The sequence below is a fragment of the Lactobacillus colini genome, from assembly GCF_017874575.1.
Classification (GTDB): domain Bacteria; phylum Bacillota; class Bacilli; order Lactobacillales; family Lactobacillaceae; genus Lactobacillus; species Lactobacillus colini.
Window position 1 is genome coordinate 230,686 of record NZ_JAGGLU010000001.1, and the last position, 57,671, is coordinate 288,356.

The 57,671-nt window shown below is 34.4% G+C and carries 44 protein-coding genes, 1 pseudogene and 1 other annotated feature (2 of these 46 only partly in view); of the genes and pseudogenes, 37 read left to right on the plus strand and 8 right to left on the minus strand.

The window, feature by feature from the left end:
• The 7 genes from J2Z60_RS01195 to nth all read left to right on the plus strand — a co-directional run.
• Positions 1-383 carry the final stretch of a PD-(D/E)XK nuclease family protein gene (locus J2Z60_RS01195; protein ID WP_209685563.1) on the plus strand. The gene continues 3,109 nt to the left of window position 1, outside the view, so only the last 383 of its 3,492 coding nucleotides appear in the window; its start codon lies beyond the left edge, outside the window; its stop codon occupies positions 381-383.
• Positions 367-3,972, plus strand: a complete 3,606-nt coding sequence (gene addA, locus J2Z60_RS01200) for a helicase-exonuclease AddAB subunit AddA (RefSeq protein WP_209685565.1) — start codon at positions 367-369, stop codon at positions 3,970-3,972. The genes J2Z60_RS01195 and addA overlap by 17 nt, the downstream gene beginning before the upstream one ends.
• Before the next feature lie 24 nt (positions 3,973-3,996).
• Complete coding sequence (locus tag J2Z60_RS01205; protein ID WP_209685567.1) at positions 3,997-6,813, plus strand: helicase C-terminal domain-containing protein; 2,817 nt, start codon at positions 3,997-3,999, stop codon at positions 6,811-6,813.
• Entirely contained in the window at positions 6,797-7,291 is a 495-nt protein-coding gene (locus J2Z60_RS01210; RefSeq protein WP_209685569.1) for a hypothetical protein, read from the plus strand. The genes J2Z60_RS01205 and J2Z60_RS01210 overlap by 17 nt, the downstream gene beginning before the upstream one ends.
• 84 nt (positions 7,292-7,375) lie before the next feature.
• The gene (gene asnS, locus J2Z60_RS01215; RefSeq protein ID WP_209685571.1) at positions 7,376-8,674 is read left to right on the plus strand and encodes an asparagine--tRNA ligase; all 1,299 of its coding nucleotides are present in this window, start codon (positions 7,376-7,378) and stop codon (positions 8,672-8,674) included.
• Between the two features lie 65 nt (positions 8,675-8,739).
• Positions 8,740-9,378: a DnaD domain protein gene (locus J2Z60_RS01220; RefSeq protein WP_209685573.1), complete on the plus strand. Its 639-nt coding sequence runs from the start codon at positions 8,740-8,742 to the stop codon at positions 9,376-9,378.
• Positions 9,379-9,397: 19 nt separating this feature from the next.
• A complete protein-coding gene (gene nth, locus J2Z60_RS01225) occupies positions 9,398-10,030 on the plus strand; it encodes an endonuclease III (protein ID WP_209685575.1) in 633 nt (210 codons plus the stop codon).
• Between the two features lie 52 nt (positions 10,031-10,082).
• Here the strand turns inward: nth and J2Z60_RS01230 are convergent, their stop codons facing one another.
• On the minus strand, positions 10,083-12,464 hold the full coding sequence (locus J2Z60_RS01230; RefSeq protein ID WP_209685577.1) for a PBP1A family penicillin-binding protein: 2,382 nt from the start codon (positions 12,462-12,464) through the stop codon (positions 10,083-10,085).
• Positions 12,465-12,532: 68 nt separating this feature from the next.
• The gene (gene recU, locus J2Z60_RS01235) at positions 12,533-13,159 is read right to left on the minus strand and encodes a Holliday junction resolvase RecU (protein WP_209685580.1); all 627 of its coding nucleotides are present in this window, start codon (positions 13,157-13,159) and stop codon (positions 12,533-12,535) included.
• A gap of 78 nt (positions 13,160-13,237) precedes the next feature.
• Between recU and J2Z60_RS01240 the strand changes: the two genes are divergently transcribed.
• The 7 genes from J2Z60_RS01240 to J2Z60_RS01270 all read left to right on the plus strand — a co-directional run bounded on the left by J2Z60_RS01240 (position 13,238) and on the right by J2Z60_RS01270 (position 23,279).
• Positions 13,238-13,798 carry an SLOG family protein gene (locus J2Z60_RS01240; protein ID WP_209685582.1) on the plus strand — a complete coding sequence of 187 codons (561 nt, stop codon included), beginning with the start codon at positions 13,238-13,240 and terminating at the stop codon, positions 13,796-13,798.
• Positions 13,799-13,891: 93 nt separating this feature from the next.
• Entirely contained in the window at positions 13,892-14,305 is a 414-nt protein-coding gene (locus J2Z60_RS01245) for a DivIVA domain-containing protein (RefSeq protein ID WP_209685584.1), read from the plus strand.
• A 275-nt stretch (positions 14,306-14,580) separates the two neighbouring features.
• Positions 14,581-14,825: a binding site (T-box leader), on the plus strand.
• Positions 14,826-14,893: 68 nt separating this feature from the next.
• Complete coding sequence (locus J2Z60_RS01250; protein WP_209685586.1) at positions 14,894-16,519, plus strand: peptide ABC transporter substrate-binding protein; 1,626 nt, start codon at positions 14,894-14,896, stop codon at positions 16,517-16,519.
• A 13-nt stretch (positions 16,520-16,532) separates the two neighbouring features.
• Positions 16,533-17,738 carry a metal-dependent hydrolase family protein gene (locus J2Z60_RS01255; protein ID WP_209685588.1) on the plus strand — a complete coding sequence of 402 codons (1,206 nt, stop codon included), beginning with the start codon at positions 16,533-16,535 and terminating at the stop codon, positions 17,736-17,738.
• Positions 17,739-17,954: 216 nt separating this feature from the next.
• Complete coding sequence (locus J2Z60_RS01260) at positions 17,955-22,835, plus strand: S8 family serine peptidase (RefSeq protein ID WP_209685590.1); 4,881 nt, start codon at positions 17,955-17,957, stop codon at positions 22,833-22,835.
• A gap of 76 nt (positions 22,836-22,911) precedes the next feature.
• Entirely contained in the window at positions 22,912-23,103 is a 192-nt protein-coding gene (locus tag J2Z60_RS01265; protein ID WP_209685593.1) for a family 1 glycosylhydrolase, read from the plus strand.
• Positions 23,104-23,120: 17 nt separating this feature from the next.
• On the plus strand, positions 23,121-23,279 hold the full coding sequence (locus J2Z60_RS01270; protein WP_209685595.1) for a hypothetical protein: 159 nt from the start codon (positions 23,121-23,123) through the stop codon (positions 23,277-23,279).
• Positions 23,280-23,404: 125 nt separating this feature from the next.
• Here J2Z60_RS01270 and J2Z60_RS01275 read toward each other — a convergent pair whose 3' ends face one another.
• Positions 23,405-26,983, minus strand: coding sequence for a mucin-binding protein (locus J2Z60_RS01275; protein WP_209685597.1), 3,579 nt, complete (start codon positions 26,981-26,983; stop codon positions 23,405-23,407).
• A gap of 239 nt (positions 26,984-27,222) precedes the next feature.
• Between J2Z60_RS01275 and J2Z60_RS01280 the strand changes: the two genes are divergently transcribed.
• The 8 genes from J2Z60_RS01280 to J2Z60_RS01315 all read left to right on the plus strand — a co-directional run bounded on the left by J2Z60_RS01280 (position 27,223) and on the right by J2Z60_RS01315 (position 35,075).
• Positions 27,223-28,377, plus strand: a complete 1,155-nt coding sequence (locus J2Z60_RS01280) for an oxidoreductase (RefSeq protein WP_209685599.1) — start codon at positions 27,223-27,225, stop codon at positions 28,375-28,377.
• A gap of 276 nt (positions 28,378-28,653) precedes the next feature.
• Positions 28,654-29,298 (plus strand): nitroreductase family protein, encoded by a 645-nt coding sequence (locus J2Z60_RS01285; protein ID WP_209685601.1) that lies wholly within the window; start codon positions 28,654-28,656, stop codon positions 29,296-29,298.
• 177 nt (positions 29,299-29,475) lie between these two features.
• Positions 29,476-30,201: a GntR family transcriptional regulator, LSA1692 subfamily gene (locus tag J2Z60_RS01290; protein ID WP_209685603.1), complete on the plus strand. Its 726-nt coding sequence runs from the start codon at positions 29,476-29,478 to the stop codon at positions 30,199-30,201.
• A 3-nt stretch (positions 30,202-30,204) separates the two neighbouring features.
• Positions 30,205-31,527, plus strand: coding sequence for a Sapep family Mn(2+)-dependent dipeptidase (locus J2Z60_RS01295; RefSeq protein ID WP_209685605.1), 1,323 nt, complete (start codon positions 30,205-30,207; stop codon positions 31,525-31,527).
• Positions 31,528-31,549: 22 nt separating this feature from the next.
• Complete coding sequence (locus tag J2Z60_RS01300) at positions 31,550-32,503, plus strand: glycosylasparaginase (protein ID WP_209685607.1); 954 nt, start codon at positions 31,550-31,552, stop codon at positions 32,501-32,503.
• 29 nt (positions 32,504-32,532) lie between these two features.
• The gene (locus J2Z60_RS01305) at positions 32,533-33,054 is read left to right on the plus strand and encodes a GrdB-related putative oxidoreductase (protein WP_209685609.1); all 522 of its coding nucleotides are present in this window, start codon (positions 32,533-32,535) and stop codon (positions 33,052-33,054) included.
• A gap of 61 nt (positions 33,055-33,115) precedes the next feature.
• Positions 33,116-34,429 carry a PTS sugar transporter subunit IIC gene (locus J2Z60_RS01310; RefSeq protein WP_209685611.1) on the plus strand — a complete coding sequence of 438 codons (1,314 nt, stop codon included), beginning with the start codon at positions 33,116-33,118 and terminating at the stop codon, positions 34,427-34,429.
• Between the two features lies 1 nt (position 34,430).
• Positions 34,431-35,075, plus strand: coding sequence for a copper homeostasis protein CutC (locus J2Z60_RS01315; RefSeq protein WP_209685613.1), 645 nt, complete (start codon positions 34,431-34,433; stop codon positions 35,073-35,075).
• Positions 35,076-35,186: 111 nt separating this feature from the next.
• Here the strand turns inward: J2Z60_RS01315 and J2Z60_RS01320 are convergent, their stop codons facing one another.
• Together J2Z60_RS01320 and J2Z60_RS01325 are read right to left on the minus strand one after the other, a co-directional pair.
• On the minus strand, positions 35,187-35,960 hold the full coding sequence (locus tag J2Z60_RS01320; RefSeq protein WP_209685616.1) for a nucleoside phosphorylase: 774 nt from the start codon (positions 35,958-35,960) through the stop codon (positions 35,187-35,189).
• 79 nt (positions 35,961-36,039) lie between these two features.
• Positions 36,040-36,837 (minus strand): MurR/RpiR family transcriptional regulator, encoded by a 798-nt coding sequence (locus J2Z60_RS01325; protein WP_209685618.1) that lies wholly within the window; start codon positions 36,835-36,837, stop codon positions 36,040-36,042.
• Positions 36,838-36,979: 142 nt separating this feature from the next.
• Between J2Z60_RS01325 and J2Z60_RS01330 the strand changes: the two genes are divergently transcribed.
• The 6 genes and pseudogenes from J2Z60_RS01330 (at position 36,980) to recQ (ending at position 43,414) form a co-directional block, all read left to right on the plus strand.
• Complete coding sequence (locus tag J2Z60_RS01330) at positions 36,980-37,876, plus strand: ABC transporter ATP-binding protein (protein WP_209685620.1); 897 nt, start codon at positions 36,980-36,982, stop codon at positions 37,874-37,876.
• Positions 37,869-39,080, plus strand: coding sequence for an ABC transporter permease (locus J2Z60_RS01335; RefSeq protein ID WP_209685622.1), 1,212 nt, complete (start codon positions 37,869-37,871; stop codon positions 39,078-39,080). Before J2Z60_RS01330 ends, J2Z60_RS01335 begins: the two co-directional genes overlap by 8 nt.
• 158 nt (positions 39,081-39,238) lie before the next feature.
• Positions 39,239-40,111 (plus strand): alpha/beta hydrolase, encoded by an 873-nt coding sequence (locus J2Z60_RS01340; protein ID WP_209685625.1) that lies wholly within the window; start codon positions 39,239-39,241, stop codon positions 40,109-40,111.
• A 128-nt stretch (positions 40,112-40,239) separates the two neighbouring features.
• Positions 40,240-40,461, plus strand: a pseudogene (locus J2Z60_RS01345) (AEC family transporter); the annotation flags it as partial.
• Between the two features lie 18 nt (positions 40,462-40,479).
• Positions 40,480-41,487 carry an NAD(P)-dependent oxidoreductase gene (locus J2Z60_RS01350; protein WP_209685627.1) on the plus strand — a complete coding sequence of 336 codons (1,008 nt, stop codon included), beginning with the start codon at positions 40,480-40,482 and terminating at the stop codon, positions 41,485-41,487.
• A gap of 163 nt (positions 41,488-41,650) precedes the next feature.
• The gene (recQ, locus tag J2Z60_RS01355; protein WP_209685629.1) at positions 41,651-43,414 is read left to right on the plus strand and encodes a DNA helicase RecQ; all 1,764 of its coding nucleotides are present in this window, start codon (positions 41,651-41,653) and stop codon (positions 43,412-43,414) included.
• Positions 43,415-43,625: 211 nt separating this feature from the next.
• Here recQ and J2Z60_RS01360 read toward each other — a convergent pair whose 3' ends face one another.
• Positions 43,626-45,386 (minus strand): 1-deoxy-D-xylulose-5-phosphate synthase, encoded by a 1,761-nt coding sequence (locus tag J2Z60_RS01360; protein WP_209685631.1) that lies wholly within the window; start codon positions 45,384-45,386, stop codon positions 43,626-43,628.
• A gap of 160 nt (positions 45,387-45,546) precedes the next feature.
• Here J2Z60_RS01360 and J2Z60_RS01365 point away from each other — a divergent pair, with 160 nt between their 5' ends.
• The 6 genes from J2Z60_RS01365 to pcp all read left to right on the plus strand — a co-directional run bounded on the left by J2Z60_RS01365 (position 45,547) and on the right by pcp (position 52,223).
• On the plus strand, positions 45,547-46,395 hold the full coding sequence (locus tag J2Z60_RS01365) for a patatin-like phospholipase family protein (protein WP_209685633.1): 849 nt from the start codon (positions 45,547-45,549) through the stop codon (positions 46,393-46,395).
• Positions 46,396-46,501: 106 nt separating this feature from the next.
• Positions 46,502-47,203: an ABC transporter ATP-binding protein gene (locus J2Z60_RS01370; protein WP_209685635.1), complete on the plus strand. Its 702-nt coding sequence runs from the start codon at positions 46,502-46,504 to the stop codon at positions 47,201-47,203.
• Positions 47,204-47,209: 6 nt separating this feature from the next.
• Positions 47,210-49,744 (plus strand): ABC transporter permease, encoded by a 2,535-nt coding sequence (locus tag J2Z60_RS01375; RefSeq protein ID WP_483425953.1) that lies wholly within the window; start codon positions 47,210-47,212, stop codon positions 49,742-49,744.
• A 218-nt stretch (positions 49,745-49,962) separates the two neighbouring features.
• Complete coding sequence (locus tag J2Z60_RS01380) at positions 49,963-50,637, plus strand: DUF969 domain-containing protein (protein WP_209685638.1); 675 nt, start codon at positions 49,963-49,965, stop codon at positions 50,635-50,637.
• The gene (locus J2Z60_RS01385; protein ID WP_209685639.1) at positions 50,637-51,560 is read left to right on the plus strand and encodes a DUF979 domain-containing protein; all 924 of its coding nucleotides are present in this window, start codon (positions 50,637-50,639) and stop codon (positions 51,558-51,560) included. Before J2Z60_RS01380 ends, J2Z60_RS01385 begins: the two co-directional genes overlap by 1 nt.
• Before the next feature lie 15 nt (positions 51,561-51,575).
• On the plus strand, positions 51,576-52,223 hold the full coding sequence (gene pcp, locus J2Z60_RS01390) for a pyroglutamyl-peptidase I (RefSeq protein WP_209685642.1): 648 nt from the start codon (positions 51,576-51,578) through the stop codon (positions 52,221-52,223).
• Between the two features lie 78 nt (positions 52,224-52,301).
• Here pcp and purB read toward each other — a convergent pair whose 3' ends face one another.
• Positions 52,302-53,648, minus strand: a complete 1,347-nt coding sequence (gene purB / locus J2Z60_RS01395) for an adenylosuccinate lyase (RefSeq protein ID WP_209685643.1) — start codon at positions 53,646-53,648, stop codon at positions 52,302-52,304.
• Positions 53,629-54,573 carry a LysR family transcriptional regulator gene (locus tag J2Z60_RS01400; RefSeq protein WP_209685645.1) on the minus strand — a complete coding sequence of 315 codons (945 nt, stop codon included), beginning with the start codon at positions 54,571-54,573 and terminating at the stop codon, positions 53,629-53,631. Before J2Z60_RS01400 ends, purB begins: the two co-directional genes overlap by 20 nt.
• Positions 54,574-54,859: 286 nt before the next feature.
• On the opposite strand from J2Z60_RS01400, the gene J2Z60_RS01405 reads away from it, so the two are divergent.
• The 3 genes from J2Z60_RS01405 to J2Z60_RS01415 form a co-directional block, all read left to right on the plus strand.
• Positions 54,860-56,131 (plus strand): SLC13 family permease, encoded by a 1,272-nt coding sequence (locus J2Z60_RS01405; RefSeq protein WP_245328667.1) that lies wholly within the window; start codon positions 54,860-54,862, stop codon positions 56,129-56,131.
• A gap of 10 nt (positions 56,132-56,141) precedes the next feature.
• On the plus strand, positions 56,142-57,296 hold the full coding sequence (locus J2Z60_RS01410; protein ID WP_209685649.1) for a mandelate racemase/muconate lactonizing enzyme family protein: 1,155 nt from the start codon (positions 56,142-56,144) through the stop codon (positions 57,294-57,296).
• Positions 57,297-57,482: 186 nt separating this feature from the next.
• Positions 57,483-57,671 carry the beginning of a mandelate racemase/muconate lactonizing enzyme family protein gene (locus tag J2Z60_RS01415; RefSeq protein WP_209685651.1) on the plus strand. The gene runs 894 nt beyond the window's last position, so the window shows 189 of its 1,083 coding nt (coding positions 1-189); the start codon lies at positions 57,483-57,485; its stop codon lies beyond the right edge, outside the window.

The following is a 57,671-nucleotide window of genomic DNA, read 5'->3' on the forward strand; positions in this document are numbered from 1 at the left end:
TATTAAGACAGATTGAACCAGGAATGAATCTGCAAAATAAATCTGACCTATATGCCAAGGTTAGTTTGAAGAATGATGGGCATTTTACTAAGACAACTATGGTATTTACTAATGAGCAGATTAATAAAATACTAGCTTATAATGACTTTCTAATTAATAAGGCGGCTGGAGATATCTTATCTGGAAAGATTAAGTTGAACCCATATAAAGTTGGTCAAAGAACTGCACTAGACTATTCTCAATATAAAGACATTCAATTTTTTGATGCAATGCTTCCTGAGAATAATTACCATGACATTACTTCAATTGGTAGTGTAGATGAATTAATTAAATATATCGATGAAATATTGAAGAAAGGAAAAACTGATGGTCGAATTTACTAAGCAACAACAGCAAGCAATTGACGATCGTGGCAAAGATATTCTGGTATCAGCATCTGCGGGGTCAGGTAAGACAGCAGTACTGGTTGAGCGTGTAATCAAAAAAGTTTTAAGTGGGACACCTGTTTCTAATTTATTAATCATTACATTCACTAAAGCAGCAGCTAGTGAAATGAAAGAAAAAATCAAGTTACGATTAAATAAACAACTAGATAAAGACCCTAATAATAATTTTTTACGTACACAATTGATAGAGGTTGACACAGCTAATATCTCTACGATTGATTCATTTTGCTTAGACGTTATTCGAAGGTTTTATTATGTAATTGACTTAGATCCTAGCTTTAGTGTACTAACTGATGAAACTCAAGCAGCATTGATGAAAGAGAAGGCCCTTAAGGATATTCAAGATGAATACTTAGAAAAAAATGATCAGAATTTTTTAGCATTTTATGATAATTTTGCCGGGGATAGGGAGGCAGATGAAGTACATCAATTGTTGTTAGATCTCTATGATGTAACTATGACTCAACCCGATTATGTAAACTATTTGCAAAATATTGCTAATTTTTATGATTTAGGCAAATATCTAACAGAATCTAATCTGTGGAATTCTTATATAAAAGTGTTACTTTTACAAAAGTTCAAAAAAATAAATACAAAGGTGCTTGACCTAATCGGTCAAGCACAAAAACAAAGCCAAAATTTCTCCAAGGTAATCACTCAATTAACTGAATTTAATGATCATTTAGAATACTTTATTGGTTTATTAAAAAATGACGCGCCATATAATGATTTGCGCAATAGTTTTCAAAAATTAATCTTCAAACCGGCTCGCAAGACTGGTAAAAAAAGTGACGATAATTATGAAGAAGTTACTAAGATTAATGAATATATCAAACAATTCCGTGAAGCAACTAAAGAAGAATTAATTGATTTATATGGTCAATATTTTGTAATTGATGAAAAGCAGCAATTGGACTCTTTAAGCAAGGCATACCAAATCATTCAAACCGCTTCTGAAGTAGAGCGAAAATTTATTGAAAAATTCAACGAATTAAAGAGGCAACAAAATTTTATTGATTATCAAGATATGGAGCAATTTGCTAATAAAATCTTAACGCAAGATACCTCTAATTCAAATTTAGCTAAAAAATATTATCAAGAAAAATTTGATGAAATATTAATTGATGAGTACCAAGATGTAAACTATCTTCAGGAATCTATCATTCAATCCATTAAGAAAAAAGGTCAAAATACACTTTTTATGGTAGGGGATGTAAAACAATCAATTTATGGCTTTCGTCAAGCACAACCTGATTTGTTTTTGCAAAAGTATCATGATTTTAAAGATAATGATAATTCACGAGAAAGGATAATCTTGGCCGATAACTTTAGATCTAGTCAAGCGGTTGTCGACTTCGTTAATAAGGCGTTTGACGCAATATTAACAAGTGATTTTGGTGGAATTAATTATAAGCAAGAAGCCAGATTAATTCATGGAGCTCAATTTGATCGCCAGAATACACTTGGAATAGCTACAGAATTGTTGTTTTCTCGAAAGAAAAATCAAAAGGATAGTACTTTTTCTGAGGATAAGATCGATGATATTAATCAGACTAAGATGATTATCGAGCGCATTAAGCAACTTAAAAATGAAGAATTTAAAGTATGGGATGATAAAGAAAATTGTCTGCGACCATTTAGATATTCAGATATCGCTATTTTGACTAGGACTCATAGCGATAACCTACAAGTTATGCAGGAATTTGCTAAGGCAGATATTCCTCTATTTGTAACAGACGCCCAAAATTATTTTCAGACCTTTGAGCTGGTTATGATTATGAATTACTTGAGAATAATTGATAATCCTCGTCAAGACATTCCTTTAGTTGCGGTATTGAGATCTCCGATTTATGGTTTTACTGAGCCTGAATTAGCTAAAATTAGAGTCAATAGTAAGAATACTGATTTTTTTGATGCTGTTGTTAAATATTCAACAATAGATTCTGAATTAGGTAAGAAATGTAAGAAATTCCTTAATCAGCTAGAAGAATTTCGTCAATTTGCGACCAATCATCGTATATCAGAGCTAATATGGAGCATTTATGAAATTACTCATTTATTAGAAATTTTCACTGGTCTACCTAATGGACAACAGAGAAGAGTCAACTTGCAAGCTTTATATGAACGTGCAAGTTCATATGAAAGTGCGGGATTTAAGGGACTATATCAGTTTATTAACTTTATTGAAAGGATGAGAAAGAATAATAAAGATCTTGCTCAGCCCTTATTGAGTGATCAAGCAGATAACTCAGTCAAGTTAATGACAATTCATGGCTCTAAGGGATTAGAATTTCCAATTGTGTTTGTAATGGATTTAAATCATCGCTACCAAAAACGTGACTTGCAGGGAGATTACATTATTTCACCTAAATTAGGTTTAGGAATTAGCATTAGAGAAGAAAAGTATAAAATTGATACTTTGGTTAAGTCGATAATTAAATATGAGAAAAAGCAAGAATTACTTGAAGAAGAAGCTAGGATTTTGTATGTAGCTTTAACTAGGGCAAGACAAAAATTAATAATGGTTGCCAGTCTTCAAGATAGAGAGGTAGAAACTAATTTTTCTTCTGATTTAGACATTGTAGATAAGTTATCTGCTCAATCTTCATGGTCATTTTTAAAGCATCAGCTTAATGTCAGTGGACATACTAAGCAAAAAATAAGTGAAATGAATTTGGAGTTAGATAAAGTAAACAAAGTCTTTTACATTGAATATCTTCCAGAGGAAACTAATAACGCTGATAAGATTAATGAGTCAAGCCATAGTACAGAAGCTAATAATTATATTGTTGACCAGGTAAAAAAGCTATATGAATTTTCATATCCTTTTGCTGATGCTACTAAGACTACTGCTTATCAAGCAGTTTCTGAAATTAAAAGTGCGTTTAATGATCCGCTAGATGAAGAATTAAAAAATTCCCACTTGATTCCATCAACTAATCGTTACTTGCAACCAATTGATGATACGCCAATTTTTTTGAAAGAGAATTCATTTACCGGAGCAGAAATAGGTACCGCAACCCACTTATTACTGCAATATTATGACTATCGTGGTTCAAAAGATAAAAATAATTTAAAAAATGAAATCAGAAAATTAATTACAATTCAAAAGTTAAATCCTGATATTGTAACTTATTTAAATCAAGATGCAATCAATTGGTTTGTTATGAGTGATTTTGCTAAACTATTTTGGAAGAATCCAGATAAGCTTCACCGTGAAAGTGAATTTTCTAGTTTAGTTGGTGTAAAGCAAATATTTGGGCAATTTTCCGATCCAGCAGATAAGATTCTGGTTCATGGTACTATTGATGGTTACTATGAGGATAATGATGGTATTATTTTATTTGATTATAAGACTGATTATGTTGATAAGCGTCATCTTGATCAATCCATTGAGAAGATTAAGCAAAAATATACAGGTCAATTACGTCTTTATGAGATGGCACTTAATGAAATGAAAGATTTAAAAGTTAAATCAAAATATTTAGTTTTACTTGACGCAAAGAAACTTGTAAAACTAGACTAGTATTATATAAGGAGGTTGAATTCTGTGGAGAAAGCATTCTCTAATGACGTTTTTGCAGTAGTAGATTTAGAAACTACTGGAACACAGCGTCAAAATGAAGATAGAATTATTCAATTCGGTTGTGCGATTATTAAACACAGAAGAGTAGTAAAAACCTATTCTTTTCTAATAAATCCTCAAAAAGAAATCCCCCAATCAGTAGAAAATTTAACCGGAATAACAAATGACGATGTTGCTCAAGCTCCGGTGTTTTCACATTTTGCCAAGGAAATTCGTGATATTTTAAAAGACGCAATTTTTGTTGCTCATAATGTGAATTTTGACTTGCCGTTTTTAAACTATGAACTTACTAGAGCTGGGTTAGAGCCATTAAGTGGCAAGGCATTAGATACTGTAGAATTATCTCAAATAGCTTTTCCTACTTATCCTTCTTATAAGTTACGTGATTTAACTAGTCGACTAAATATTAAGCATTTAAACCCTCATAGAGCAGATTCTGATGCCTTAGTAACTGCTAAGCTGCTTTTAAAAATCATTTCTAAGTTGGAAGAGCTCCCACAAGCTACTTTAAATACTCTGACAGCCTTATCTAAAGGATTGTTGCGTAATACTGACTATATTTTTTCAGAAATATCAAAGTCTGCCCGTCAAAAAAAGCGTCCATTATCTAGAGATTTAATCCAAATTAGAAATTTAATCATTAAAAAGACCAATATAATAATTGGTAATCCTACTGCTAAAGAAGCGGCGTTTCCAGAAAGCGATATTGACAAGAAAAAATTATTCAAAGGACATATTCGTTTTCGTCGAGGTCAAGTTAGCTTAATTAATAAAATACATGAATTTCTTTCTTCTTCTAAAAAAGAATCTCTCGTAGTTGAAGCCCCTAATGGCAGTGGCAAAACATTTAGCTTTTTGATGTCGTATGCGTATGAACTTTATTCAGGTAGAAAATTAGTTATCGCAACGCCTACTAAGGTGTTGCAAGAGCAGATGCTTAGTCAAGAAATTCCGCAATTAATAGAAGTTACGGGGCTAGATCTAATTGCACAAGAAGTTAAGTCTAGTAGTCATTATATTGATTTAGATGGTTTTTATAATTCGCTTTATCAAAGTAATCAAGGTATCCAAACACTAATTTTACAAATGAAGATTTTAGTTTGGCTAACTGAAACAACTACTGGAGATTTAGATGAATTACAATTAACTAACTATCAAGATCCTTTATTTACTATGATTCGCCATCCTGGTGATGCAAGAGTGGGAACATTGTTTTCAGAATATGACTTTTGGAATTTGGCAAGAGAGCGCCAAGAAGAAGCGGATATTTTGATTACTAACCATGCATATTTAGCTAATCATTATATGGATTCAATTTGGGGACAAAATCCTTTTTTGGTTGTTGATGAAGCTCATCGCTTTGTTGATAATGTTACTACATCTCGTAGTAATTCTATTCAATTCGAATCATTTTGGGGTATGTGCAGTCATCTAAAGAACTTGCTCTTCTTCTCAAATTATGGTGTAAAAGTTAGATTTGGTGATGATCAGCGTTTAAGCTCAATTTTGGATAAGTTAGACAGCCAAATTCTAGATTTAATTCATGCAATTAACGAGATTCAGAGACAATTATTTTCAAGGTTAGACTTTGCTACTAGTAGTGAACAAAAGACCAAGATTAAATATGAATACGGTTTTCAGGGAGAAGATTTATTCCCTAGCTCCGAAAAGATGATTTATCTCTTAAATCAATTACAAAATAAAATCGAAATAGTTCGTAGGAATGTAAACCAAATTTTATTTTTACTTTATCATGAGCAAGGCCAGCTTATGACAAGTGATGATGCGCTAATTAAAGAGTTGCAAGATGGAATAGATCAGTTAGATTTTTATTCAGAGCAAAATTATTTATTAATGGATCAATTGAATAGTTCCACTAAGTTTTTGCAAATGGGATTTATTCTTCAAATTACTAATATCGAAGATCCATTATCGACTAACCTTAGTTGGCTAATGATTAATCCCAGCGATGAGTTAATGCAATTGTATGAGTACTTTTCTAAGAAGTTATTTATTTCTGCTACTTTGATGGAACAAGATGATTTTTCATATATTTTAAAGGTATTATGCCTAGATCCTACAACTACAATCACCTACAAAGGAAAGGCATCATATCAAGTTGAAAAGCATCTGCAAGTTTTAGCACTGGAAGATAGTAATGTGCCAACTAATCCTAATGAAGATGATTTTTCTGAGTTTATAATTCAATTTTTGAAAACTAGTCTTGGTGGATTGTCGCATATCCTTGTCTTGTTTACTAATTTAGAAACTATCAAAACAGTCTTTACCCAAATATCTACTAGTAATGAGTTGAAAGATTATGAGATTTTGGCGCAAGGCTTAACGGGTACCAATGAACGAATTGCTAAGAGATTTAGTATCGCGAAGAAGACTATCTTATTAGGCGCTAATAGTTTTTGGGAAGGAATTGATTTTAAAAATAGCGGAGTAGATTTGGCAATAGTTACTAAATTGCCATTCGAATCGCCTGACCAACCAGAAGTGAAGTTGCGTGACGAACGCTTGAAAAAGCAAGTAGGCAGCCATGTATTCGAACTTGACACGTTACCACGTGCAATTATTAGGTTTAGGCAGGGATGTGGTCGCTTAATTAGGAATGAACGCGATCATGGTATTTTTGTTATTTTAGATCAAAGAGTTTGGCATAAAGATTATGGTCAAAAATTTTTAAACAGTTTACCAGTAAGTGCTAAAAAGGTTAATTTAGAAAATTTAAAGGCTTTATTGAAGGATAACATCATAAATGAATCAAAGAGTTAAACAAGGGTTAAGAACTATTGCTAGTGCAATTGGGATATTAGCAGCCATTTATTTGATTTGCATTATTATATTTATCTTTGCTACAAATTCTCAGCGCCAAGATCAAAAAGCAGTTGCAGCTGTAGCAATTGATAAAACTCCTATTATTAAAATTAACAAAACCTACCACTTGAGTAGAAGTGTTAAAAGTGATAGCGTTGTAGGTACTGATAGGAAGGGACATAAATATTATTTTATTTATTTATCTCATTCTAAAAAGTCCTATCTCTATTCTTCTAATAGTGGGCTAAGCGAAGCTAGGATAAGATCAATCTTTCTTTCTAAGCATCCTGGTCATTCAAATCTAAAGATTGAATTAGGATGGTACAAGGCACGTCCTGTTTGGGAAATATCTTATAAGAAGAATAATGGCAACTATGGTTATGCATTGTATAATTTTAAAGACGGTAAAGAAATCTATTTTATTGACAATATTTAATTTTAAATAATTTTCAATTTTTTTATCGCAAAGTATAATTTTCTAGTATAATTTAATTAGTTTATTCATAAAGGTTGGTAAGTAATGACAGAATTAATTTCGATTAAAGATGCCCCAAAGTATGTTGACCAAGAAGTCAGGATGCATGTGTGGCTTACAGACAAACGTTCAAGCGGTAAGATTATGTTTTTACAATTACGTGATGGTACCGCATTTTTCCAAGGCATTGTATTAAAGAAGAATGTATCAGAAGAAGTATTTAATGCTGCTAAGAGCTTGCACCAAGAAGCAAGTATGTACATTACTGGTACTATTCATGAAGACGAGAGATCTCATTTTGGTTACGAAATTCAAATTTCAGATTTAGAGATTGTAACCAATAATGAAGGTTACCCAATTGGTAACAAGGAGCATGGAATTGAATTCTTGCTAGATCATCGTCATTTATGGTTAAGATCTAAGCGTCCATTTGCAATTATGCAAATTAGAAACCAAGCATTTAAGGCAATTGTTGATTTCTTTGAACAAGAAGGCTTTATTAAGTTTGATGCACCAATCTTAATGCAATCTGCTCCAGAAGGTACTACCGAATTATTCCATATTGATTACTTTGATCATGATGCTTATCTTTCACAATCAGGTCAACTATATGGTGAAGTTGGTGCAGAAGCATTTGGCAAGATATTTACTTTCGGTCCAACATTTAGAGCAGAAGAATCTAAGACACGTCGTCACTTAACTGAATTCTGGATGATGGAACCTGAAATGGCTTGGATGCACCAAGATGAATCTCTTGATATTCAAGAAAGACTTTTGGCATTCGTTACTAAGAGAATTATTGACAATTGTGAATATGAATTGGGTATCTTAGGTAGAGATATTGATAAATTAAGACCTACTGCAGAAGGTAACTTCCCACGTATTAGTTACGATGAAGCTGTTAAGATGTTGCAAGATGCTGGGCGTGACTTCAAGTGGGGTGACGACTTCGGTGCTCCTGATGAGGCTTATATCTCAGAACAATACGATCGTCCTGTATTTATCATGAATTATCCTACTAGCATCAAGCCATTCTACATGAAGAAGAATCCTGATAATCCTAAGGAATACTTGTGTGCTGATGTATTAGCACCAGAAGGATACGGCGAGATTATCGGTGGTAGTGAGCGTGAAAGTGATTATGACACTTTAAAGGCGCAGATTGATGAAGCCGGTTTAAACGAAAAAGACTATGAATGGTATCTTGACTTACGTAAATATGGTTCCGTTCCTCACTCAGGTTTTGGTATTGGCTTTGAAAGATTTCTTGGCTGGGTATGTAAGTTAGATCATATTCGTGAAGCAATTCCATTCCCAAGATTGATTAATCGTCTTGAACCTTAATATATAAGAACTAGATTACAGAAGTTGAGCCAGAAGTGGTTCAACTTTTTTTGAAGGGGAAAATAATGGCTACATATAATGATTATCGAGGTGCCGGTTTTACTGTAGTTTCTAATAATTTATTAAAATATTATCCGCAGCTTCAGTTAACCGAAACAGAATTAGTGTTAATCTTAGAATTAGAAGCCTGGGCACAAAAAAATAATACCTTTCCCAGCAATGATGACTTAGCTAAGAATATGACCTTATCTCCAATTGAAATCTCTCAATTTATTCAACAATTAATTGATAAAGATGTTCTTATCTTGCAGCAAGGTCATGATCAAGAAGGGCGGATTAATAATTATTATGATTTAAATCCCCTATATGAAAAGATCGATAAATTAGTGGCTAAGCAAAATGTAACTTCTAATTATAAAGGCTCTACTGACTATAAGAATGAGCCTGTTCAAGACCCTATTCAAATTATAATACGTCAATTTGAAATTGAATTTGGGCGTCTGTTGAGCCCAATTGAGCGTCAAGAAATTGCCGCTTGGATCAATATCGATCATTATCAGGCTGAAGTAATTAAGATTGCGTTGAGAGAAGCTGTATTAGCTCAGGTATATAATTTGAAGTATGTAGATCGTATCCTGTTAAATTGGCAACGGCATAATCTAACTACTCCAGATCAGGTCAAGAACTTTTTGCAGCGAAGTTAGTGAAAGGGGCTGTTTAATAATGGCTAATGACAATGAAAAATTATTATCAGATGATCAAGCTAGAGAAGTTTTAAAGCGTATTGCTAGTATGTATCCAGATGCTAAGGGTGAATTAAAATGGGATACGGTATTCCATTTGTTGTGTGCTGTATTAATGAGTGCGCAAACAACTGATAAAATGGTAAATTCAGTGACACCCAAGTTTTATGTAGATTATCCTGATAGCTTTGCCTTAGCAGCTGCTGATATTACTGATATAGAAGATCATATCAAGACTATCGGGCTATATCGAACTAAGGCTAAACATTTAAAAGAAACAGCTCAGATAATTAGTAGTACTTATAATGGTGAAGTTCCCAAAGATAAAAAGAAATTAGTAAAGCTACCAGGAGTTGGGGAAAAGACAGCCAATGTAGTATTAGCTGAGGCCTTTGGTATACCAGCGATTGCTGTTGATACCCATGTTTCTAGAATTTCTAAAAGATTTAAAATAGTTGGTGAAAAGGCAACACCCCATCAAATAGAAAAAAGATTAGAACAATTATTACCCGAGCAAGAATGGATTCACACTCATCATGCAATGATTTTGTTTGGGCGGTATACTATGCCTGCAAGAGCTAAAAACAAAGACCCATATTCTTTTCTAAAGTAACCAAAAAGGACCCTCTTAGAAGTCAAAAGCTTCCGGAGGGTCTTTTTTTTAGTTAGTTATTATTTGTATTGTTGCTATTAGCTTGGTTATTAGCAGAAGATTGGTGACTTTGCTGATTAGGTGTGTTTTCTTGAGATTGCTGCTGGCTTGATTTATCTTGCTGAGAAGTTTCAGAACGGGACGAGCTTTTACTTTCTTTTTCTTCGTTAGCATTATCTTGCTTATCTTGTGAACTAGATTTAGAAGACTTAGCATCATCGTTGTCGTTACCATCAGCACTAGTATCATCATCGTTTTGAGTGGTTACTTCATTTTCTTCATCTTCATCACTTCTGCCCGTAGTTACGGCTACATCTGGATCAGAAGGAGCATGTCCTTTAACAAATAATTGCCAAGTAGAATTGCTACTTGAACTTGCAACTTCATCTTCTGTACCATTTACAATTCTTCGTTTAACTACGGATGAAGGCTGCTGCCAGTCTTCATTTTTTTGATCTTGCATTAGGTAAGACATCATCTTTTTATATAAAATTTGTGCAGAAGTTTCACCGACACCTGATGGCGTTCCATCCTTTAAATTGTCATAACCGGTCCATATTCCTATTGAGTATAGTTTAGTATAGCCTACGAACCATGCGTCTTTAGGAGAATTAGCATATTGTGGATATTTTACTAAATCTTCATCAGAATATTTAACCGTACCAGTCTTACCAGCCTCATATAGACCATCAACTTTAGCACTTTTACCGGTTCCATTAGTGAAGACACCCTTGAGCATATCAGTTATCATATAAGCCGTTGATTCCTTCATTACGCGGGTACCAGCACTATCATATTTTCTAGTGATACCATCTGGGGTTTGAATTTTTGAAACGAATTGTGGTTTTTGATAGATACCATTATTAGCAAAAGCCCCGAAAGCACCAGCCATTTGTAATGATGAAGCGTTAGCACCGATTGCTACAGACAAGCCAGAATCAGATGGTACATTAACTCCCATCTTCCGCGCAAACAGCGATGCCTTGCTTACACCAACTTTTGCCAATGTGCGAACAGCAGGGACATTTCTAGATTCTACCAAGGCATCTCTCATACTCATTTTACCCTTATAGCTATTATCCCAGTCATATAACTGAATATTAGTTCCTGGATAGATATATTTGGTATCACTTACCTGATAAGAAGTAGGCCAATTAAGGTATTCAATCGCCGGACCATAATCTAGCACTGGCTTAATAGTTGATCCTGTTGATCTGCCAGTTTGTACAGCTCGATTAAGTCCTAGTTGAACAGAAGGAAGATTTCTACCACCGATAATGGCAATAACATGGCCGTTTGTAGGATTAACTACCGTTGCGCCGACCTGCATTTGAGCGTTGGTAAATGGAACTTCGCCGTCATTTACCAATTGGTAGAGCTTATTTTGAGCTTCTTGATTAATGTTAACAGTAATTTTTAGATTATCATTGTACGGGTTGAATCCTTTACTTTTAACTTCAGAAACTACTTCCTTAATATAAGGATCATCGATTTTTCTTAAGGTAGAATCAATGTTTGACTTCTTCGGTTGTAAGCCCTTAGTGATCGGCTCATTGATGGCTTGTTTATATTGTGACTTAGTAATTTTATTATTTCTATACATTGCTCTTAAAACAATGTTTCTACGATATTTTGCCTTTGCGGGGTAAACGTATGGGTCATATGTTACTGGTGCGTTAGGCATACCAGCAAGTAGAGCGAGCTGGGCTAGATCAAGATTTTTTAAACTCTTGCCGTAGTAAAAATTAGCAGCCGTACCCATACCGTAGATACCATAGTTCATATAGACCTTATTAATATAGAATTCTAAAATTTGATCCTTGCTAAATTCGCGTTCAACCTTCATTGAGAGCCAGGCTTCTTGTGCCTTTCGCTTCAAGGTTCTTTGGGATGCTGCTGTTGAAAAGACTGACAGCTTAACTAGTTGCTGGGTGATAGTTGATCCACCTGCTGCAACGCCCTTATTCTTTGCATTAAGTAAGACCGAGGTCATAATTCTGATCGGATCCAGTCCTAGACCCTCTTGATAAAAGCGACGGTCTTCTACTGAAACGACCGCGTTTTTTAATTTTTTAGGAATTGATTTATCCTTAACATAGGTCCGCTTTTCTGATCCTAAAGATAATAAAAACTTACCATCAGTAGTATATAAGCTGCTAGTGCCGCCACTTTGAAGCTGCGTTTCTGAAATACTTGGTGCGTCTTTAGCATAGTAGGCGAAAAGACCAACACCAGAAACAATGACTAATAATACTACAAGTAGGATCCACTTAATTATCTGCTTCCAAATTTTCCTTTGGGGCTTCTTGCGTGAGTGTAAGCTTGCCATACGGGAAGTTTCGGAATTATTTAGAGAATCTTTATTTGAAAAATCTTGTACATTTTTATTTGCCATAATATCTAATTCCTATCTAATGTTAAAAATATCACATCAATTAATCTTTATGGTGATTATGGTGATGATTACTTACTTAACTTTACCTTTGATATAAATTGATCTACAGCATCTAAGTAAGGTAGGGTAGGACGGAAGCCTACTTTAATTTCAATAGAGTTTTTTTCTAATTCTGCTAATGTCATTGAACTCTTATTTTTGGCTTTCCAAGCCTTAATTACAAAACTCGCTGGGGTCACAAAGTAACGATCTAATGTTACAAATCGAATAATTGTAAAACAAATACCCTGTTGTTTAAGACACCGGCTTAAATGAATAATTTGGTGTTCGTGGAAGTTCTTTAAAGGAAAAGAGGTCTTGTTTTTAGTCTCTTTAGCTTCAAAGTCAAGATAGTAACCCTTATAGACGCCATTATAATCAGTAGTAGAAGCCTGTCTAAAGTAAGCTTCTTTAATAACTGCTCTTGATCGTTTAGGATAATCTACTTTAACAATTTGAACGGGAGTAGGCTTCTTATGTACAACCGCAAGTTCTTCTAGCAAATAGAACTTATTAGATTCATTGATCTGTTGTTCTAAGTTCATACCTCGATCAGAAAAGACAACATCTTTGCGATGATTATTTTTTTTAGGTTTAAAGAGAGTAGTTTGATCTTGACTATAGTTTGTCAAGCTACCCGCTGGATATTTGACCATTAAATTCACTCCTGTTAGCATTCATTATAGCAAAATAACTTATAATAATGAAAAAGATCAAAAAAGGAAGAGTGTCTTATGCAGCGTTTATGGGTAAGCGGCTATCGCAGTTATGAATTAAGTATCTTCAATAATAAGGATAAGCGTGTAGAAGTTATCAAATACGCTCTAAAAAATAGATTGCAACGATTACTTGATGATGGGCAATTAGATTGGATTATTACGGGACCTAACTTGGGTATTGAACAATGGAGCGTTGAAGTTGGATTGGAGCTTAGTCAAGATTATCAACTACGCATAGCCATGATTGCGCCTTATGCCAACTTTTCTCAGCATTGGAATGAAAGCAATCAATTGCATTATCAAGAATTAAAGGATCGGGTGGACTTTTATGCTAGTGTATCAAATCAGCCATACCAGAGTCCGCAGCAGTTAAAAAATTATCAGCAATTTATGTTTGAACATACTGATCAGGCATTACTAGTCTACGATACTGAGTGCCCTGGTAAGCCACGCTATGATTATGACTTTATCAAAAATGGTCAAAAAAATAAGGCTTTTGACCTTCAATTAATAGATTTTTATGATTTACAAGATGCAGCTCAAGACTATTTAGAGGAAAATAGTAAGGACTTTTAAAAGAATTTGCAAAAAGCCTGTAAAAAAGCACTTGTATCATTTAAATGAAAATTTTTTTTGCTAAAATATAATATAAAGGAGCTGGATAAATATATGGCTAGTTTAGAAGATATTAAATTAACACCAGAAAATATATTAAAAAAACAATTTAGAGCCAAAATGAAAGGCTACGATCAAGAAGAAGTAGATGCTTATCTAGATCAAATAATCTCAGACTATGAAAATTATGATAAGATAATTGCTAACTTACAAAATCAAATAGCTAGTCTAAATCAGCAGTTAGCTCAAGCTAAGGCTAGTCAAAATAATACTTTTAAGAGTAAAGTTGAAGATGATGATGTAAAGACATATAATCCAACTAAAGTATCAAACAGTAATTACGATGAGAGTAGCAGCGAGATTACTACTAATGTCGCAATGATTCAGCGCATCTCAACCTTGGAGCGGAAAGTCTATAATATTGAACAACGTTTAAATCACCAAGATAGAACTTATAAGGCTAATTAGGATCTATGATCCATCCTTAGCCAAGTATATAGTCTATATGTAAGAATTTTATTTAAGTCAGTCCATTATTGAGGCTGGCTTTTTTGTTGTTCGTAAAAGTTCTATTTATCTAAGGACTAAGTTAATTGTATTTGTCACTAAAAGGAGTATAAAATTAAGTTAGCGGCATTTAATAGTGATCTAAAATAAATGTATTAAGAATTAAATTTATAAATAATTAAAAAAGCATTTGACTTTTAACTTTTGTGTAGTATGATTATTATCAACAAAATAAATAGAGAGCTTTGATAAGGAAAGTAAGAAGAGATAATACTTTTAGAGAGTTTCTGGTTGGTGAAAAGAAATAGTTGACACTCTTGCTGAAAATCACCTTTGAGCAGAATTTGCGATATTAGTGAATGCAGGGACCGCCCTTTATAGCGGCGACGTATCGCTTACTAATTAGTAGGCCGCACGTGCATGAGGCCAGTATTCTATACTGGTAAAAGATAGGTGGTACAGCGCAATCAGCGCCCTATTAGGTCAAGTTGATCTAGTAGGGCGCTTTTTTTATTACCAAGGCTTAATAAAAATTATGGAGGAAAGCATATGGCTCACTCAAAAAGTTATTACATGAAATTATTATTAACAATGGGATCCGCACTAGCTTTATCTGCATGCACAAGTGCGAAATCTACTAGTACAGATAAAGATCATAACGCTATTTCTTGGATGACAACCTCAGAAATTCAAACTCTAGATCAATCTAAAATGGTCGATACTACTAGTGGGGAACAGGCTAAGAATGTATTTGAAGGGTTATATCGAGTTGTGGATGGCGGCAAGGTTGTTCCTGGGGTAGCTAAAAGCTCTAAAGTAAGTAAAGACGGTCTAACTTGGACTTTTTATTTAAGAAAGAATGCTAAGTGGAGTGATGGTAGTCCTGTTACCGCGCAAGATTTTGTGTTTTCGCTGAGAAGAACTTTAGACCCTAAGACTAAATCTCAACAACAAAACTTTTTTCAAGCAGTAAAGAATGCTAATGATGTTGTTGCTGGTAAAAAGAATCCTAGAGAATTAGGAGTTGAAGCTAAGAGTAGTCATATCCTTGTAGTCCATCTAACTCATCCGGTTCCATACTTTAAAAAATTAGAATGGAATCCTGAAAATCAGAATGCAGTAAAAAAATATGGTAATAAATACGGAACAGCTTCGAAGTATATGGTCTACAATGGTCCATTTGTAAGTAAAGGTTGGTCAGGCACTAATTTGAGTTGGAAATTAGTTAAAAATAAATACTACTGGGATGCAAAAGATGTCAAATTGGATCAGGTAAACTATACAGTAGTAAAGACACCTTCAACTGACTATAACATGTACCAGTCGGGTAAGTTAGATGGAGCATATTTAGATACACAAGCATCTAAAGAATTAAAAAATCAGTCTGATTATCAAGTATTTAAATTAGATAGAACAGAATATCTAACATTTAACGTTTCTAAAAATAAGCTTTTAGCTAATGCAGATTTTAGAAGAGCTGTTTCGATGGCATTAGATCGAAAAACTTTGGCTAATACTGTAGGTGCAGCTAATACGGTAGCAACTACTTTTGTTGGTCCACAAGATATGGCTGATGGAAAAAATTTCAATGCTTATGCTGAGAAGTTATTAAAAAATAAGAAATTTACCACTTATGATAAATCTTTAGCAAATTTGTATTTAAATAAGGCGTTAAAATCTTTAGGCAAAAATAAAGTTGAATTTACATTGGCTGGTGATGATGACGACATATCTAAGAAGGTAATGGAATATATTCAAAGTCAATTAGAAAGTACTTTTAATAAAAAAGTTATGGTCAATGTTCATAGTATGCCTAAAACATCAAGAGTAAGCCAAATGTTAAATGGTGATTATGAAGTAGACTATACTGGGCTAACATCCGGTTATACTGATCCATATTCAATGCTTAGTGTAATGCGTACAGGTGAGAACTATAACTTTGGGAGGTGGAGTAATAATAAATTCGATAATGCATTAAATGAGTCAAATAGAGAGATGAATTCAAAGCAAAGACTTAATTATCTAGTTGAGGCGGCTCAAGTTATGAATGATGAACAGCCACTTTCACCATTATTCCATGATGGTCAAGCTTGGATGGTTAAGAAAAATATCCATAACTTAGAATTCAGTATGGGTAGCTTTAGTTTTAGAAATGTATATGTTGGTAATAAATAAAGAGGTATAAAAAATGACGGAAACAGTGTTTGTAAATTGCAATTTATTTGTTGGAACAGAAGATAAAGTACTAAAAAATGCCTGGTTTGTTGTAGATAATGAGACAGGTAAGTTAACTGAGCAAGGAACGGGAGAATGTCCTCGTAGAGTAGAAAATAAGGTTGATTTAAAGAATCAATATGTAATGTCAGGCTTGTTGAACTCTCATACTCATATTGCGGCAGATCCTAGAACTGATAAATGGTACCCCGAAACAGAAACATCAGGCACTTATAATGCCCTTAAAAATTTAGAAAAGGGTTTACAAGGTGGAGTAACTTATATAAGAAGTTGTGGTGTAGCATTTGATATAGATGTGAAACTTGCTCAAATGAGAAAAGAGTTGCCATTTGACGGTCCGCAAATAATGCCAGCAGGGATGCCAATCTCTATTCCCGGAGGTCATGCAGATTCACTAGTTGGAGAAAATAATGATCAAAATGTAGCTCATATTGTTAATTCTGTAGATGACGTTAGAAAGGCAGTTCGACTCCAGTTTAAAAAAGGAGCTAAAAACATTAAGTTAATGGCAACAGGTGGAGTTATGTCGCAAGGTGATCAAGTTGATGACACTGAGTTATCACTTGAAGAAATGAAGATGGCAGTACAAGAAGCTCATTTGAAACACATGACTGTCTGTGCTCATGCTCAAGGCGAATTAGGTATTCATTACGCAGTACTAGCAGGAGTTGATTCAATTGAACATGGATTTTATGTGAGTGATGAAGATATTGAATTAATGAAGAAGCAAGGAACTTTCTTATCGCCTACCTTGACTGCAGGTAATCAAATTGTAGAACACGGTAAAGGAAAGCTTTCTGACTTTTCTTATCAAAAAATGTGCACTCATGTTAAGGCTTTTTATGAGCATGTAGGAAAGGCAATTAGAAGTGGAGTTAATTTAGCCTTGGGAACTGATGCAGGTACATTTAACAATCCACTAGAAGATACTGCTAAAGAGTTAGTTGAGTTAGTAAAGGCTGGTGCTACGAATTATCAAGCATTGAGAGCTGGTGGATTAGGATCTGCGACACTAATGAAAGTAGATGATGAATATGGATCTCTAGAACCAGGTAAGTATGCTGATTTTCTAGTTCTTAAGAATAATCCTTTAACAGATGTGGCAGCAGTTCAACAAAAAGATAAACAAGTTTACCAGCATGGTGTCAGAAAGTTTTAATTTGACTTTATTTAAGGACTAGCTAGTAAGTTAATACGGCGTTAGATGACTTAATAGGATCAGTTATCTAACGCTTTTATTGCTTTTATGGATAAAAAATTAAAATAATTAATTTAATCTATTGACTGCGATTATTAAATTATTGTAAAATTTAAATAATTTATTATAATAATGAAATAAAAATAAATTTAAAAGAAGATTTGGAGGAGAAGATGTATGGCTGATTTTCTAAAAGAAGATAAGCTTAGGTATTTGAATAAATCTAGGTCTTTACTAGAGAGCAATCTATCAGTACCTAAATCAAATAAAAAAGTAGTAGCAACCTTAGCGACCCTAGCGTCAGGAGTAGTCATCTTATTATCTACACCAGTCGCAAAAGCTGATACGATAAGCAATACACAAGTCCAAAATAAAACTGAGCAACTACAAAATAAAAACCAAGATCAACAAAACTTAATCTCATCTGTAAAACCTAAAGATGAGAATGATAATAATGAAGGTGAAGAGGAACAAGTCGAAGATGAAGCTGGACATAAGGATAGTAACGGCGTAGAAATAGCTGCCAATAATCAAGATCACCTGAAAGGCAATGTAAAAAGTGCATGGGATCAAGGATATAAGGGTGAGCATACTGCAGTTGCTGTAATTGATTCGGGTGTTGATGTTACTCATAAAGATTTTCAAACAATGCCTAAAAATCCTAAATTAACTGCTGAAGAAATGAAAAAGAAAATTTCTAATTTAGGTTATGGTAAGTATATCAATGAAAAATTTCCATATGTTTATAATGCAGTAGATAATGAAAATGATAATATCAAAGGACCTGATGATGAGCCGCATGGACAACATGTTTCCGGCATTATTGCGGCCGATGGCCATCCTGATGGTGATAAAGAATACATCATTGGTGTAGCTCCTGAAGCTCAATTACTACATTTCAAAGTATTTGGGGATACGACGACTTCTATCGATTTAGCTAGAGAAATAATTGATGCTACTAATTTAGGTGCTGATGTAATTCAAATGTCTTTAGGTGGTGGTGTAGCAGCTAAAGACCTAAAAGATGTTGATCAAAAAGCTGTCCAATACGCAATTGATCATGGAGTAATCGTTTCAATTTCAGCTTCAAACAATGGTAATGCTGCTTCCGTAGATGATCCGAGTCACTTAACTAATACTGATGAATACATTGCTGGTGGAAATGCTGGTAATTATCAGCCATTTTCATCAAGTACGGTTGCTGATCCTGGAGCTTCGCAGAATGCAATTACAGTAGCTGCAGAAACGTCTGGCTTAGGTAAAAATAGCGATATGGCTTCATTTACTTCTTGGGGTCCATTACCTGATTACACATTGAAGCCCGATGTGTCTGCACCGGGTTCAAATGTAATCTCTACTGGAAATAGTGATAGCTATATAAGTATGAGCGGTACATCAATGGCTGGTCCATTCGTTGCAGGAGCTGCCGCTTTAGTTAAACAGAGATTATCTAAAACTAATCCCGAATTAAAGGGTGCTAAATTAGTAGCTGCTGTAAAGGCACTATTAATGAACACTGCTCATCCTCAGACCCAAAATGGGTACGATGTTCTTGTTTCACCAAGGCGTCAAGGTGCAGGACAAATAGATGTTGGAGCTGCTACCGCTGCGCCAGTTTATATCACTGCAAGTGATGGTACTAGTTCAGTAAGTTTAAGAAATATTAGTGAATCAACTAACTTTGATTTAACTTTCCATAATCTAAGTGATGAAGCTCAATCTTATAGTTTTGATGATTTTGGCGGTGGTTTTACTGAAAAGCGCGAGAAAGATACTGGCATCTTCCATGATGAACAACTAGCTGGTGCTAAAGTTTCAGGAGTAACAGAATTTACAGTAGAACCTAAAAAAGATAAAACTATTAACTTTAAGCTCAATTTAACCGGTCTTAGAAAAAATCAATTAGTTGAAGGCTTCTTAAATTTCACAAATAAAGTAGACAAGAGTACTTTGGTAGTTCCATATTTAGGCTATTATGGTGATATGACTTCTGAGAATGTATTTGACCAAAATGCTAATGATCCTAAGGGAGCTGATATTAAAGGGAATAGATTTGTTAATGAAGATAACTTCCCGAGGGGAATTGCTGATGAAGAGTCTTTAAAGAGTCTAGTTAATATTGATAGTAACTACGATTGGCAACAAGTAGCTAAGCTTTATGAGACTGGCAAAGTAGCATTTTCACCAAACTCTGATAGCAGGAGCGATATTATTAAGCCATATGCTTACCTTAAACAAAATCTTGAAGATTTAAAAGTTGAGATTCTCAATTCTGATGGTAAAGTAGTTCGTGTTCTAGCAGATTCACATGGTGTTGAAAAATCATACTATGAAGATGGCGCAGGTACGGCAGTAGATTTTGGCTATTCTGCTAACAATCCAGATGCATTTGAATGGGATGGTAAATTATATGATTCAAAAACTGGTGAAATGGTAACTGCGCCAGATGGTCAATATACTTATAGATTCATTGCTACATTAGTAAATGACGGTCCACATAAGCTTCAAACTAATGATACACCAGTTATAATTGATACTACCGCACCCGTTTTAAGCAATATTACTTACGATCCTATTAACTTTACGATCAAGGGAAATTACAAAGATCAAGGTGCTGGTTTCACCGATTACTCATATGCTACGGTAACTATTAACGATAATGTCTTTGGTTTTAAGCTTAATGATGGTGATTCTAAGTTTATTGATAAGGATAAGACAATTGGTCAATTTATATTTACTTTAAATGATGATGAAAAGGCTGCATTATCGAATGCAGATAATAAGATGACCATCGCAATTTCCGATGCTGCTGATAATACGGCTAGCCAAACTATTTCGGTATCTCCTGTTTCAAATAAAAGACAAGTTTCTATTTGGAATGCAATTAATGGACTTAATTTCGATAAAAAATCTGCAGATTACGATGCAAAAACTAAAACTTATTTATTAAGAGGTAACTCTAAGACTGACTTTTATGTGAATAAGAAATTAGTTCAAGTAGACGATCAAGGTAACTTTGTTTTCCCAGTTGGTTCAAAAGATGAAAAACTTGTCTTTTCAACTGATGCAGCTGGTAAAAATGTTGTAGGTAGCTTTACAACAGTAACTCCAAAAGCTAAATTTGCATGGCAACATGTAAACGGTGAAGATAAGTCATTTGGAATTCCTGTGTACTCAATTGAAGGTACTGATCCTAATGATATTGTTGTTCAAGCAGCAGTTTCTAAAGGTGAAAATGTCCATGCTTTTGCTAAGGACTACTTTGAAGGAACTGTGTATGAGGGAGAAGTTAAGGATGGAGTTGCTACTTTCCATGTAAAAACTTCTATCAATAAAGATGACAAAACTGGCATTTTTAAGAGAGCTTTACTTCAAGGTTGGACAGAAATCACTGGACCAGGATTCAATAATAAGCAGAAAACAGATCCTGATCCAATTGAGGATGCTAACTATATCGGCATTTATTATAATCCAGATGCGACTAAACATAATCCGTATACTAATCGTGATGATTTAGGTGTAGAGAATTTTAAGGATGAAAACGCAAATCCAGATGACTTTAAACCAGGTTATTATCCTGGCTATGAAGCACCTAAAGAGGGCAGTCCTGATTTAACATTTGATTACTTGAGTGATAATAATGTTTCTACTCTTAATCAAGAAGCAATTACTAATGGCTGGTATGATCCAAAGACTCATATGTTTACTCTAACGGGTAAAGCAAATAAAAATGTTAAAGAATTGATTTTCTTAGCTCATGGCTTATCTGAAAATGATCCTCAAAATAAAGTTAACATCGGAAAAGATGGTAAATTCAGTGTTTCATTTAAGATAGATGATCCTGCTACTAGACAAATATCTTACTTGTACAAGACTAAAGGCAAAGGTGATAGTAAGGAAGATAGTGTAACACGTGGTTCAATGACCTTGATATTAGACACGATTGCACCTACGTTAACTATTAACGGTCTAGAGACTAAAGATGGCTTAGAAATAACCACAAATAAACCAATGTTCAAGTTGAGTGGAGAAGCTAACGATAATTTAGATGGTTACAGTGTGTTTATTAATGGTGATAATGTCTTTACTCAGTATGGAAAGAGCGGATATAACTACATACCAGAACTAGCTACAAATGGAACAGTCAATAATTACGGTAGTTACAAGTTTGATCGCGAAGAAGTATTGAATGATCAAGGGAAACAACCTACGACGCACATCTTCACTGTTAGTGTTGTTGATCAATTAGGTAATAAGGTAGAGAAGAAAATTATCGTTCATTACGATCCAAACTGGTTGGAAAAAACTGATAATGTTGAACAATTCAATACCGGCAGCGAAAGTGTAACTGAACCAATAACTAAAGCTATTAATCCAGTTAGTCCAGTAAGTGAGCAAAGTAAACCAGTTACGGTAAATGATGCTCAGAAAGTTACTAGTAAAAAAATTGAGCTAACCCATAATAGTTTTATATATGATTCAGAAGGTAATGTGATAGTACAAAATAACCATACTAGCTCTCTAAAGAAAGGCGAAAAAGTTATTGTTTTGAAAAACGGTAAGATTTTTACTATTAAGGGTAAACAATTCTACCAAATCGGTAGTAATTCATTTATCAAGGTGGCAAACACCTTACCGAATAAGAAGATATTGTTAACACACAATAGCTTTATATATAACTCTAAGGGAAAAGTAGTACTTAGCCATAAGAAAAAACACATTTTACTCAGAAAAGGTGAAGAAATAGAAGCATTGTATAATGCTAGAGTCGTCACTATTAAGGGTAAGAAGTTCTACCAAATTGATAAAAATAGCTTCGTTAAAGTCGCAAATACTTTACCAAATAAAAAAATAGAACTGACGCACAATAGCTTCGTATATGATGCTAAAGGAAAATTAGTTCATAAACATGGTAAACATATTTTACTAAAGAGAGGTGAAACAATAGCAGCACTATACGATGGCAGAATTATCACTATCAATGGTAAACAATTCTACCAAATTGATAAAGATAGTTTCATTAAGGTAGCTAATACCTTAAAGTTTTTTAAATACTAGAGTATATTTTAAAAATTAATCTAATAAAGTAAAAACCAAGAATATCAGATATTAATCTATAAATATCTGATAATTCTTGGTTTTATTATTTGTAAAACAACTCTTTCATGTACCTGTTTTAGGTCATTTACCGTGGGGATGTATCGACTTGCTGAGTGCAAGTGGTAATTATAAGAAGAGATATGGCCTTGTATATGCTGACTTTGAGCATGACCTTTATCGGTATAAGAACGATAGTTTCTATTGGTATAAAAAGGTTATAGCTTAGAACGGAAGGAAATTATAATGTACTTGCAATTAGTTACTAATGAAGTTGTGATTGCTTCTAAATGGTTAAACAAGGAGAGTATGGATTCAGAAGAGGATAAGGCAATATTTTTGAATCATAAACCTAGCTTAAAACCCTATTTCATTAGTAATGAAACGACTATTTTGGTAAATTAGTTAACTTACTGCAATAGACATATTTGAAAATATATACGCTAAAAATAAAAAGTCGCTAGAGATGTTTAAAACTCTAGCGACTTTTTCTATGTATTTAGCCCGTCTTAATTTTATTATTTTATGCTTTATTTTCTTTTTGGCCTAAATGCCAAAGAGATGGCACTAATTAATGCAGTAAGACCTAGGATAGCTAAGATATTTGTTTGTTTTGCTCCAGTTTCTGGCAGCTTAGCGCTAGCAGAATTTGATTTATTAGTAGAATTGATTACTGGAGTCTTATACGATTTAGCAAATGTCTGTTCAGAAGCTTTACTTGCATTTGTAATCTTTTGATCAGAATTTGTCTTATTAGTCTTATTAGGTTTACTATTATGACTTTCTTCGTTTGTAGAAGGGGAATTAGTCGTGTCAGCAACAGTTTGTGGATTATTGTTTTCTGTTTTTTCTGGTTCATTAGCTGGCACATTAGTTGGGACGTTTTGCGAATTAGTCGTGTCATTAGGTTGTTCAGTTTCGGAATTGATCTGAGTATAACTAACTTTATAAATTTCCCCATCTGGACTGGTTGAACTTATTTTAGGAATTTGTTCAACTGTCTTACCATCCTTAGTAATAGTCATCTTGTAACCATCAATTTGTTCAGGAATGAAGGAATCGACTTTAGTAGGTTTCCACTCATCAGTTGTTTGGTCACCAGTAACCTTATCAGTTGTAATTGTTCTGGTAAATTCACCAGTCAAGTTGTTGCTATCAGGTGAGTTTTTATCAGGCTTTTGAACGATTATGGTTTGATGAATTGCCTTGGTGTCAGTTTGTTTATCTAATTGATGGATTAACATGATGTAGCGGTCTTTACCATCAATTGTAACGCTGGTAAGATCTTCTTGACCATTTGCCAAAGCATAATTGTCTGGAGTAATTTTAGTTAACTTATAAGTTGAGCCAATAACTTGCTTATTGATGTCTTCATCTTGAACTAGTTTAAATCCATTAGGACCACTTGGATCCTTAGTTTCACTATCTAACCAATAAATATGCTGGTTAGTAGTTTTCTCAGGTTGCTTAATTTGAGTGTAGCTAATCCGATAAATTTCTCCGTCCGGGCTGGTTGAACTTATTTCAGGTATTTGATCAACCGTCTTGCCATCCTTAGTAATAGTCATCTTGTAACCATCAATTTGTTCAGGAATGAAGGAATCGACTTTAGTAGGTTTCCACTCATCAGTTGTTTGTTTACCAGTAACTTTATCAGTTGTAATTGTTCTGGTAAATTCACCAGTCAAGTTGTTGTTATCAGGTGAATTTTTATCAGGCTTTTGAACGATTACAGTTTGATGAATTGTCTTGGTGTCAGTTTGTTTATCTAATTGATGGATTAACATGATGTAGCGATCTTTGCCATCAATTGTAACGCTGATAAGAGAATCTTGATTGTTTGCTAAAGCATAATTATCAGGAGTAGCTTTAGTTAATTTATAAGTTGAGCCAATAACTTGTTTATTAATATCTTCTTCTTGAACTAATTTAAATCCATTAGGACCACTTGAATCCTTAGATTCGCTATCCAGCCAATAAATATGTTGGCTAGTGGTTTTCTCAGGTTGCTTAATTTGAGTATAGCTAACTTTATAAATTTCTCCATCTGGACTGGTTGAACTTATTTCAGGTATTTGATCAACTGTCTTACCATCCTTAGTAATAGTCATCTTATAACCATCAATTTGTTCAGGAATGAAGGAGTCAACTTTAGTAGGTTTCCACTCATCAGTTGTTTGGTCACCAGTAACCTTATCAGTTGTAATTGTTCTGGTAAATTCACCTGTCAAATTATTATTATCAGGTGAATTCTTATCAGGCTTTTGAACGATTACAGTTTGATGGATTGTCTTGGTGTCAGCTTTTGTGTCTAATTGGTGGACTAGCATGATATAGCGATCCTTGCCATCAATTGTAACGCTGGTAAGATCTTCTTGACCATTTGCCAAAGCATAATTATCAGGAGTAGCTTTAGTTAATTTATAAGTTGAGCCAATAACTTGTTTATTAATATCTTCTTCTTGAACTAATTTAAATCCATTAGGACCACTTGAATCCTTAGATTCGCTATCTAACCAATAAATATGTTGGCTAGCGGTTTGATTATAGTGAAAAACAATCTCAGTAGGGAATAAAGAATATTTTCCAGCAGGAATTCCAGTGATAGTGGATTTTTCATAGTCAGGATGCTGTTTTTCAAAATAGGTGACTAAACTGCTTGTATCATAATTTTCATCGCCACTATAAGTAGAACTATAAGATGCTAAAGTTTTGTCTTTTGTGTCGTCAACAAACTTTACAGAAACAGGCTTATAGTTTAGACCATAGAATTTAAGATAATTAGGTTGGTAAAAGCCATACCCTTTAAGACTACCTACGCGTCCAATAACTACATATCCGTATTTTTTAGATACAGAATCCGTGTGTTCATCGATTGCGTCGGTATAGTCGTAATATTGATTTGTACGCGTTGGTAGAATTGCATCAGCACCTTTAATAGTTGAATCTTTATCTGTAAAAATAATTGGTGCTAATGGAGTAGATGCTCCTGACTCAGAATCTTGATTCAACTTCTTATAAACATAGACAATTTTAATTGGATTAGGATCAGTTACAGAATTCCAAGTTTGTCCAACTTTTCCTGATGCGTTGGCAGGTGTTGTGACCAGTTCATACCCAGGTACATACAAGGGATTAGTTGAATAGTCTTCATTTTCAGCTTTATAGAATGGAGCATTTTTAGTGGCAACTAAAGCATTGCTGGTTGACATGGTTACTTGATACAATAAATTCCCTTGTTCATCTTGTCCGGATATTTCCAGTGGAGATAGTGGTAAGTATTGAACATACAAATCTTGAATTCCATTATTAAAGTGGAAATTATCAAGATTATCAACTATCTCACCATCAGGAGAATCTTTGGTTATTTTTCCATGATTGTACCCACGAATTACATAATCATATACTGATGGTTCGAATGAATCTATAGGGGTAGTTGTAGGATCATCGTTAGAAGTACCAATCTGTATATCTGTTTGACCTGCATGTTCTGGGATGGTATTTTTAATAGGCTCACCGGTTAGTCCATTAATATAATGAAAATTAACGATACCAGTGTAGACATTAACTGAAGCTGCAACTTCCTTCCTAGTGCCGTCAGCATAATTAATTACTAAAAATCCGTTCTGTTTACCAGTTTTATTAGGGTCAATATTTTCCCATTGAGCTGTTGTGGCTCCAGTTAGGTCATTAAAGTTCTGAATGGCAGTTTTAGCGTCAGGTAACTGACCCTTTAGTGTAGATAAATTATTGTCGACAATTGGTTCTTGCTCGGCTGACTTTGTTTCATCAGAAGCAGTAGTCTCGGTAAGCGTAGTTTCTACAGGCTTTTTTTCTGTGTTGACTATGCTAGTGTCCTCTTTTTCCGTGTTAACTTTGTTGGTATCTTCTTTTTCTGAAGTTTCAAGCACTTGTTGGGGCTCTTTTTGGCTCTGATCAGGCTTATTAATGCTAGTAACCGGCTGTTCACTAGTTGTATCAGCCTTAACTTGGCTACTGAACAATGCATATGCTGAAGTGGATAATACAACAGACACAATACCGACAGAGAGCTTACGCAGTCCATAATGCAATTTTTCTTCTGAAAAATATGATTTGTTAGATTTCATCATTAACTCCTTTAACTAATTTATTCCATTTTTAACAGCGCTTTCATCGACTTCATTTTAACACTTTTGAAAAAATAAGGTTAGCTGATAATATTTATTTCTTATAATAACCAAAGCTATTACGAAAGTTTGTGTCAGAGGAAGGGGTCTTTTGTGAATATTTTTAACTTACTTTTTATAAGTTAAAATGCTATAATTTGTCTGTAAATAAAAGTAGGTTAGTATGGAGGGCAAAACTCATGAAAAAACTTTCTGATAAAATTACTTTTAAACACGGCACTACCGTCAATAATCGCATGGTTCAATCTCCGATGCTTACAAGTAGTGGAGTTAATGGCGCTAATAGTGAGGACACGTTGAAATATTGGCAAGCAAGGAATAACTCTGCTGGTATGATGATTACGGAATATCATTATGTTAGCCCTGCAGGTGGACCTGCCTTAACCTGGGCTAATGATCGTACACAACTTGCAGCTTACGATGATAAGTTTTTACCAGGTTTAACTAAGTTAGCTGAGACAATGAAAGCTAATGGTAATAAAGCTATCTTACAAATTGCTCATACTGGTCGAGAAGCCAATTGGCGCGCTCACTTAGGCTTGCCAGTTTATGGGCCAACTAGTGCCAATTATCCTTTTCTACCGTATGGCGTACAAGCCCTCACAACTGAAGAGGTTGAGCAAGTTGTGAAAGACTTCGGTGCTGCTACTAAGAGAGCAATTGAATCCGGGTTTGATGGTGTAGAAATTCATGGTGCTAATCATTATTTGATCCAACAGTTCTTTTCTTCATTTTCTAATAAGAGGGATGATAAATGGGGTGAATTTTCTGCTTTTCCACTTGCAGTTGCCAATGAAGTAGCAAGCGTAGTTAAAAAATATGCACCTAAAGACTTTATTTTAGGTTATCGAATCAGCCCAGAAGAGATTAACCCTGATAATATTGGTTATACTTGGCATGAGTCGACTAAATTAGTTGATGAATTAACTAATCAAGTTGATTTTGATTACATTCATTTATCACTACCAAACTATAATGCTAAACCAAATGATTCTGATAAGACGTTTGCAGAGTTATTCCAGCCGGTAATTGGTGAGGGGACTAAGCTGATTATTGTCGGTAATGTAATGAGTCAAGATGCAGCAGAAGACGCGGTTAAATATACTGATTTAGTTGCTGTTGGTCGTGCACAACTTATTGATGCTAACTTTGCTAAGAAGGTTGTCAGTGGTCAAGGAGATAAAATCATTACTGAAATGAGCGATGAAGAAGAAATTGCACAGAAGTTAACACCAGGCTTACGTGAAGTACTTGATCAAAAGACCAAGATGCAGAATTTCGGTAAAATGCTCAAGAATCTGGATTACAGTAAAGCTATTAAAGTTGACGCGTAAAAGGCAGGGAGCTTGAAGAGACAAATAAAAGGGCAATGGATTAAAAAATCTATTGCTCTTTTTTACGTGTGAGAAGTAAGCCAAAGATTAAGTAATTTTACATAATAAAAGTGTTAATTTAACAAAATAAAAATAAAAAACATAATATAAGCTTTTTTGCTTGCAAAAAAGCTAGAATACAAAATTCAACTTCACTCCTAAAATTATTTTATCCAAGTTTATGTAAGCGCTGTATAATTAATAATGAAAGATAGTAGAATATAGGAGTGAACAATTATGGCAATAATAAATAATGATTTTCACGATGTGTTAACTGGCAGACATTCGGTTCGTCGATTTGATCCAAAAGTAAAAATCAGTCGTGATGAGATGAAGGAAATGCTTGCAGAAACTATTACAGCACCGTCAGCATGCAACTTGCAAGCTTGGAAGTTTATAGTGGTTGATACTCAAGAAGGTAGAAGCAAGTTGCATCAATATTTCATGAAATTTAATTTTCCACAAATTGATGATAGTTCCGCAGTACTCTTGGTGTTTGGTAATACTTTAGCTCATAAAAAATATGGTCAATTATGGCACAAGATGTACGAGGATAAAAAAGTAACCAAAGAAGCTATGGAAGCAGCACTTAATACTTTTATGCCACTATATGAGCATGCATCACAAGAAATGCTAAATGCTGATGCAATGGTCGATGCTTCTCTTGCTTCAATGCAGTTCATGTTGGTTGCTAGAGAACATGGCTATGATACTAATGCTATGGCAGGCTATGATGCAAGTAAAGCTGCAATAATTATGGGACTAGATCCTAAACAATACATTCCAGTTATGGCAATTGCTATTGGCAAGCACGATTTTAGTGCTGAAGATGAAATCACTACCACAAGGTATTCGGTAGAGGAATTGACAGACTTTGTTTAGGATGAAATAAATAAGAATATTATCAATAAGCGGAGAGTCGTTACTAGTTATTTTAGTAGGCTTTCCGCTTATTTTTGTCAATTTTAACTTGTAAAATATCAACTAAGAAACCGCTTGCATAAATAGTAAATACTAAGTAGTATATACTATATAGAACAATTTAAAGAGATGACTAAAATGACTAAAAGTCAAAAAATAGCTGATATTATCAAAAAACGTATAGTTGACGGCATCTATTCGCCAAGGCAAAGATTGCCATCTGATTATAGCTTTGCTAAAGAGTTCCATGCATCTAGATTAACCGTTAGAAAAGCAATTGAACAGTTAATTAATGAACAGTTATTGGTAAAAGATCCAGGTAAGGCTACTTATGTAATGCAAAAACAGAGCAGTAAAGTTAAATCGGGTCAATTAGGTTTGCAAAGCTTTACTGAAGTTGCTAAAGAACATCATAAAACAATACATACTAAAGTATTGGAACTTAAAGAATGTAATCAAGTAAGTGCATTTGTGAAGCAAAAGTTACAGTTAGAAACTGAACTGAATCAAAATGTAATCTTTTTAAAAAGAATTAGATTTTGGGATGAGACACCGATGACTTTAGAGAAGATATATATTCCGCAAAAATATCTTCCCAACTTTAAAGAAATAAATTTCCATAGTTCTTTATTCAAGATTTTATCAGAAAGACTAACAATCTCGTATTCACAGGAAGACATTGATGCTATTCCGGCAAGTAAAAGCTTAGCAGAAATATTTGACATAGAAGATAAAGTTCCTGTATTTAAGGTACAATCAACAACTTATACACCTGATGCTCATCCAATCTTATTTGATACATCTTATTATCGTGCAGACAAATATAGTTTTAGTGCTACTTTAATCAGGTCACAAGGAGTATAAAAGATGATTTCAGAAAAAGATATTCAACAGGCTATTGAAAATTCCAAAGCACAATTTTTAGGTACGTTGAGACAAATCATGCAAATCAAAAGTACTAAATCTGAACCTGCTAAAGATTCTCCATTTGGCTTAGGCTCAAAAGAAGCCTTAGTAGCAGTAGAAAAATTAGGGGAAGAATATGGTTTTGAATCTAAGATAGTCAATAATGCTATGACTTATATTCAATGGGGGAGGCAAGATGATTATTTTGCAGTTGTTGACCATCTTGATGTAGTTCCGGCTGGTAAAGATATTGAAGCTTGGGAATATAATCCTTGGGATCTTTCACAAGATGGGAATAAATTGTACGGACGAGGAATTTTAGATAATAAGGGTCCTGCAATAGCTACGTTATGGGGGATGAAGCTTTTAAAAGATTTAGGCTTTCAACCTAAAAACACTATTAGATTAATCTACGGCTCTGATGAAGAATCAGGGTCTCATGATGTTCCACTTTACTTAGAGCAAGAAAAGCCACCAATTTTTGGCTGGACAGCTGATTGTAAATATCCAGTTGTCTATGGTGAAAGAGGAATAGTTAATTACACAATTCATACTAAGTTTGATAAAGAAGATTTAGTCAAAATAAAAAAAATTATCGGTGATATGGCAATGGATCATGTACCGGATAAGATCACACTTGAGCTAAATGCTGGTCTAGAAATAACCGCACACGGCAAACGTTCCCCAAGCAATGCTCCAGAGTTAGGGAAGAATGCTATTACTCAGTTAGCTAAGAAAATAGTAGGACATGAAGTTTTATCAGGTGATGTTCTATCTTACTTTAAGTGGATTAAGGATTCATTAGCAGATAAACATTTCGGTCAGGGCTTAGGCATCGAGTTTAGCGATGAAGATTCAGGCAAGTTAATTATGACACCAACTAGCTTAAGTAAAGACGGTAATGAATTGTTATTAGACATCGCTATTAGGTATCCAGTTTCATATTCAGAAGAAGATGTTACTCAAGGTATCAAGAAGCATTTGCCGACAAAATCTAAATTAACTATTAGTCGCAGCATATCTAGTGTCATGCATAATAAAAATTCTAAGTATATTAAAATGCTGTCAGATGTATATAGTGCCTGCACAAAGTTAGATTCAACACCAGTAACAACTACAGGTGCTACCTATGCAAGAGTTATGCCAAATATTATAGCTTTTGGTCCATCTTTTCCTGGTCAAAAGGGAATCGCTCATAAAGAAAATGAATGGATGAATATTGACGATTTATTTTTAAATATGAAAATTTACATGATGGCTCTAATGAAACTAGGCAATGCTTAGGAAAAGAAAGGAATGATAATTAATGGCTTTTGGAACGATTGCTACCTGGAGGATGGCAGCTGAAGGACTAGATCAAGCATATAAAATGCTAGAAAGTAATCAGTCAGCAGCGGATTCTGTAGAAAAATTAATTAATGAAGTTGAAGCTTATCCATACTATAAGTCGGTAGGATATGGGGGCTTGCCCAATGAAGAAGGAGTTGTCCAGATGGATGCTGCTTTCATGAATGGTGATACGTTAGCCCAAGGCTCAGTTGCAGCAATTGAAAATGTTTTACACGCTGTATCAGTTGCTAGATCATTGAGTAATGAACACTTTAATAGCTTCAGAGTTGGTAGAGGCGCTACTAAGTATGCTATGAAGCATGGCTTTAAAATGACCAATATGCTCACTGATAGGGCAAAGGCAAGATGGGAGAGAAGATTAGCCGAAATTAGAGAGAAAGATCTTAATCCCTATGATGGTCATGACACAATTGGAGCTATTACTTTAGACAAGTCGGGATCTATGGCTGCAGCTACTTCTACTTCAGGTTTATTTATGAAAAAAGATGGACGTATTGGTGATTCACCATTATCTGGTAGTGGATTTTATGTTGATAGTGAAGTAGGAGGCGCTGCTGCAACAGGTCTCGGTGAAGATATCATGAAAGGCTGCTTGTCTTATGAAATAGTTAAACTTATGGAGAGGGGTAAGACGCCGCAACAAGCTTGCGATGAAGCGGTATATCCTTTTATTGAAAAGTTAAAGAAGAGGTATGGCAAAGCTGGAGAAATTTCTTTAGTTGCTATGAATAATAAAGGTGAATGGGGTGTAGCCACAAATGTAGAATTTACTTTCTGTGTAGCTAATCAAAATAAAGAGCCAAGAATTCTTATGGCTAATCTAGGTAAAAATAGCACTACTAAGATAGAACCTGTTACGCAGGAATGGCTAGATGCTTATGAAAAGAGGATACATGCACCTATTAATTAATAGTTTGATCTTTAAAGGAGGGACAAAAAATGAAGGTAATTATTATTCTTGACCAAATTCAAGCTGGATTAGGTGGTAAAGAAAAATCTGATACACCTCTAGGCGGTAAAAAAATTGCAATGGGCAGTAGCGAAAATATCGAAAAGTTGCTTGAAAAGCATGATAGTAAAATTATTGGTACTTTTTATTGTGGTACTGATTACTATCAAGATAATAAAGCAGTCGTTCAAAGAAAGTTCGTTAAGATGGCTGAAAAAATGGGTGCTGACGTTGTAATCACAGGTCCAAGTTTTGATTATCATGATTTTTCTCAAATGGCTCTAGAGCTAGCTGAAAAATACGAGGAAGCTAATGTTCCAGTAATTTCAGCTATTGCAAAAGAAAAGAATCAAGATTTGATAGATCAATATCGAGAGAAATTATTGATTGTTAAAATGCCTAAAAAAGGAGGATCAGGCTTATCTGAAGCATTAGATAATTTAGTTACAGGCTGTTTGCTATTAGCTAATAAACGCGACACCAGTCAATTCAAACAGGACTATTGTTACTAATTATGTAGTAGGCAATATCATTATGATTGCTACATTTTTATAGAACATGGAGGTTATAAAAATGCAGAAAAAACTTGAAAAATTCCTTATGCCACTAGCGGCAAAATTAGGTAATAACGTTGTACTAAGATCATTAAGAGATGGTTTCTTAATTATCACACCATTAATCATTGTCACTTCAGTCTTCTTACTAATTGGTAACTTTCCAATACCTGGTTGGACTGAATTTTGGACTAAAATATTTGGTTCTCAATTTTTAGAATGGTTCAGTGCTGTATCCAATGCTGTGTTTAGTTTTACAGGTATTCTAGCATCACTAGCTATTGCTTATGCATATGGGAAGAATAGGGGGTTAAATCCAATTCATGCTGGTTTTGTTTCTCTTATCTCCTTCCTCATTCTTACTCCTACAGTAGTCAAAGTAGGTAAACAATCAATTAGTGCCATTCAACTACAATTTTTAGGCGCTAATGGTATCTTTTTAGGTATTATTATCGCTTTGATCAGTGTAGAGATTTATCGCTTTGCTGTAAAAAAACATTGGACTATTAAGATGCCAGATGGTGTACCTCCAGCAGTTAGCCAATCATTTGATGCTCTAATTCCAAGTGGGTTGGTAATTTTATTTTTCTTCTTAGTAAGAATTATGTTTTCAATCAGCCCATTCCAAACTGCCTATAACTTTATCTATACTGTATTGCAATCACCATTGAAGCATGTTGGTATATCACTTCCATCTGCATTATTATATAACTTTTTAGCTAGCTTCTTCTGGTTCTTTGGTATTAACGGACCAACTATTACTAACTCAGTTTGGCAACCAATCTTCTTTGTTGCTACTCAAGATAATTTAAAAGCTTTCCAAGATCATACGACACTCCCACACGTATTTAATCAACCGTTTATTGATATCTTTACCACTTATGGTGGTGGCGGTAGTACCTTAGCTCTATTAATTGTAGTTTTTCTTGTTTGCAAGTCTAAGCGTATTAAAGAGTTGGGCAAATTGGCAATTTTACCAGGTATTTTTGGTATCAATGAACCAGTAATTTTTGGCTTGCCGATTGTGTTAAATCCAATTATTGTAATCCCATTTATCATTTGCCCAGTATTGAATACATTAATATCAGGTATAGCTATGCAAATTGGCTTGGTTGCTAAAACTACCGGTGTATTATTGCCTTGGACAACTCCTCCAATTATCTCTGGATGGCTGGCTACTGGTAGTTGGACTGGTTCAGCATTACAAATAGTTGAATTAGCGTTAAATATTTTAATTTACTATCCATTTGTAAAAATGTTGGACAAGCAATACTTAGCTGATGAAAAGAAGACTATGGAAGATGATTTAGATATCGACTTTAGTGAGGTATAAGATGGTTTTAAAAGAAGTATGCATTGGGAACTATCGCGATATCCAACCAGCCATAAATGCCGGCGCTGATAGAATAGAATTAAATGCAGATTTAGCAGTTGGAGGAGTAACACCATCATTTGGGGTTATTCAAGAATCAGTTAAACTATGTCATCAATTCAATATTCCTATAGTTGTAATGCTTAGACCCAGAGGAGGAAGCTTTGTTTACAACGAGGCAGAGTTCACAATGATGAGCACAGATTTAGTTAATATTGCAACTTTAAATGCAGACGGCATTGCATTTGGATGCTTAAACAAAGATGGCAGTATTAATGATATCCAGATGGATACTCTACTTGGCATGGCTGATCAATTAGGACTAAAGTCTGTTATGCATATGGCTTTTGATGCTATTCCAACTAAATTACAAGCAAAGTCTATTGACTGGCTAGTAGATCATGGCTGTTCACGTATTTTGACTCATGGCGGCAGTTTAGATAAAACAATTGAGAGTAATATTGACAATTTGAAGAACATTATTAGCTTGGCCAAAGACAAAATAGAAATATTACCTGGTGGAGGAATTACTTACAAAAATTTTCAAGATATTATAGACAAGATTAGAGTAAACCAAGTACATGGAACTAAGATCGTAAAATTTTAGCTACCAAATATTCATGAAAATTATTAAAAATTTATCTAAAATGTACTAATTAGTGTTAGGCAGTTATTCGACTATTCACTTGACTAGGGTCGTATCAGTCTGTCTAGCACTTTAATTTTCGAATTCATTTATTTTTGCTAGAACCTTAATACCAATATCAAGACTGGTTCTTCGAAAGGATTTTCCCCAGCCACGTTTGTCATAATTATCAGTATCAGCTAAAGTATCTGCAGTAAACAAAATTTGTCCGAATTTTACATTACGAAACTCTGAGCAAGCTGCTAACGCAGAACATTCCATTTCTACTAGTTGACATCCTAATTTACGAGCTCTGATCAATTTGTTCTTAGTTTCTCTAAAAAAGCCATCCGTAGTCCAAGTCATTACTGGCTTTACATTATAGTTTAAATTCTTTAAAGCCTTTTGAATCTTATCAGCAAAATCACTATCTAAATTAACGATATCATTGTCATCTAAATAATGATATGACGTACCTTCATCACGTAAGGCCTTTTTTACAAGAAATATTTCATTTTCTGGTAAATCAGTAATCGTTCCAGCACTTCCAACTGCTAGAACTTCTCTTACACCATAATTTATCAACCAATCAAGTAACTTAACGGCTATAGAAGCTCCCGCAGGTGCCTGGCATAGTGTAAATTCACAATTGTTAATTTTAACTTCATATACATACGGATTAAAAGATACGGTAACGAATTTTCCTAACTTCTTATGCGGATAATCTTTTAAAAAGTCTTGAATATTTTCATCAGTAACAAATGCATATAGAAGCCTTTTATGAAAATGATATGGTAATTTTTCAAAATCTGGATTTAAAACTGCATCTTGGTTACTATCAAATTCTAGTAAAAATTTTTTGCTCATACTTACATCCCTTAATATATCTCTTATCCTGTTTTTTAATAATTATTACTATAGAATATACACTTTAAGTCCATGATTATCATCTTAAAGCTAGTTCTCGATAAATAATCGAAAACAACAAATTAAGCACATATTCAAAGGCAAGTTGAGAATAAAAAGTAGCAAGTTTCTGAAGTCCTTCTTCATTTGGAATAGGAATTAAATAGTTTATCTCTTTTAGATTGAAAGAGTCAGGATTAGCTGTGATGGCAACAACTTTGCCTTGATTCTGGTGAATAGTAGGGATGCCATACTTCTTTAATGCTTCATCAAAATTATCATAAGTGATAATAATTGCTAAATCACCATCATGTACATTATTCCAATTACTATTTTGTTCATTATTTGACGAAGCAAAGATTGGATAAATGTTTAACTTATTGATCTTATTAATGAAGCTACGCGCTGTTAATCCAGTATCTCCTGTGCCAAATATGAATATCCTTTTAGCTGAAATAAATTCTTGAGCAACTTTAAGTAGAAGTTGTGTATCGATTTGAGAATGCAATTTTTGAATTGAATTTTGGTATAAGTTAGCCATAGCTTGTTCGATTTCAGTTAATGAGTCAGCTGGGCTAAAAGGAAAGCTAAAATCCACATCTTGCTTAGTGAATTTTTTCTCTTCAATTTCTTTAATTAGAGCAACTTTTAATTCAGAAAAGCCAGTAAAGCCGGCTTTTCTGCTTAGGCGGATAATTGTTGCATTAGAAGTAGCGGTTGCTTGGGCAAGTTGACTAATAGTTAAATTAGTAAAGCTATCTATCCTAGATAAATAATCAATAATCGCTTGCTCAGACGCAGAATATTTTTGATTTTTGAAAAAAGAAAATTGTGTCATTTTAATACCTGCATATCAGAATGTTGTTTAATTTAATAATATTATAAACTAAGCTCGAAAGCACTAAAATAGGCTAAGCTTCGCAAGGTAATCGGTTTCATGCTATAATTAATGTAATATTTGTAGTGAAAGAAGGGATACCATGTTAACAATTGATAATTTAAATAAGAGCTTTGGAAGTAAGCAAGTTTTATTTGATGTAACTTTTAATGCTCAAGATGGACGTATTGTAGGCCTGGTAGGCAAGAATGGCTCAGGTAAGTCTACTATTTTTCATAGTATATTGAAGTTTGTTGATTATTCGGGCGATATTCACATTAATAATCATCCTTTTAGTAGTGCCGATTATGATGATGTAGGATATTTACCAGAAGAGCGCAGTTTAATGCCTAAATTAACAGTAGCTGACCAGATATCATACTTAGCCCAATTAAAGGGTTTATCTAATAAGGAAGCTAAAGCAAGATTACCCAAGTGGCTTAAAGAACTGGAAGTCAAAGGCTCAATTAATGATAAAATAAAATCTTTATCCAAAGGTAACCAGCAAAAAGTACAATTAATTGCTACTTTAATTCATGATCCTAAATTAATTATTCTAGATGAACCTTTTAGTGGACTTGATCCAGTTAATGTCGGCGTTATGAAAGAAATAATCCTGAATCAAAAAAAGCGTGGCGCTACGATTATTTTTTCAGATCATAATATGAGTAATATTGAAGAATTATGCGACGACGTGGTAATGATTAATGATGGTCATATAGTCTTAAATGGTAGTGTTAATGACATCAGAAATTCATTTGGATTAACTAGAGTATTCGTCAGAACTGATAAGGGACCAGAAGTGCTTAAACAACTTGAAGGAGTAAAATCAGTTTCAGTACAGAATAATGGTAGTTATAAGTTGATTCTTGAAGAGCCTAGTTATGGAAAAATAATTTTTGATACTTTGACTAATGGTGAATATATCCAGACCTTCGATCAAGAGCCACCTACATTGGATGAAATATTTAAGCTGAAGGCAGGTGTTAACCATGAATAAGACTTTAATAGTTGCTAAGAACACCTACTTAAAAGGTGTTAAGAGCTGGTCATTTATCTTAATGATTATCTCTCCAATTGCTTTCATCGCTGTTTCGATTTTGGTTGGTATGTTTACTGCTAGTTCATCTGATGAAGGCAATAGCGTAGCATTAGTATCAACAGTACCAGGAATTAGCCAAACTTTTAAAAAGTCAGATGTCTTCGAAAAATATAATAGTCTTACTCAAGCTAAAAAAGACCTCAAAAACGATGACATTGATGGCTATGTAGTAATTAAACAATCTGGTGATAAATTATCTGCCAATTACTACGGTTATGAATTAGATTCTACTAGCAAAAAAGAACTATCAAATAAACTAACCCTACTCCAAAATAGCCTTAATCTTGCTAGAGCTAAGCTATCGCAAAAACAAATATTAGCTCTAAATCAGAAATTTAGTTATAACGAGCATCTTAAAAAAGACGCTAATTCTGATGACCAGGATACAGCCCAAACGTTATCATTTTTCGTGTTAATATTTATCTTGTATATGTTAGCCCTGACTTATACTCAAGTTATCGCAACAAATATTGCTACCGAAAAGGGAACCAAGATTATGGAAGTAATCTTTTCAAGTATGCCAGGAGAGGATTACTTCACAGGGAAGGTTATTGGAGTTATTGGAGAGATTATAACGCAATTAGCAGTTTATGTTGTTGCATTTACCGGGTTTTATCTAAGTTCACCTTCAATACCAGGTATTAGTGGCTTTGTTAAGGATAATAAGCCAATGATAGATAGTATCATCGCTAATCTCGGATCATGGGGATTGCTCTTTATAATTATTGCCCTAATTATTTGTATTATTTATGCAGCATTCTGTGGAGCTTTAGTAGCTAACCCTCAAGATGCTAACAAGGCCTTGCAACCTATTTTAATTGTAATTATGATTGGTTTTATATTATCGATGAGCGTAATTAACAACGGCAATAATTTAGTTTCTCAAGTTACTTCCTACATTCCTCTGATTTCTTCATTTATTATGCCTTTAAGGGTTATTAATGGACATGCTTCTAATATCGAAGCAATGATTTCGATAATAATTAGTATTGTTGCCGCAGTGGGATCATTTATTTGGATCAGAAGGATTTACCCAGGGTTAATCTTGCAGACTGAAGATCAAAATATGTGGAAGAACTTCAAGCGTGGATTAATGAGATAACAAAACAGATTCTTTAAGATTTTAGGCTAGTAACCAGTCTTAGAGAATCTTTTTATTTTAGTAATTATAGATAATTTGCATGCTTTAGTATCTAAATAAAATATTTCACATAACGTATTAAAAATGATTATACTGGTAGTAATCGAAGGGATGATAATATGAATAAAAAACATATCGGGTGGATTACAGCAATAATCTTTCTATTAGTATTAACTACAACTGCTTGTAGTCAAACACAAGGCACTTCTAATATAAAGGTAAGTTCTAACGGTTCAACAGCGACATTATTCTTCCATGGCTGGGGCAGTAGTTCGAAGGCAGAAGACTTTATGGCACAAGGTATAAAGGACTCTGGAGCTACCAAGACAATTATTAAGGCAAATGTTGATCTTAATAAGAAGGTCACTTTTGATCGTAATTTTTCTTCTAAGACTAAGAATCCAGTAATTGAAGTTAATATTGAAGATAATAAGTTGAATCATGTTCGTAATAGTGATAACTCAACTCCTTATCAAGCTGGAAGCGAATATGTAAAGGCCGCTATTCAAGCAGTAGAAAAGAAAACTAAGTCTAAAAATATTAACCTAGTTGGTCACTCAATGGGTAACTTGGAGATTATTAATTATATTAACTTGAATGTTAATAAAAAGAACTTTCCAAATATTAAACACATGATTGCAATTGCTGGTCACTATGACGGTATTATTGGTATGAATGATCGTGCTAACCAAATTAAATTAAATAAAAACGGCAAACCTAATGTCATGCGACCAGAATATCGCCAGTTATTGAGTTTACGCAAGACATTCCCTAAGAATACTCGCGTATTAAACATCTACGGCGACTTACAAGATGGAAGCCATTCTGATGGTGATGTAGCTAATAATTCATCTCGCTCATTGAAGTACTTAATTAACAATCGTGCCAAGAGTTACCAAGAGCTTAAAATTAGTGGAAAGAATGCTCAACATAGCAAGCTACACCATAATGTAAAAGTTAATGATGCAATTGTTAGATTCTTGTTCAATTAGAACTGAAAGTTATAGAAGTAGTAAATCAATTATTTGTGTGAATAATGATTTACTATTTTTTATTTAGTCGTAAACTTAAAGCATACAGGGCGCGTATATGAATCATGAAGTACATGGGGGGATACAATAGAATTGATCAAACCGCAATTTGGCTCTGGAAGCCATTAGATTATTTAGCTTCCTTAGCATCCCCACTTGCCTGGTATTATTCATTTGCCTATGCTATTAGTTATGATCGTGAGGCAGTTTTAACTTCGAACTCATCGCTTATTTCCACTGTTAGTGCAGTTGTTATGATACCAATTTGGATTGCTATTTTAGAAATTTTGAATAATGCCGGAATATTATAATTTTTTGGAGGTTTAATTATGAAGATAATTTGTTATGGTGTACGTCCAATTGAAAAGCCTTATTTTGAAAAATTAAATAAGTACAGCTTTGATTTAAAATTGGTTGAAGAGTATTTAACAGCTGATAATGGTAATTTGGCTGTAGGAATGGATGCCGTTTTGCTTCGTGGTAATTGTCTTGCAGATCGAAAGAACCTAGAATTATTTTCTAGTTATGGTATTAAATATGTCTTTACTCGTACAGTAGGATTCAATCACATTGATCTAAAGGCGGCTAAGGATCTAGATATTTTAGTTGCTCGCGTTCCTAATTACTCACCTTATGCAGTAGCGGAACTAGCATTGACGCTAGGGATGCAATTATTTAGACATGTTAACATAGCAACCACTAACTCTAGTGAGGGGAATTTTACCGTTGTTCCAGAACTATTTAGTAAACAAGTTCATACTTCAACTGTAGGAATTATTGGTTTAGGAAAAATCGGATTCACTGAGGCTAAGCTTTACAAAGGATTAGGCGCTAAAATTCTTGCATATGATCCTTATCCATTTGATGCAGCTAAAGAAGTAGTTGACTATGTTGAACTAGACGAACTACTTGAAAAAAGTGACATTGTATCCATTCACGTTCCATATTTCCCTGGTCAAAACGAAAACTTAATTAATAGTGACTCATTTAAAAAGATGAAAAAAACTGCTGTCTTTGTTAATACAGCCCGTGGGGAATTAGTTGATACAGCTGCTGTAGTAGAAGCATTCAAATCCGGACAAATTTCTGGATATGGCGCAGATGTTGTCATCAATGAAAAAGAAATCATGAATCACGATCTCGGATCAGTCGATAACATCCCTAATCCAGATGTGAAAGCCTTGACTGCTTTATATCCTAAGGCTATCTTGACTCCACACATGGGATCATTTACTGAGCCGGCTCTGGAAGATATGATTTCAATTAGTTTTGATAATTTTGAAGAAACAATTAAGACCGGCGCTAATTGCAATATCATTAGCTATCAAGAAAAGTAATAGGCATTGTAATGAATAAGTTGAATTTTTAGTTTAAAAGACAAAAATTCAACTTATTTTTTTATATAATAATGAACAGACAAAGTATAAATATTCAATGGATTTAATAAACTTAAATCATTAAATCTAAATAATCACTGATTAATTATGGAAATGAGACAAAATGACGCCAACAGAAGTTTTAAAAAATATATTTGGTTATGATAATTTTAGACCTGGTCAACAAGCAGTAATTCAAAAAGTCTTAAATGAGCAGAATGTCTTAGCTGTTATGCCAACAGGTGCGGGTAAGTCATTGTGCTATCAAGTTCCAGCCCTATCACGTGAAGGTGTAACGCTGGTAATTTCACCACTAATTTCTTTAATGAAGGATCAAGTAGATTCACTTAAGCAAAATGGCATCAACGCTGCTGCACTAAATTCTACAACCCCACAAGAAGAAGTTAATCCAATTCTGCGTCAAGCTTATGAAGGTAAGATCAAGCTGCTATATGTGACGCCTGAACGCTTAGAGATGGATTATTTTCGCTACCAGTTAAACTTCCTTAATGTTAGGCTGGTTGCAGTGGATGAAGCCCACTGTATATCTCAATGGGGACATGACTTTCGTCCGGCTTATCGCAAGATCTTATCTGGAATAAATAGCTTGAGGAGCAGGCCTAATATTCTGGCTTTGACGGCAACTGCTACGCCAGAAGTTAGAAGTGATATTGCTCACCAGCTTAACATTAGTCCAAATGATTTTGTGATAACTTCGTTTGCCCGACCAAATATCAGCTTTAAGATAGTTAATTCGCCTAAAAATACGAGGCTATATGTTAGTCAATTTATTAAGTCTCATCCTGAAGAATCAGGGATTATTTATACTAATACTAGAAAAGAAGTACAAGTCTTAGTTAATTATCTAAATGAAAGAGGACTAAACGTTGAGGGCTATCATGGCGGGATGGAATCCCAAGAACGTGAAAGTGTTCAAGATGACTTTCAATTTGACCGTGTTAAGGTAATTGTAGCAACCAATGCCTTTGGTATGGGAATAGATAAGAGTAATGTCCGTTATGTTATCCATGCTAATAGTGCTAGGAATATTGAATCATATTATCAAGAAGCTGGGCGGGCAGGACGTGATGGCTTAGAATCTACTGCAATTCTGATTTACCATCCTAGTGACTTGCAGACTTATCGCTGGTTCATTGATAATTCTGAAGCAGACGATAAGTATCGGCAGGCACAATATCAGAAGTTAAATGATATCACGAATTATGTTAATTCTGGTGAATGTTTGCAACAATTTATTGTTAGGTATTTTGGGCAAGAGTGCAAGCCTTGTGGCAAGTGTAGCAATTGCTTGGATGATCGAAAGAAAGCCAACGTAACTAATGAAGCTCAAAAAATAATTGGTATGATTTATGATTTGGATGGTAGATTTGGTAAGAGTATTGTTGCCCAAGCTGTAACAGGATCAACTAATCAAAAGATGAAAAGCATTAGAGCTAATAAGTTAGAGCATTATGGCAGCTTGAAGAAGCCTCAAAGTGAAGTGATAAGCTTAATAGATTATCTAATTGCCAATGGCTATTTAGAATTAACCACGGGCCAGTACCCATTGGTTCATGCGACTAATCTGGGCTGGGATGTATTAGATGGCAAGCAACAAGTATTTAGAAAGATAGAACAAAAGCCATCTAGCAATGCTAATAGTCAAGAATCTGAAGTATTCATTGCCTTAAAGAAGACCCGTCTAGCAATTGCGAGACAGCAAGGTGTTCCTGCCTTTATGATTTTTAATGATCATACTTTACGTGATATGGCAGATAAAATGCCTCAAAATATGGAAGAAATGCTAGAAGTTAATGGTATAGGAGAGATGAAATTAAAAAGATACGGACATGCAATGCTTAAAACCATTCAAAAATTTTCTAAATAAAAGGACGAAGAATCGGTTCCATAGGATTGATTCTTCGTCCTTATTTTATATTTAGTCAAAAGCTATTAAATGATAATTAATTTTTTAGCTAATTATCTATACTCAAAAGGTCATTTTTACCTCTTAAACTAGAGCATTATGATTTACAATATTATGATATTGTAAATTTGCATAAAAAAATAAAACATCCCCATAAGGGATGCTCTAAAAATTATCCTAAGACACTAATTACTTCATCAACAATTTGTTCAGGAAGTAAGCCGTTTCTCTTGTAGATACTCTCACGACTTTCATTATCGGTGTATTCTTTCTTTTCACCGAAGTTCTTAACCATCATCTTAGTTGGTCCGTAGTAGCTAGCAATCTTTTGACCGAAACCACCAGAAATTTGATTATCTTCTAGAGTAATTACTAGTTCATGATCTTTGGTCAAGTCGTCTAACGCTTCGCTATCAAGATCAGAAGCTGATTTAGGATTAATCAAACTAGCATTAATATCTTTATCCTTGAGCAAGTCGCGAACTTGTTCACCTAAATGATAGAAGTCACCCAGGGCAATAATCGCAACTTTACTTCCACGCTCAATATCATAGTGAATAGTAGAGTAATCTTCACTAACTTCCTTGCCCATTGGTAACTTAAGCACAGGCATCTTAATTGCAACTGGATGCTTATCTTGCTTATTAGCCCACTCAAGCATTGAACGTAATTCATTTAGAGTAGTTGGTGCAAGATATTGCCAGTTAGGCCAGTTAGCAATCATCATATTATCAAATATACCAAGGTGTGTCTTTGATTGACCAGAGATCCCTCCACCAGTTACAATCATCGTAATTGGAAGATCATTAGCTGCTATATCGTGTGAGAGTTGGTCGTAGGCTCTTTGCAAGAAAGTAGAGTTTTCAAATAAGATCGGCTTAGCGCCTTCCTTAACAGCACCTGCAGCGAAGGCGACAGATTCTTGCTCTGCAATACCAACATCCTTATAGTGTTCTGGATAATTATCCTTAATATCAATCAAACCGAATACACTTGGAATAGCGGCATTAATGGCTAAGATATTTTCACCAGCTTTAATCTTGTCTTTAATGAAATCGACTGCAACAGACTTAGCACTTGGGGCATCTGATGATGGGATTTTAGTTTTATCAGTCTTTAAGTCAAATGGTAATACCCAATGGTGTTCACGCTCATGTTCAACAGCAGGTTGATATCCTTTACCTTTGAGAGTGTTAATATGCAAGACGATAGGGTGGTCGACATCTTTAGTTGCCTTGAAAGCATCAATCATTGCTTGGATATCATTACCATCAGCAACATAGCGATAATCAAATCCCATAGCAGTAAATGGATTATCAGCTGCCTTACCATTGCTGTCACGCAATTTCTTTAGTGCGGTTACTACACCACCAACGTTCTCATCAATGGACATTTGATTATCATTAATTACAATCAATAGATTGTGCTTTTCAACGGCGGCATTATTTAAACCTTCAAAAGCCATACCACCAGTTAAACTACCATCACCAATTAAAGCAGCAATATTTTCATGCCCGCCTATCAAGTCACGTGCTCTAGCCATACCAGTTGCTAGTGCAATAGAAGTAGAAGTATGACCAACTGCATAATAGTCATAGGGGCCTTCATCAGGATTAGTATATGGAGTTACATCTTCATAGCGATCAGGATCTAACCAACCATAAGCACGACCTGTGAGCATCTTGTGAGGATATGTTTGGTGAGAAACATCCCATACCATCTTATCTTCAGGGGCATTGAAGACATAGTGATAGGCAATAGTAGCTTCAACAATACCTAGATCAGGACCTAAGTGACCACCTTCAGCGCTATCTTTTTCTAGGATCAAAGTTCTGATTTCTTCAGCCAACTTTTTCATTTCATCAAGTGAGAACTTCTTCAAATCTTGAGGATTTCCAATTTTATTTAATAAAAATTCTGGATGTTTATTCATAATTTCCTCCTAATCTAATTCAGTTACTTATTATAAATTAGAAGATAAGAAAATAGAAATATTTAAATTATATGAAATATGATAACTAAAATGAATGATTAATTTTTCTAGATATTAAGTGCTACAATAGTAACTAAACTAAGTTAAGGAAGTGGAATAAGTGAAGACATCACTTGTTTTAGAAGGTGGAGCTATACGGGATATATTTACTATGGGGGTCTTGGATGTATTCTATCACCATGGAATTCGTTTCGATCAAGCTGTAGGAGTATCTGCTGGGGCTGCATTTGGGGTAAACTTTAAATCGCATCAACCTGGTCGTGCTCTGCGCTATAACAAGAACTATGGTATGCGTGATGATTATGCAAGTTGGAAGCATTGGAGAAGTACCGGTGATTTATACAATGTAGATATGTGCTATCGATTAATCCCTGATATCTTAGATCCATTTGATTATGATACGTTTGAAGAGGATCCGATGGATTTTTGGGTTTGTGCAACTGATATTGTTAGTGGTAAGCCGACTTTTTATAAGTTGAAGAATGGTCATGGAATTGATATGGAATGGATCCATGCTTCAGCTTCGATTCCAATCTTTGCCCAACCTGTCGAGATTAAAGGGCATTATTATTGGGATGGCGGAGTAAGTGATTCAATTCCGATTGACTTCTTCCCTAGATTCGGTCCTACTAAGCAGGTAGTTATTACTACTCAGCCACGGAATTACCGCAAAGATCCTAAAGAAAATCGCCTACTATATCGACAAATATTTAAAAACAGCTTTCCAGCCGTTTATGAGAGATTAAGGACGCGAGCTGCAGACTACAATGCAGTTTTAGAACAAATGAAACAACTAGAAACTAACAGTGAAATACTAGTAATTGCACCACCTGAACCAGTTGATGTTAAGACTATCAAGAATCCACCCCATATGGTTCAAAGAGCCTATGATATGGGAACTAATCAGGGACTACGTTATTTAAGTCAAGTTAAGGGATTTATAGAATAATGAATTGATATCGTTTTAAGATATTGATTCATTATTTTTTATTGCACAAAATGTAAGCATTTTCATAATTTTTGCTACAATAGAATTAGTGAAAGAAGGTATGATTATGGCTTATATTGAAGTAAAAAATAATCATAAAGTTTATCATTCTGGTGATAGTATAATTAATGCCAATCGCGATATTTCATTTGAAGTTAATCAGGGCGAGTTAGTCATTATCTTAGGCTCTTCTGGTGCTGGTAAGTCAACCTTGCTCAATATCTTGGGTGGGATGGATACTAATACTAGTGGTCATGTAATTATTGATGGAAAAGATATTTCTCAGTACGATGCTAAACAACTAACAACTTATCGTCGTAATGATGTAGGATTTATCTTTCAGTTTTACAACTTAGTGCCAAATCTGACCGCAAAGGAAAATGTAGAGCTAGCTTCTGAAATCGTTAAAAATGCGATGGATGCTGATGAGGCATTAGATAAGGTGGGCTTGAGCAAAAGAAAGAACAACTTTCCCGCTCAGCTATCTGGTGGTGAGCAGCAGCGGGTAGCAATCGCGCGGGCAATTGCTAAAAATCCTAAATTATTGTTATGTGATGAACCGACTGGGGCACTAGATTATCAGACAGGCAAGAAAGTCTTGCGTATTTTGCAAGATATGAGTAGAAAATATGGTTCCACAGTTTTAATTGTTACTCATAATAGCGCACTAACACCAATTGCAGATAAGGTAATTAAAATTCATGATGGCAGTGTCGCTGAGATTAAGGAGAATCCCTACCCTGCAGATATATCAACAATTGAATGGTAGGTGAGTATGATGAAAGAAAAGAAGCTTTTTAAGGATGCTCTTCAAGCTATCCCTAATTCATTAGGTCGCTACTTAGCTATCATCTTGTTAATTGCCTTAGGGACTTTAGCCTTCGTAGGATTAAGGATGACTGGACCAGATATGCGGATGTCAGCTAGTGAATTCTTTAATCAATATCATCTTGCTGACGTAACCATAACTTCTAACTATGGATTAAATCACGCAGATCAAAATACTATTGATAAGCAAGCCAACATTAAGCAAGTATCTTGGGGCTATTATCAAGATGCAGAGATTGAAGACAGAAGTGACACAATTAGGATATTTTCAAATTCTAAAAAGATTTCTAGTTATGAACTTATCAGTGGTAGGATGCCAGCTAATGATCATGAGCTAGCCTTGTCCTATCTAATGAATAAAAATTATCACCTTGGTCAAAAAGTTACCCTTAAAAGGAAAGGTATTCTTAAAAATAAAACCTATCGAATAGTTGGCTTTGTGAAATCAAGCGAATACTTGGATAAAAATCAAATCGCCCAAACCAACTTAGGTACTGGCAAATTAACAGGAATAGGAGTAACTACAAGTAATGCTTTCAATAGCAAGTCTTATCAAATTGCGCGAATAATTTTTAAAGATACGGCCAACCTAAGCCCCTTTTCAACAAAATATCGTAACCAAGTCTATCACAACCAAAAGCACTTGCTAACATCACTAAATAAAAATCGTGCTTCCAAATATCAAAGTGCCAAAAAACAAGTTCAAGACCAAGCTAAACAACAATTCCTATCTAAGCTGGCTAGGCATTCAACTTCAATTACTCCTAATCAAATAAAGATCCCTACATTTAAGATTAAATTGCCTTATCCTAGCTATACGATTAGTAGCAGAGAAGACAGTATAGGGTATTCTTCATATCGAGCTGACGCTGAACGTGTTGAAGTATTGGCAGCGGTCTTTCCTACATTTTTGTTTGCAGTAGCAGCACTAGTATCGTTAACAACAATGATGCGGTTTGTCGAAGAAGAACGTGCCAATATTGGCTTACTTAAGGCTTTAGGATATAGCAATATGGCTGTTAGGTTGAAGTTCTTGATATATAGCACTTCAGCAGCAATTATTGGAGTAGCGCTTGGAGCAAGCGTAGGTTATACTTTCTTACCTAATATGATTACTAAGGCCTATACGGTTAACTCAACTTTAGCTAGTAATCTGCACCTATACTTTTTATGGTCACCTGTTTTAGTTTCATTATTGGTAGCCTTGTTAGCTACAAGTGTAATTTCCATAATAACACTTGATGCAACTCTACATGAGAAGCCAACCAGACTAATGTTACCTAAGACACCTAAGTATGGGTCGCGTATTCTATTAGAGAGAGCAACATTTATTTGGAAGCATTTAAGCTTTTCTGCTAAAGTCACTGCCCGCAATATCTTTCGTTACAAGAGTAGGATGCTAATGACTATTATGGGAATCGCTGGTTGTACTGGACTGTTAGTAATGGGATTAGGAATTCGTGATTCACTTCAAGGGATTAGCGATATTCAATATTCCCAAATCATGAAAAATGACATAATTGCCCTGACTAATCAGCAAATAACTCAGAAGCAGAAGATTAACTTAAGGAAGACCTTGCATGACTCTAAGATTAGGAATTATCAAGCTGCTCATTATGCTCAATTGACGAAGCATCTAGATAAGAGCGGGGCTACTGAGAATGTAATATTGATTGCGGCGGGGGATGCAACCAAGTTCAAAGATGTGATTAACTTAAGGAACCGCCAGACTAAGGAACAATTATCATTAAAAGACAATAGTATAGTAATTTCAGAAAAGCTCGCTAAAATCCTTAATGCTAAAGTTGGTTCTATCATCAATCTTAATGAAGGCAACAAGAGCTATAGCTTCAAAGTCGGTGGGATTAGCGAGATGTATATTGGTCACTATATCTTCATGAATAGGCATGAGTTCACAAAGACAATGGGAAGCAAATATACAACCAATGCGTACCTGATTACTATGAAGAAAAGAAGTGAGGTTAATCAGATAAGTCGGAAACTGATGAAGCAAGCCGATGTTCAGACTATTATCTCTAATTCAAGTAATAGTAAATTATTAACTGGCTTTACGGGTAGCTTGAATCAAGTTATCTTAATTCTAGTTCTGATATCTTCGCTCCTAGCAGTAGTAGTAATTTATAATTTGACTAATATTAATATTGCCGAAAGAATCCGAGAGCTTTCTACAGTTAAAGTCTTAGGCTTCTATGACGAAGAAGCAACTATGTATATTTACCGCGAAACCATTATCTTATCACTGATTGGAATATTATTTGGCTTTGGATTCGGTTGGTGGCTCCATCACTTCATAATTACGAACTTGCCACCAGATATGGCAATGTTTAATCCAGCAATGTATCCAATGAATTTTATAGTATCAGCACTAATTCCAGCGGTTATTACCTTGGTTATGTCTATAGCAGTCTATCATCAGATTAAGAGAATAAATATGCTTGATGCTCTAAAATCAGTAGAGTAATTAAACAGAAAGAAGATTTGGAAGTACTAATAAAGCGCAAAATTTAAACTTATAATTATATATTTGTATAGTATTTAAAACTTTATTATAACAGTTTTTTTGAGAAAAACTGTTATTTTTGTATAGAAAAAATAAATTTTTAACTAAATTATTAATATAAATATTAAATTTGTTTTATGATACAATAAATTTAAAAATAAATAGTAGAGGTGAAGTAGATGGAATATTTAAAATTATTAGGAATTTTAATCATAATTTTAGGATTTGTTCTTCATTGGGATACAACAGCAGTTGTCGTTATTGCTGCGATTGTAACAGGAATATTTTCAGGGATGGATATTGTTACCTTATTACAAACAATTGGTAAAAGCTTTGTCGACAATCGCATGGTATCATTGTTCTTCTTGACCTTACCAATGATTGGATTAGTAGAATCGTATGGGTTAAAGGACTATGCAGTTCAAGCGATTAAACGGTTAAAAAAGATGACAGCTGGCAGGATTCTTAATATTTATTTGTTAATTAGAGAATTAACAGGAATATTTGGAATCTCTTTGCAAGGTCAAGTCCAATTTGTAAGACCTTTGATTGCACCAATGATTGCAGCCGCAGTTGAAGATCAAAATAACCGTAAGTTATCAGAAGCTGAGCTTGACTTAGTTAAGGGACGCAGTGCTGCAGTTGACAATATGGGTAACTTCTTTGCCCAGAATTTATTTGTGGCTTCAGGTGGTGTTTTACTGATCGCTTCAACGATGAAGTCACTAGGATATAAGGTTAATCCAGTTGAAATAGTGATTAACTCGATACCAGTTGCTATTGTTACTTTTGTTTTAGTTTTTGCTTATAATTTATACTTTGACAAAAAATTGCAAAAGGGAGGAATCCAATAATGCAAAATATTGTTAACGTAATATTGCCGGTATTTTATGGCATTATTGGATTATTCATGCTCTTTGCAGCAATTGAATCCTTCCGTGATAAAAGTAATCCAGCTCGGTATGGTACAGCTGTGTTTTGGCTTATCTTAGCAATTATTTTCGCATTTGGTAATATATTGCCATCTCTAATTGTCGGAATATTGGTAGTTTTGATAGGTATATTAGCTTTATTCAAGCAGATCAAAGTTGGCAATGTGCCTAAAGTAGAGCCTAAAAAGGCAAGTCAAGCTGCTAAAAGATTGGGTGCTAAGGTATTTATACCAAGTGTTGTACTAGCTGCAGTTTCAATTATTGTTGCTCAGTTCACTCCTTTAGGTGGGCAAGTTGGTATTGGTATTGGCGCAGTTGCTTCATTATTGGTAGCAGTAATATTAACTAAAGCTAAAACACGTGAAGTTTATACAGATACGCAAAGAATGGTAAGAAGCATCGGCGAACCTGGTATCTTGCCACAACTATTAGCAATGCTAGGCGTAGTCTTTACTGCTGCAGGCGTTGGAAAATTAACCGCTAGCTTAATCAGTAATGTGTTTCCAGCAGGTAATCATCTTCTAGGTGTGGTTCTGTACTGTGTATCAATGGCACTATTTACTTATATAATGGGCAATGCCTTCGCGGCTTTTGCAGTAATCACTGCAGCAATTGGTATTCCGTTTGTTATTGCACAAGGCGCTAATCCAGCGGTGGTTGCCGCAATTGGGATGACATCAGGATATTGCGGTACTTTATTAACACCGATGGCTGCTAATTTCAATACTTTACCGGTAGCTCTTTTAGAGATGAAAGATCAAATGGGTGTTATTAAGCAGCAATTACCGATTGCGATCTTACTTTTGATAATACAAATATTGTTAATGTATTTCTTAGCATTCTAGATTAAGGAGAGAATTATGAAGATTTTAGTAACAGGATTTGATCCATTTGGTGGCGATAAAATTAATCCAGCTATTGAAGCAGTTAAGCTATTACCAGATAAAGTAAAAGGTGCGGAAATAATCAAACTTGAAATTCCAACAGTTTTCAATAAATGTGCTGAAGTAGTTAAGGCAGCGATTAAGAAGTACCAACCTGATTATGTTCTGAATGTAGGACAAGCTGGTGGAAGATATGCTTTAACACCAGAGAGAATCGCAATCAATATCGACGACGGTCGCATCCCTGATAATGATGGTTATCAGCCACTAGGTGAAGCAATTCATGAAGATGGAGAAACTGCTTACTTCACACAACTTCCAATTAAGGCAGAAGCCAAGGCAATTAGAGAAGCAGGTATTCCAGCAGAAGTATCTAATACTGCTGGCACCTATGTCTGCAATCATATCATGTACCAGGTACAATACATGCGTGACAAGGAGTTTCCTAATATCAAAGCTGGCTTTATTCACATTCCATTTCTGCCAGAGCAAGTTGTTAACCGACCTGGTGTTGCTTCAATGTCATTAGATGATATTGTAAAGGGCTTAACGGCAGCTCTCGGTGCAATTGTTGAACGTGATGGTCAAGGGGATCTTGTTGCCGTGGAAGGGAAAACACATTAAATAAAAACATTATAGTGAAAAAACGTAGAAATAGATTCAATTATAATCTGTTTCTACGTTTTTGATTTTAGGAGCAATTTAATTGCTCCACTTTCTTAAAACATCGTCAACTTCTTTTTGACAAACACCAATATAATTTTGAGGATTTAATAGTTCCTTGATTTCTTCTTTACTCATCACTGCAGTGATACGTTTGTCCTCGGATAGAACATCAAGTAGATGCTTATGATTATTGAAAGAGTCTTGAGCGTCTTCATAAACAACTTCATGAGCTGGTTGTCGACCTAGTTTCTCACCTAAAACTAGCATAATTCGTTCGCTAACAATGGCACCATTCGTCATGTTTAAGTTATCTTTGATTCGATCTTCATGAACAATCATAGTATTGCAAACGCTGCTTAACTTTTTCAAGGCAGCCGATAGTAATAGAAATATACGTCCAAAATAACTTTGTTCAGTAGACCAGGTAACGTCTCGTTCATCAACAACAAACATTGCTGACAAGGCCATTTGAGACGAATTTTGCACTTCATGACAGTTGGAAACAATGACATCACAAATCATTGGGTTGCGTTTTTGTGGCATAGTGCTAGATGATATCTTTCCTAAAGTAAAGCCTTCCTCTAATTCACCAATTTCCGTTCTTTGTAATTCCATGATGCTAAGAGCAATTTTTCCAATAGTGCCAGCTAAAATTGCATTGTATGATGCTAATTTAGCAAATCTATCACGTGCTACATGCCAAGTTATAGTAGGAGAGTTTAAATTAAGTAGCTCACACATCCTATTGCGAACTTCGATTCCTTTATCACCTAGAGAAGCAATCGAACCAGCTGCACCACCGAATTGTCCAACAAAATCGTGATCATAAAAGCATTTTAAGGATTTGATATCTCTTCCTAATTCATCAGCCCAAACAGCAAATTTATAACCTAAAGTAATAGGAACTGCTTGTTGGGTGTTGGTTCTACCTGCCATAACCAGATTACGGTATTTTTTAGCCTTTACTAATAATTTACTTTGAATTTCTTCTGCGTTTTTAATAATTAATTTAGTTGCTTGTTTGAATTGTAAAACTAAGCTAGTATCGAGTAGATCTTGAGTCGTAGCGCCCCAGTGAATCCATCTTGCTGCATCAGGTGAAACAATGGAACTCAAATATCGAATTTGTGGCATTAGTGGGTGACTGGTTTTAGCAATTTCCGTTCTAATTACATCCATATCAAATTTTTCAACAGAAGACTGTTCCTTAATCTCTCGAGCTGCTTTTTCAGGAATAATGCTGCTTTCGGCTTCCGCTTGGGCTAAAGCAGACCAGATATCTAGCCAAGTCTGTATTTGGTTTTTCTCACTGAAAACTTGTCTCATTTCTTCAGTGCCATATTGATTTTTATAAATTGGTGAATCATAAGGTGTGCTTGTCATATTTATCTACTTCCTTCCAGATTTTCTCTGAGCAAATTTTAATAAATTCTTGAGCTGCAGGTGATTTAGAAGCCACTTTAGAGCAAATAAGCATGAGATGGGTATCAAGAGGCTGCCGTCCCCAAGAATATAAGTCTAAGTTTTTGAAATTATTGAGCCAAATCAAAAAGTCAGGTAAAGGGGCCCAGCCTAGATCACTTTTAATTGCCAAAAGAACATGTTCAATACTGGAAAGAGTGATATTTACGTTAGGTTCCTTACCAGTTTCTGTTAGCAAATACGTTTTAAAAAGTTCCATATAATAACTGTGCTTGCGTAAAGCAATAATGGGAATCTTCTTGGCTATATCAATATCTATCCAAGGATAAGAAAAGTTTGTTCTAAATTTTGAATTGATAACATACTTATTAGTATTATGACCAACTAAAGCAACTTGACCATCTAATAGGGGATAGATTGCATAATCATCAGGATGATCAATTTCTTTTAACGTTAAGATCAAATCTAGTCTATTCTTTTCTAACATTTGATTTAAGTTGACAGCCTTGTCTTCATGTATCTGTAGTAAAACATTAGGATATCTTTTTTTAAAAGTCTTGATTACTTTAGATACCACTATTTGAGCTAAAGAAAGTGGAAAACCTATTCTTAAAGTCTTTTTAGCGTATTGATTGTGATTAAGAATTTCATTTTCAAAATTTTGTCTTAATAGATATACTTTACGCTCATATTCCAGATATTTTTGTCCAGCATATGTCAATTTGAACTTTTTTCCATCACGGATAAATAAAGTAATACCTAACTCGGTTTCTTTGTTCTTAATAAATTTGCTTAAAGCGGAAACTGAAACATATAGTTGCTCAGCTGCAGCAGTTAAACCTTGATTTTCTGCAACGGTTTTGATGTATGTATAATCTTTGTTCATTCTAAGCCTGCTTAAAAAATATGTGTTAATTAACAATTTTAAGTATAGTCAGTTATGATCAGACGATAAAGAACTAATTTTAATCATATTTTGCAAAAATATGAAAATGATTAATCCGCTTACAACTATAACTTGATAGCTTAGTTACAGCATTATTGCTTTTAAACTAATCTTAATAATATTGACCTTTAGGTTAATATTAATTAACAATATTGACATGACAGTTTACTCCTTTAGGCAATATCATATGCTTGGAAAGCAAATAAAACGACTGGAGGAGAAAGTTATGACTCCGATGTGGATTACAATCATAATTTTAGCGCTAACAATTATAGCGTTTTTGACTGGTAAGGTTCCAATGTCGATTATTTCAATGGGCATTATCTTATCACTTATATTTTTTAAAATTTTACCGGTAGATAAAGCATTTGGTGGCTTTATTAATCCCAATGTTATTATGTTTGCCGGTATGTTTGTTATTGGCGCAGGTATTACTAAAACTAGTATCCTACAGAGGACAGAAGATTTAGTTATGAAATATAAAAACAATACTAAAATGTTGTTACTTATTTCCTGCTTATCAGGTGGAATATTAGGTTTATTAACAAGTGGAACCTCATCAATTGCAATTTTATTGCCACTTTTAATGGGAATTGCTGCTTCAGTGAATGTTAGTCAAAAGCAAATACTATTCCCAGTAGCAACTGTAGCTAACATAGCAGCTGGTACTACTTTTTTAGGAGTAGGGTCAGGCAATATGACTTGGTCATCAATCATGATGAAGATAGGTGCTAAAGAGCCATTGAACTTATTGTCATTTACTTTAGCTAAATTACCATTTTTGATTACTGCAATTATATATATGGTTTATGTTGCCCCAAAATTATTGCCGAAGGATGAAATTACAGCAATTGATACTAACTTGAAGAAGAAAGATCTGAGAACGACTTTATCACCTGTGAAAGAAAAATTAGCTATTGTAATTATTTTAGCTACGATTACCTTAATGATTTTGTCTAATTATATCAATATTCCAATTTATGTTATATCGACTTTGGGTGCGGCACTACTTGTAATATTTGGAATTTTAAAAGAAAAAGAAGCATTGAGTTCAATTAACTTGCCAACAATTTTCCTATTTGGTGGTGTATTAGCTTTATCTGATGCTTTAACCAAAACTGGGGCAGGAGATTTAGTGGCTTCAGTCATTACAGCAGTAATTGGGAATACAAACAACACATTCTTAATTATGTTTATCTTTTTTGCAATTCCATTCATTGTTACTCAATTTATGTCCAATTTAGCCACAGTAGCTATCTTTGTACCCTTAGTTGTATCTGCGGCATTAAAACTTGGCTTTGATCCAAGAGCAGCAGTTCTAGCAGTGATCACTGCAGCTACGTGTTCATTTTTAACACCTCTGGCATCACCACCGCAAACAATGATTATGGAAGTCGGGAACTATAAGCTTTGGGACTACTTGAAGTCGGGGTTACCATTGGCAATTATTTACTTAATTATGGGTTGTTTTGTCTTTCAACTAATTTATCCATTGTAAGGAGAAAAATATGAGAATTACAGATATTAAATTGAGACCAGCAAGCAAATACTTATTTGTTCAAGTTGAAACTGATAAAGGAATTACCGGCTTAGGCGAAGCTGGAGTTTGGGGGTTTTTAGATGCAACTAAAGGAGTAATTGATACTTTCAAAAAATATTTAGTTGGCAAAGATCCATTCAACATTGAAGACCATTGGAATTATTTGTACCGCAGTATGTATTTTAGAGGAAGTATTATCATGAGTGCCTTATCTGCCATTGATATGGCTTTGTGGGATATTAAAGGTAAAGCATTAGATGTTCCCGTTTATCAGCTACTGGGTGGCAAAGTTCGTAGTAAGGCAAGATGCTATGATGTAGCTTTTGCCTTTACGACTGAAGATATCAAAAATGGTGTTAAGGAGTTAAAAGAAGCGGGTTTTAACGCAATGCGTGTAATGATTACTAAAGACGTTGATCGCAATGCAAGATATAGTAAATTACCTGCTAAGCAACAAATTTTTTCTTCTTATATTCAACATTATGTCGATATTGTGAAAGCTGCTCGTGAGGCTGGAGGTAAAGATTTTGATCTTCTACTTGATGTTCATCGCAGTATGACTTATCCAGAAGTAGTTACCTTTGCTAGAGAAGTTGAAAAATATCGACCATACTTTATCGAAGATCCTATTCCGCCAGATAATTTTGAAGCTTTAGGTGATGTTGCTAGACAAACCACTATTCCAATTGCTAACGGCGAAAGAAATATCAATATTCAAGAATTCGAAATGCAGTATAGTATTGGCAAGATTGTTTATTGTCGTCCAGACATGGCTGTAGTAGGTGGCATTACTGCTGGGAAGAAGATAGCCTCAATTGCAGAAGCCCATTACGGATTAGTAGTACCGCATAATCCGCTAGGACCAGTAGCAACTGCGGCTTGCTTGCAATTGGCTGCTGCAATACCTAATTTTGCTATTTTAGAATTTCCATCATTTTATCGTAAAGGTAATGAATCTGAAATGATGAAAAAGCCATTTACTTGGCAAGATGGCTATATGGATATACCAGATCGTCCAGGATTAGGTATTGAGTTAATTGATAATTTAGAAACAGAGTTTCCAGTTAATCAAAGAAGTCTTAGTGCTCCAAGAATGTACGATAGCAGTGTAACTGATATTTAAAAATAATATTTTTAAAGGTTCAATTAGAGTTTAAAAGAAAGCCTTAAGCTCTAATTGTTCTTTTTAGGTTGCAGTCCATATAGATTGAATTTTATTCATACTTTTATGAATTAATGGAAATAAATTCAAATTTCAAACTTATATAATTATCTATGAAAGCGCTATTAAAAACAAAAGGAGAAAATCATGAAAATTACAAATGTTCATTCAGAAGTATATAAGTGGCCTAAGGCAAAGCCAATTGCTAACGGTAAGTACATTTATAAAGATAACTCTCTCAACTTAGTAGTAATAGATACTGACGAAGGGATCACTGGTTATGGCTGCAGTTGGGAACTAGATGATAAATTTGTTGAAAGCATGGGTAAAAAGATA

Coding starts and splice junctions, on each gene's coding strand:
- addA (WP_209685565.1), top strand. CDS start 367: ATGGTCGAATTTACTAAGCAACAACAGCAAGCAATTGACGATCGTGGC.
- J2Z60_RS01210 (WP_209685569.1), top strand. CDS start 6,797: ATGAATCAAAGAGTTAAACAAGGGTTAAGAACTATTGCTAGTGCAATT.
- asnS (WP_209685571.1), top strand. CDS start 7,376: ATGACAGAATTAATTTCGATTAAAGATGCCCCAAAGTATGTTGACCAA.
- J2Z60_RS01220 (WP_209685573.1), top strand. CDS start 8,740: ATGGCTACATATAATGATTATCGAGGTGCCGGTTTTACTGTAGTTTCT.
- nth (WP_209685575.1), top strand. CDS start 9,398: ATGGCTAATGACAATGAAAAATTATTATCAGATGATCAAGCTAGAGAA.
- J2Z60_RS01230 (WP_209685577.1), bottom strand. CDS start 12,464: ATGGCAAATAAAAATGTACAAGATTTTTCAAATAAAGATTCTCTAAAT.
- recU (WP_209685580.1), bottom strand. CDS start 13,159: ATGGTCAAATATCCAGCGGGTAGCTTGACAAACTATAGTCAAGATCAA.
- J2Z60_RS01240 (WP_209685582.1), top strand. CDS start 13,238: ATGCAGCGTTTATGGGTAAGCGGCTATCGCAGTTATGAATTAAGTATC.
- J2Z60_RS01245 (WP_209685584.1), top strand. CDS start 13,892: ATGGCTAGTTTAGAAGATATTAAATTAACACCAGAAAATATATTAAAA.
- J2Z60_RS01250 (WP_209685586.1), top strand. CDS start 14,894: ATGGCTCACTCAAAAAGTTATTACATGAAATTATTATTAACAATGGGA.
- J2Z60_RS01255 (WP_209685588.1), top strand. CDS start 16,533: ATGACGGAAACAGTGTTTGTAAATTGCAATTTATTTGTTGGAACAGAA.
- J2Z60_RS01260 (WP_209685590.1), top strand. CDS start 17,955: ATGGCTGATTTTCTAAAAGAAGATAAGCTTAGGTATTTGAATAAATCT.
- J2Z60_RS01270 (WP_209685595.1), top strand. CDS start 23,121: ATGTACTTGCAATTAGTTACTAATGAAGTTGTGATTGCTTCTAAATGG.
- J2Z60_RS01275 (WP_209685597.1), bottom strand. CDS start 26,983: ATGAAATCTAACAAATCATATTTTTCAGAAGAAAAATTGCATTATGGA.
- J2Z60_RS01280 (WP_209685599.1), top strand. CDS start 27,223: ATGAAAAAACTTTCTGATAAAATTACTTTTAAACACGGCACTACCGTC.
- J2Z60_RS01285 (WP_209685601.1), top strand. CDS start 28,654: ATGGCAATAATAAATAATGATTTTCACGATGTGTTAACTGGCAGACAT.
- J2Z60_RS01290 (WP_209685603.1), top strand. CDS start 29,476: ATGACTAAAAGTCAAAAAATAGCTGATATTATCAAAAAACGTATAGTT.
- J2Z60_RS01295 (WP_209685605.1), top strand. CDS start 30,205: ATGATTTCAGAAAAAGATATTCAACAGGCTATTGAAAATTCCAAAGCA.
- J2Z60_RS01300 (WP_209685607.1), top strand. CDS start 31,550: ATGGCTTTTGGAACGATTGCTACCTGGAGGATGGCAGCTGAAGGACTA.
- J2Z60_RS01305 (WP_209685609.1), top strand. CDS start 32,533: ATGAAGGTAATTATTATTCTTGACCAAATTCAAGCTGGATTAGGTGGT.
- J2Z60_RS01310 (WP_209685611.1), top strand. CDS start 33,116: ATGCAGAAAAAACTTGAAAAATTCCTTATGCCACTAGCGGCAAAATTA.
- J2Z60_RS01315 (WP_209685613.1), top strand. CDS start 34,431: ATGGTTTTAAAAGAAGTATGCATTGGGAACTATCGCGATATCCAACCA.
- J2Z60_RS01320 (WP_209685616.1), bottom strand. CDS start 35,960: ATGAGCAAAAAATTTTTACTAGAATTTGATAGTAACCAAGATGCAGTT.
- J2Z60_RS01325 (WP_209685618.1), bottom strand. CDS start 36,837: ATGACACAATTTTCTTTTTTCAAAAATCAAAAATATTCTGCGTCTGAG.
- J2Z60_RS01330 (WP_209685620.1), top strand. CDS start 36,980: ATGTTAACAATTGATAATTTAAATAAGAGCTTTGGAAGTAAGCAAGTT.
- J2Z60_RS01335 (WP_209685622.1), top strand. CDS start 37,869: ATGAATAAGACTTTAATAGTTGCTAAGAACACCTACTTAAAAGGTGTT.
- J2Z60_RS01340 (WP_209685625.1), top strand. CDS start 39,239: ATGAATAAAAAACATATCGGGTGGATTACAGCAATAATCTTTCTATTA.
- J2Z60_RS01350 (WP_209685627.1), top strand. CDS start 40,480: ATGAAGATAATTTGTTATGGTGTACGTCCAATTGAAAAGCCTTATTTT.
- recQ (WP_209685629.1), top strand. CDS start 41,651: ATGACGCCAACAGAAGTTTTAAAAAATATATTTGGTTATGATAATTTT.
- J2Z60_RS01360 (WP_209685631.1), bottom strand. CDS start 45,386: ATGAATAAACATCCAGAATTTTTATTAAATAAAATTGGAAATCCTCAA.
- J2Z60_RS01370 (WP_209685635.1), top strand. CDS start 46,502: ATGGCTTATATTGAAGTAAAAAATAATCATAAAGTTTATCATTCTGGT.
- J2Z60_RS01375 (WP_483425953.1), top strand. CDS start 47,210: ATGATGAAAGAAAAGAAGCTTTTTAAGGATGCTCTTCAAGCTATCCCT.
- J2Z60_RS01380 (WP_209685638.1), top strand. CDS start 49,963: ATGGAATATTTAAAATTATTAGGAATTTTAATCATAATTTTAGGATTT.
- J2Z60_RS01385 (WP_209685639.1), top strand. CDS start 50,637: ATGCAAAATATTGTTAACGTAATATTGCCGGTATTTTATGGCATTATT.
- pcp (WP_209685642.1), top strand. CDS start 51,576: ATGAAGATTTTAGTAACAGGATTTGATCCATTTGGTGGCGATAAAATT.
- purB (WP_209685643.1), bottom strand. CDS start 53,648: ATGACAAGCACACCTTATGATTCACCAATTTATAAAAATCAATATGGC.
- J2Z60_RS01400 (WP_209685645.1), bottom strand. CDS start 54,573: ATGAACAAAGATTATACATACATCAAAACCGTTGCAGAAAATCAAGGT.
- J2Z60_RS01405 (WP_245328667.1), top strand. CDS start 54,860: ATGACTCCGATGTGGATTACAATCATAATTTTAGCGCTAACAATTATA.
- J2Z60_RS01410 (WP_209685649.1), top strand. CDS start 56,142: ATGAGAATTACAGATATTAAATTGAGACCAGCAAGCAAATACTTATTT.